Below are 56,302 nucleotides of genomic sequence, written 5' to 3' on the forward strand. Positions count from 1 at the left end.
GAGCGGGACCGGTCGATGCGGGTGATGGAGGGTGGCTGTGGCGGCCTTGCCGCACCGGCGCGGGGCGAAAAGACGGGGTGCGTCCGGCGAATCAGCGCGGCGCGATCGCTGCGTGCGACCAGGTCGCTTCCGGCGAGAGCCGGACCGTCGCCGCCAGGGTCGCGCAGCAGCGGATCGGCAGCGGGCAATCCTCCCCGGCGCCGCGGTGGCACCGGCGCCGGGCCGGGATCGGGCGATGGTCGTGCTCGGCCTGGCGGGACAGGGTCGCCAGTAGAAGATTCTCCTGGTGATACGTGAATCCCAAGGAGACGCGCATGCCGCGCAGGATGTTCCGCTCGTGATCGGTCGACAAACCGCTCCGTTCACGTGCCTCGATCAATGACATCTGCCGGGTCGCCCGGTCGCACGTCGCCCCGATGTCGGACTGAACTTGGGTGAGCCGCCCCCGTACGTCCATCCCGTCCCCCGCCATGTTTTCCGCAATGTCCCTCGCATTGCAGCATTCGCGGATCTGATGCCGACCGCATTGGATAAAACTGTAGCGAAGTCGAAACGTCTGGCGAGAGACATGACGGTTAGATGAAACGATGCCCCCGCCGGGTGTGGCGGGGGCGCATCCACGCCGCTTCCTCAAGGATCGGCGGGCGTGCCACGGTCGGTGGACGTGCAAGCGTCATACGCTTTCCGATTGATCGCTTCGCGATGCGGAAAGCGGCTTCGCTCAGGCGCCGCGCGGGCTGATGATACGGAATCCGGAAGGAATCTTCCGGATTCCGTATCAGTTCGTCACCGGCTTCGCGGTCCCTTGCGGATGAAACATATGGCAGAGTGGACTTGCCGTCGGCGGAGAGATCGGTTCGTCTTTGGTGTGCCAGACCCCGCGTATCAGTTGGATCCGGGCTCCTCTTCAGTCCCCTCGCTTGCGTCACGGGCCGGTCCTCGGGCCAGCCCCGGAGCGCGTCATTTAGATTTGATCTCACGGGAGCCTGCGCCGGCGGCCTGACGGCAAGGAGATCGTGATGAAGGTCCTCTACCCCCGCTGCGCCGCCCTCGATGTTCACAAGGACACCGTCGTCGCAGCCATCCGTCTGGCCGAGAGCAGCGAGGTTCAGCGTGAGGTGCGTACGTTTGCCACCACCACGCCCGCTCTGCTCGACCTCTCCGCCTGGCTCGACGAGCACGCCTGCACCCATGTCGCCATGGAGGCGACCGGCATCTACTGGCGCCCGGTCTGGCAGGTCCTCGACGCCGACAGCCGCACCCTGATCCTGGCCAATGCCGCCCATGTCAAGAACGTGCCCGGCCGCAAGACCGACGTCGCCGACGCGGTCTGGCTCTCCGACCTGCTCGCCCACGGCCTGATCCGCGCCAGCTTCGTGCCCGAGGCTCAGACCCAGGCGATGCGCGACCTGCTGCGCACCCGCAAGCAACTGGTCCGCGAGCAGGCCAGCCACGTCCAGCGCATCCAGAAGACCCTCGAGGAGGCCAACCTCAAGCTCGCCTCGGTGCTCACCGACATCATGGGCCAGTCCGGTCGCGCCGTGCTCGACGCGCTGGTCAAGGGCGAGCGCGATCCGGCTGGGCTGCAGGCGCTGGTCAGCCCGCGGGTGAAGGCGGCGCCCGAGGCGATCCGGGCCGCGCTCACGGGCCGGATCGGGGATCACCACCGTTTCCTGCTCGGTGTGCATCTACGCCAGTACGACGGGTTGGGGCGAGCGATCGCGGAGATCGACGCGCAGGTGGAGCGCGACCTCGGCCCTTTCCGGGAAGCGGTGAAGCTGCTGGTGACGATCCCGGGCATCAGTGACCTCACCGCGCAGGTGATCCTCTCCGAGATCGGCCCCGACATGAGCCGCTTCCCGACCGCCGGCCATCTGATCTCCTGGGCCGGGCTGTGCCCGAGGAACGACGAGAGCGCGGGCAAGCGGCGCTCGACGCGGCTGCGCAAGGGCGCGCCCTGGCTCAAGACGGCCTTGGTGCAGGCCGCCTGGGCCGGAGTGCGCAAGAAGGCGAGCTACATCAGGGCGCAGTTCCAGCGCTTGCGCGGCCGGCGCGGCCCCAAGAAGGCGATCTGCGCGGTCGCCGCTTCGATGTTGACCGCGATCTATCACATGCTCAAGGCCGGCACGGCTTACGTCGATCCCGGGCCTGATCACGGCCGCAAGGCGGCCCCGACCATCCGCGCCAAGGCGCTCGTGCGGCAGATCGAGCGCCTTGGATTTGCGTGCGAAATCAAACCCGTAGAGCCAGTTTCTATTTAGTGGGCGCGATGCAGCCGGGTATGGGCGGTCGGCACCGCGGCGGTTTGATCTACGGCGGTTTGGTCTACGGCCCTGGCCGCCGCTTCCTGCTTCTCGTGCTCCTCATGGTCGATCGCCATGAAGCGGTACATGTCCCACTTCGTGGTGCCCTCGCTGAACATGCCGGAGGGGGCCTTGTAGGTGTAGTTCTCCCGCACCGACTGGGCCTGGGCCGGCTGAACGGGAGCCGCAGTGGCGGCGAGAAGCGCCGCACCGGCGAGAAGCAGGGTCGTCTTCGTCATCGTCGATCTCGTTGATGTGTCGCGGGCGCCGTCGATATCGCGGCGCCGGATGCGAGGCATCTAAGTCGCGATCGGCGACATCACTGTGCGGTTGCGCACATTCTGGCGGAATATGATCGAAATTTGGGGATTAATATCTGTTTGCCGACTCTGTTTTCAGGTGAAATCGGTAATTTTTGCCTTCTTTTTTGCTAAAAAGCGTAAAAATATTCTATTGCCGGCTATCCTTGCATCCTGTCGTGCGGGACGGGACGCGGCAGGGGCGGTTCTCTTCCGTGCAGGAGAGAGACGCGGAGCGCCCACCGAAGGCGGCGCCCCACAAAAAGCCATGCTCGCCTGTCTGTATGGCCTCCTGTCACTGACGCCCGAGAGCGAAACCCGATGATGCAGATCGCCGCCTTCCTGGTATTCCTGGCCATGGGCGTGACCAACCTCCTGGCGGTGCAGGCCGGACTGACCGCGGTCCTGGGCGTGCCGGTCGCCATCGCCCTCGTGGTTGCGGTGCCGGTGTTCTACTTCCGCTTCGTCGGCTCGGCGGCGGGCATCGTCGGGGCGATCGTCGGCTGGCAGATGTCGGTGCCGATGGCGGTGCTGCTGTTCTGCTGGCCGGTGCTGGTCTACGGCTTCCTGCGCGGCGGCGCCGAAGCCCGCACCATCCTCGCCCGACGCGCGGCCTGAATCGGCGCTGCCCCAGCTTTCAGCGCTGCCCCAGCTTTCAGCGCTGCCGAAGCTTTCAGCGCTGCCGAAGCTTTCAGCGCTGCCGCACCACGGCGACGAGGTAGCGGCAGGGGTGGTCGCTCCGGTTGGCGAAGGTGCAATCGACCGGGGCGCCGAGCGCCAGGCAATCGCCGGCCTCGAGCACGTGGGTGGCCTCGCCCTCCCGGAAGGTCAGGGTGCCGTCCAGCATCCAGATCATCTGGCGCAGGAAGGCGTAGGAGGCCGCCGGATACGAGACCTCGGCGCCGGCCGGCAACTCCACCTCCGTCAGGTCGAGGGGATGCTCGGCCGCCAGGGCCGAGGCCTGCGGCGAGATTTGCCGGCGGCGGTAGCCGGTCGCCGGATCGATCCAGACCGGCTGCGCCGCTTCGCGCCTGACCTGGCCCGTCTCCCCCTCCGCCCGGGCCAGCAGGGTCGAGAGGGTGAGCCCGAAGGCGCCCGAGAGCCGGCCGAGCAGAACGGCGGTCGGGCTCGCCTCGGCCCGCTCGACCTTGCTGATCATCGCCTTCGAGACGCCGGAGCGGGCCGCCAGGTCGCCGAGCGACCAGCCCCGCGCCTCGCGCTCCAGCCGCAGCCGTCGGGCGAGGCCGTCCGTGGGGTCGGGCGCGGGCATCGTCATGAGGGCATCGTCATGGTGGCAGCATAGGGCATCCGGGTCGGCCGGGCACCCGTCCCGGCTTTTCGGATGCCTCCTGCCCATCACGCAAGGACAGGAGGCAAGCGGCAGGCCGCGCCATCCCCAGGATTTTTATCTAAGTCTTTGTCGCGGACGCATTTTCCTCGAAATCGGATACATACTCGACCGATCGCGCCACGGGTTGCGCGCAAGCGGGGCGGTGGAGCGTGCGGAACGGAAGCGGGCATTGGCGGCTGGGTCTTGCGGCGCTCGGGGCCGTCGCCATTCCGTTCGCGGTGATCGCGGCCCTCGATCCGCGCATCGGCCTGCTGCGCCCGCGCCCGGCCGTGGAGACGGTGCCGTCCCGTCCCCAGCCCTCCCTCGCCCAGGAGGCGGCTCGGGCTCCCTCCCGCCCGCCCGCCCCGGACTTCGCCGAGACCCGGCCGGCCCCCGCCTGCCCGGTCTGCACGGCGGCCGGCGTCGAGGCCGTGGCGCCGATCCGGGGCACGCTCCCGGATCCGGACATCCAGATCCCCGACGTGGCGGCCGAGCGCACCGCCCAGCGGGAGCGGCTGATCGGCTGGACCGCCCATCCCGACCGGGTCTCGGGCTCCGCCGCCGCCCTCGACCTGATCGGCCTCGTCTTCACCGCGCCGCGGGAGCCGGGCGCCGGCTACCGGCCGTTCGCGCTCGACCTCGCCGGCGCGCCCGACCGCGCCGTGGTGCTGGTGGCCGAGCAGCCCCTCACCATCGCGACGACCACCGTCCCGCCCGACCGCGCCGGGGCGCTCGGCGTCGAATCGACCGCCGCCTTCACCCTGGCGGAGGACCGCCCGAACCGGCTCGCCGGCTTTCGCGCCCTGCCCTACGGCGCCGCCGACGTCGCGCCGGTGCTCGATCCGCTGCGGTTCGGGCCCGATACCCTGCGGGGCTTCTGCGCCGCCCTGCGGCTCTGGGCGGTGCAGTTCGGCCTGCCGGCCTGGCGCACCCGCTACACCCTGATCGAGAACCCGACCCGGGTCGCGCTCGCCGGCGAGGTGCTGCAGAGCGACGGCACGCCCCGCGGCCGGGTGTCCGGCCGGCGCCTCGCCCGGCTGTGCCGGGTGTGAGGGTGGCTCACGCCCGTCCCTCGGTCTCCCGCGCGAGCGCATCCACCACCGCGGCGATGCCGGCCGCGTCCTCGCCATCCTGGCCCCGCGCGGATTCGTAGGCCGCGCGCTGGCGGTCGGCGCTGGTGCCCTCGCGGGCGATGCGGCGGGCCCCGTCGAGGGCCGGCCCGCAGGCCAGGGCCTCGGCATCCTCGGCGACCAGCGCCAGCACCGTCTCCAGGGCCTCGCCGTAGGGCACCGCGCGGCCGGCCTCCGGATCGATCAGGGCGGCCTGCACGCCGTCGCGCTGGGCCCGCCACAGGTTCTCGCGGATCACCGCCCGGGCGACCCCGTCAAGGCGGGCATTCAGGTCGGGCCGGCGCTCGGCGGCGCGCACGAGGCAGCGGTAGAGCCCGGCGATGGCCACCGCGTCCTCGACCCGGGTGCAGCTGTCGGCGATGCGCAGTTCCAGGGTCGGGTAACGGATCGAGGGCCGCAGGTGCCACCACAGGAAACTCGCATCCTGGATCGCCCCCGCCTGCACCATCACGGCGACGTAGCGCTCGAACTCGGCATTCGAGGAGAACAGGTCGGGCAGGCCGGTGCGCGGCATCTCGCCGAACACGCTGAGGCGGTAGCCGGCGAGACCCGTATCCCGCCCCTGCCAGAACGGCGAGGAGACCGAGAGGGCAAGCAGCACCGGCAGGACCGGCAGCAGCCGGTTCATCAGGTCGACCCTGTCGTCGGGCCGGGCCACCTCGACATGGACGTGCATGCCGCTCACCAGCGTGCGCCGGCCGATCATCCGCACCTCGTCGAGGATGCCGTGGTAGCGCGCGCCGTCGGTCGGGCGTTGCGCGTCCCAGGCGGCGCCCGGATGGGTGCCGGCGGCAAGGACCAGGATCCCGTGCGCCCGACCGATCTCGGCGAGCCCCCGGCGCAAGGAGGCGAGGCCGGCCCTCGCCTCCTCCAGGGCCGTCGCCGGCGGCGTCGCGATCTCGATCTGGCTCTGGAGCAATTCGCGCTCGGCCGCCGGCAGCAGGGACTTCGCGGCGGCGTGGAAGCCGCGCACGCCGGAGCGGGGCGTCCCGCGGGTCGCGGCATCCGCCAGGAAGAACTCCTCCTCGATGCCGAAGCGGTAGGCGGGGCCGGTCATGGATGGGGGTTCTCCGAGAGCCGACGGATATAGGGGCCGGCCGGTCGCCGGCCACGATTCGGGTGTTGCTCGCATGACGGCGGACGACAGGAACTCGGGACGCCGAGGGATCGGCTCTCCCAACCCGCGACCTCATCCTGAGATGCGACCGTAGGGAGCCTCGAAGGAGAGCTCCAGAATCCTGGGCGATCCCTGGAGCCCTCCTTCGGGGGCAGTCCATCTGCGATGAACTGACACCTCAGGATGAGGTCGCGGGTGGGACGGTTGAGGGGACGGTCACTCAGCCCCGCCCCGCCCACACAGCCAGAATGAGGAGCACGAGGACGAGCGCCGCCACGCCCGCCCACACCACCGCCCGATGCGCGCCGCCCTGGGGCTTCGGGGGCGTTGCGGCGCGGGTCTCCGGCGCGCTTGCGGCCGTCGCGGCTTTCGTCGGTTCGGCGGCGGGCGCGGCCGCCTCGGGCGCCCCCGGCTCCGGCAGCCGGACCGTGCCGGCGGGCGGCAGCGGACGGCCGGGTTGCAGCAGGGCCTCGTCCGGATCGACCGAAATCCCGGCCTCCTCCAGCTCGATCAGCACCAGGGCGATGTCCTCGGCGCTCATCCGGTCCACCGGCAGGGCCCGGCGCAGGTCGTCGGGAGTCAGCCCGCCCCGGCTCCTGCCCAGGGCGACCAGGCGGTCGAGGGTCGTGCGGTCGAAGGCGGCCTGCATCGGGGGCTCCGTCGGTGTCGGTGCCAACGCGCACCGGGCGCCTCGCGTTTCCCCGTCACGGTCGCGCCCAGATGGGGTAGGAGAAGAGGCGGGCTCCCGGTGTCCGTCGGGACCCCCGAACCCAGGCGAGCCATGACCGCGCATCCGTCCCATGTCCGTCCGGCGCCCGAGGGGCCGCGGCCGGTCCTCGCCCGGATCACGCCGCCGGCCCGGCCGCTCGGGCCGTGGCGCTTCCTGCGCACCGTCCTGCGCAACCCGCTCGAGGCCTGGCCCGAGACGATCTACCGCGAGCCGCACTACGTCTCCGAGTTCCTCGGCAATTCCAGCCTGTTCGTCATGGCCCCGAACCTGATCCGCCGGGTGATGGTGGACGAGGCCGACGCCTTCGAGAAATCCGAGGTCCTGCGCCGCGCCCTCTCGCCGGCCCTCGGCGACGCGATCCTGACCGCCGACGGGGCGCGCTGGCGCTGGCAGCGCCGGGCGGCGGCGCCGATCTTCCGGGCCGAGCGCATCCGCAGCTTCGTGCCGGCGATGATCGCCGCCGCCGAGCGCACCCGCGACGCGCTCGCCGCCGCGCCCGGGACCGAGATCGACATCGCCCGCACGATGATGCGCACCACCTTCGAGATCATCGTCGAGACGATGCTCTCGGGGCCCGGCGGCATCGACGCCGCCCGGGTCGAGCGCGGCATCACCGACTACCTCGAATCGACCAGCTGGGTCATCGCCCTCACGCTCCTGCGGGCGCCGGCCTGGATGCCGTTCCCGGGCCGGGCCCGCGCCGAGCGGGCCAAGATGTACCTGCGCGACGAACTGGTGCGCCTCGCCGCGGAAGGCCGCCGCACCGGCACCGAGGGGCGCAACGACCTGATGAGCCTGCTGCTCGCCGCCCGCGACCCGGAGACCGGCCAGGCGATGGACGACCGCGACGTCGCCGACAACCTGCTCACCTTCGTGACCGCGGGCCACGAGACCACGGCGCTCGCCCTGACCTGGGCGTTCTACCTCCTCTCCCACCATCCGGAGAGCGAGGCGCTGATCGCCGCCGAGGTCGAGGCGACGACCGGGGGCGGTCCGCTGCGTCCCGAGCACGTCGATGCCCTGCCCTATACCCGCCAGGTGATCCTCGAGGCGATGCGGCTCTATCCGCCGGTGCCGGTGGTGGTGCGGGCGGCGATCCGCGACGTCGACCTCGACGGGGTCCCGGTGAAGTCCGGCACGCCGATCACCATCCCGATCTACGCCGTGCACCGCCACGCCGGCCTGTGGGACGACCCCGAGCGTTTCGACCCCGCGCGCTTTTCCCCCGAGGCGGTGAAGGCCCGCGACCGCTACGCCTACCTGCCCTTCGCGGCAGGTCCCCGGATCTGCATCGGCATGGGCTTCGCGCTCTCGGAAGCCGTCGCGATCCTGGCGGTGCTGGTCCGCTCGCTCCGGTTCTCGCTGCGGCCCGGCTACGAGCCGGTGCTCAAGCAGCGCATCACCTTGCGCCCGGCGGAGGGGATGCCGATGCGGGTGACCTTGCGCTGAGAGACCGAATCACGGCGCCAGCCACGTCGCCGCCGGTTCCTCCCCGTCCCAGGTAAACAGCGCCCGCCGGTGGCCCCGGCGGGCGAGGTACAGGAAGTCGAGCCGGGCCGCCGTCAGGACGATGACGCGGAACTCCGAAAAGCCCGCGTCCACGGCCGCCTCGTCTTCCGGCAGGGCGTAGGCTCCGCCCGCCGGCAACGGGGTCCCGGGGCCCGGTGCGGTCCCGTAGCAGACCCGGCTCATCGGCCGCGACGCCGCCCAGGCGGCGCGGGCCACGGCGTCCTGCCCGTGCAGGCGGGCCTCTCCCTCGATCCGCACCTGGATCTTCGCCGCCGGGTCGTAGGCGTGGAGCGCCACCCGGGGATCGGCGGCGATCTCGGCCGCCTTGTCGGAGCGGGCGTCGCAATGGATGCGCAAGGTGCGGCTGTCCCGGTCGACCCCGCGCAACACCACCGTGCGCAGGCGCGGGGCACCGTCGCGGCCGATCGTGGCCAGCGCCGGCGCGTGGAAGCCGCTCCGGTGTGCCGCCCCCTCTTCCAGCCGGCGCCAGGCCTCGGCGAGGCAGCCCGGGAGGTCGTCGTAGAACGCAGGCGGCTCGGTCATGGCACCTCGGTCTCGGGCGGCGCTCGATCTCGCGCGGCATCGGCTCCGGTTCGTTCACCAATCTAGGGCAGAGTCCGGGGAACCGGGATGCCCCGGTGAAGCTTGTCATGGCGAAGCTTGTTCCAGCGAAGCTTGTCCGCACGCCCCTTCCCGAGGTTGTTTCACCATGACGCTCCGCACGACGCTGGCCTGGCTGCCCCTGGCGGCCGCCCTCACGGCCCTGCCGGCGATGGCGGCCGACATGCCCGCCGGCTACGGCGCGCGCGGGGGGGCGGAGTTCTCCGCCGGCTGGCGGGCGCCGCCCCCGCCGCTGCCCCCGCCTCCCGTCGCGGTCGAGGCCGACGTCGTCGTGGTCGCGCCGCCGCCCCGGCCGCTCCTCGGCTTCGGCTACGCGCCGGTCCTGCCCTATTACGGCGTCTCGACCGGCCCCTACGGCTACCCGCCGCGGCCCCAGCCCGGCATCGGCGTCGGGCTGTTCTGAGCCGCGGACTCGTCGCAGGCGGCGAGCCGTTCCGCGACCATTGCCTGCATGGCGAAGAGGTGGCGGTCGCGGATGCCCATCGCCTCGCAGGCCGCCACCGTGTTGAGCAGGTATTCGGCGCTCGGGCCGATGGGGCCGCAGGCCGCGGCGATCCGGTCGGCGATCTCCGCATCGGTGAGCCGCCCGGCATAGCGCCCGCCCGCCCGGTCGGCCACGAAGGCGAGCGTCGGTACCGGTCCTTCGGCGGTCTCGGCGGTAAGCCAGCGGGCCTGGTAGCCGCGCCCGCGCATCTCCCGCCGCCAGACCGGCCGCACGGCCGCCCGCAGGTCGTCGCCGGCCAGCCGATAGGCGAGGCCGCGGCACTGCCCGCCCCGGTCGAGGGCGAGCATCACGCCGGGGCGCTCCGGCGTGCCGCGAAAACCCCGCTGCCACAGGCAGAACCGGCGGTGCCAGCCCCGCACCCGCGCTTCGCGGCGTTCCGAGAACGGGAATTCCGGCCGCCACATCAGGGCGCCGTAGGCGAAGAGCCACAGGGTGCCGGGATCGCCCGGCCGCTCGGCCAGGGCCGCCTCCAGGCGCGCATCGGCCTCGGTCTCGTCCATCAGCGCCATGCCGCAGCCGGGCCCGCGCTCGTCGGCGGCGACCTTGTGCGGATGGGCCCGGGCGATCGATGCGGCGTCGAGCGTGAGGGAGCGTTTTTGCATCGCAACCGTTAAGTGAGGGGGTGCGGCAGCGCGGCAGTGGCTCCCTCGGTTTTTCCGCAAAGCCAGCGGGTGTTCCGAGAAGCGTCGCCGCCCCATGTTAGTGCCGTGCTAAGCTGCACGGGTCCAGATGATCTGGACTAGAGCCGCGCCCGATCGCCTTGCAATCGGACGCTGCTCCAGGTCTTTGATTTTGCCGCATTTTCTGCGACGAACCGGTATCCGCTTCGTCGGAAAATGCTCTCGATGTCCCGGAATGGAGGACGCGTCATGGCCATCACGGGTCGCTTCAATTTCCGCAAGACCCTCACCGGCAAGCTCGTCCTGCAGGTCGAGATGGAGCGCCGCTCCTGGTGGCCCTTCGCCCGCGCCGCCTCGCCCGGCCATGTCTGGCGCGACGCCACGCCGAAGGACCTGACCGCGGTGGAGTTGCAGCAATTGCTCAACCTGCGCCGCAACCCCGGCTACATGCCGCGCAACCCGGTGATCTTCATGATGGGCCAGGGTCAGAAGGAGGCCCCCACCGCCGAGGTGGTGACGCTCGCCGCCCACCGCGCCGCCGGCCAGCAGCAGGCGGGGTGATCGGGAGGGGCGGGGCCGGCGCCCGGCACCGCTCGCGCCCGGCCGCGTTGTTCCGGTCCGAAGGGGCGGATGGCCCCGCCGACCAGGAGAGCGCAGCATGGGCATGACCTCCGTGAACCAGTCCGTGATCGAGGCCCTGTCGGAGCAGATCGTCACGACCTATTGCGACGCCGCCGAGCCCGCCGGGGAGCCGGCTCGCGCCCGGCTGATGGGCGAGGTCATGCACGCCATCGCGGAGCCGGTGGGCACCCGCACCCTCGCCGAGGACGGCCCCGAGCGGGTCAACGCCGTGCTCGCCGACTGGGAGGCGCAGGAGGGCCGCAGCTTCGGCCTGCGGCTGATCGAGATCGATCCCGGGCGCACGGTCGTCACGATGGGGTGACGGTCAACTACCGCCGAGTTCCACCAGCAACCGCGCGAGCGCGCCGGGGGCGCTCACCATGGCGTCGTGGCCGGTGGCCATCTCACGCCAGCCCCAGCCGGGCTGGCGCCGCACCCAGTCCTTGACCCCGTCCAGGGTGGCGTAGGACGGCGTGGTGCAATCGACATAGGTGCGCGGCAGCCCGTTGCCGACCGGGCCGCGGATCGGCAGCGTGCTCTCGTAGGTGCCGAGCGGGTGCGGGGTCAGGCGCCGCTCGACCCAGGCCGCATCCGCCGGATCGAGCACCCCGAAGGAAGCGGCCGGCGGCGGCGGCAGGCTCAAGCCCCCGCTCGATTCCGCGGCGGCGCGGCGGCGGGCCGCCGCCACCTCGGGCGGCAGGCCGTCGAAGGGCGCCCGGCCCGGCTGCACGATCAGCGCATCGAGATAGACGAGGTGGCGCAGCCGCTCCGGCATGGCCTCCGCCACGCCGCTGATCGCCAGCCCCCCGAAGGAATGCCCGACCAGCACGACCTGCGTCAGCTCCTCGGCCGCGATCGTCCCGGCGACGTCGCGCACGAAGGTGTCGAGGGTGATGTCTTTCGAGAGGAGGTGCGCCCGCTCGCCCAGCCCGGTGCAGGTCGGGGTGAAGACCCGGTGGCCTTCGCGCCGCAGGATGTCGGCGACGCGCACCCAGCACCAGCCGCCGTGCCAGGCGCCGTGCACCAGCACGAAGGTCAGACCATCCGCCATCCCGCCCCTCCCGTCATCGCGAGAGCAGTGCCCGATCGCGGTGCGATCGGGCACTGCTCTCCGCGTTTGATCTTGCCGCATTGTCTACGACGAACCGGTATCCACGTCGTCGGAGCATGCTCGGAGGCAGCCAAGCGCGAACGGGCCCGGCGCGCAAGGCCGTCAGAGCCCCGCCTCGTCCCGGTCCTCGCGGTTCGCCTCGAACCCGGCGATCATCCGCTCCAGGGCCTGGAAGCTTTTGACCGCCTCCTGGGTCCGGCCGGCGGCGCATTTGCCCTCGGCCGAGCGGTACCACAGCAGCATGCTGTTGAAGGCGTGCTGGTGGGGCGAGGCGGCGACGCGGGCGCGCCGGGCGGTCTCGGCGTCGAACCAGACCCGCACGGCGTGGCCGGCATTGGTGCAGACATCGGCCGAGGGCGGCAGGGCGGCGCGGGAGACGGTGGGGTCGCACAGCATGGCGAACCAGATCGCCCCGGCGGCGAGGCCGGAGGCGCCGATCATGCCGGCGGCGCCGCGCAGGCGCCGGCGCCAATCGGGTCGGGCCTGCTCGGTGGCCGGCAGCGCCTCCACCGTCTCGGGCCGGCAATGGGTGTAGTGCACCGAACCGTCGGTGTGGTGATGGGGCCATGGATGGGTCATCGAGCACCCCCTTCGGGCAGGGTGGGACTCCGGGGCCTCGCAGGGGCAGCGAAACGCGCCGCATCGCGAAAGGGTCGGGTCGGCTAGGGAGGGTCGCGGCAGGACGAAAAGCCGCGGCCGATCGCCGAACGATCTTGCGGCGGCATCGGGACCTCGCGAGGTGGGCGGAGGTTAGGCCCAGCCCCCCGAGGCCGGCGTGTTCCAGCGCACATTCCGGGGGCGGGAGCGGATGATTTTTGACCATCCGGCCTGCCACCGGGCAGCAGAGCGGTCCGGGACAAGAATGGCGCGGGTTTCCCCTCTCCCCGCGGGCGGGGAGAGGGCTTCATCCCCCTTGTCGGGGATGAAGCGAGCCCCGCAGGGCGAGGGTGAGGGGGTGTCTCCGGAGGAGCCTCATCCGTCGAGACCCCCTCACCCTCGCTCCGGCTTTCGCCTCCGCTTGCCGAGCCCCCTGGACGGGGGCTCGGCCCTCTCCCCGCCCGCGGGGAGAGGAGAGAACCCGCGCCTTTTCTTTTCCCCGGGCAGCCCCTGCATCGGCAGGGATCGTCGCCTACCCCGCCTGGAGCAGCTTCACCGCCGCGTCGCGCTCGAACAGGTAGAGCAGCGCCCGCAACGCGTCGCCGCGCTCCGACTTCAAGCCCGGATCGCGCTCGACGATCAGCCGGGCATCGTCCCGCGCCGCCACGATCAGGTCGCCGTCGGCCTCTGGCCGGGCAAGGCGGAAATTGGCCAACCCCGATTGCCGTGTGCCCAGGACCTCGCCCTCGCCGCGCAGGCGAAGATCCTCCTCGGCGATGCGAAACCCGTCCTCGGTCTCGCGCATCATCTCGAGCCGGGCCCGGGAGACCTGGCCGAGCGGCCCCTTGAACAGGAGCAGGCAGGTCGAGGCGCCCGAGCCGCGCCCGACCCGGCCGCGCAGCTGGTGCAATTGCGCCAGGCCGAAGCGCTCGGCATGCTCGATCACCATCACGGTGGCCTGCGGCACGTCCACGCCGACCTCCACCACGGTGGTCGAGACCAGGATCTTGGTGTCGCCGGCGGCGAAGCGCTCCATCGCCTCGTCCTTGTCCTTGCCCGGCATCTTGCCGTGGACGAGGCCGACATCCGCGCCGAAGCGCTCGCGCAACGCGGAAAACCGCTCCTCGGCGGCGGCGAGGTCGACATATTCGGATTCGGCGACGAGCGGGCAGATCCAGTAGACCCGGTCGCCCTTGGCGAGCGCCCGCTCCAGGCCCAGCGTCACCTCCTCGATCCGGTCGGTCGAGACCAGCACCGTCTTGATCGGCTGGCGCCCGGCCGGCTTCTCGTCGAGGACCGAGACCTCCATGTCGCCGAAATAGGTGAGCGCGAGCGTGCGGGGGATCGGCGTCGCGGTCATCACCAGGATGTCGACCGCCTCCCCCTTCCCCCCCAGCGCCAGGCGCTGGTGCACGCCGAAGCGGTGCTGCTCGTCCACCACCGCGAGGCCGAGATCGTGGAACGCCACGTCGTCCTGGAACAGCGCGTGGGTGCCGACCACGATGTGGATCGAGCCGTCGGCGAGGCCGGCGAGCGTCGCCCGGCGCTCCGCCACCCGGTCGCGGCCGGTGAGCAGCGCGAGCCTCAACCCCACCGCCTCCACCATCGGCCGCAGGCGCTCGGCGTGCTGACGGGCCAGGATCTCGGTCGGCGCCATCATCGCCGCCTGCCGGCCGGCCTCGATCGCGGAGGCCATGGCGAGGAGCGCCACCGCGGTCTTGCCCGAGCCGACATCGCCCTGGAGCAGCCGCAGCATGCGCCGCTCGGAGCCCATGTCGCCGCGGATCTCGGCGAGCGCCCGGGTCTGCGCGCCGGTGAGTCCGAACGGCAGGCCCGCCTCGATCCGCCGCGACAGGACGCCGTCGCCGACATTGGTGCGGCCGGGCGGGCGGTGCATCCGGCTGCGCACGAGAGCCAGCGCCAGCTGCGAGGCGAGCAATTCGTCGTAGGCGAGCCGCCGCCGGGCCGGGGTCTTCAGATCCTCCTCGGTCTCGGCGGCCTCCGCCGGGCGGTGCTCGGTGCGCAAAGCCTCGGCGAAGGCCGGCCAGCCGTGGCGGTCGAGGAAGGACCGGTCCTGCCATTCGGGCAGGACCGGGAGCCGGTCGAGGGCCGAGACCGCGAGCTTGCCGATCGCCCGCGAGGTCAGGCCTTCGGTGGCGCCGTAGATCGGCTCCACCGCCGGCAGGTCGGCCAGGCCCTTCTCGTCGAGAATGCGCGACGGGTGCACCATCTGGCGGAAGCCGTCCCACAGCTCGATCCGGCCCGACACGTAGCGGTGGCTGCCGAGCGGCAGCATCTTCTCGATGCGGGCACGCGGCAGGTTGAAGAACACCAGGGTGATGTCGCCGGTCTGGTCCTCGACCAGCACCCGGAAGGGCTTGCGGCCGGCCGTCTGCGGCGGACGGTGGGCCACCACCGTGACGCCCAGCGTCACCGGCTCGCCGGGCGGCGCCTCGGCGATCGAGCCGCGCAGCTGCCGGGCGATGCCGCGCTGCGGCAGGTGGAACAGGAGGTCGACCACCCGGGCCGGGCGCTCCGGCGTGCCGACGAGCTTATCGATCAGCACGGCGACCTTGGGACCGGCCCCCGGCAGCACGGTCGCGGGAGCAAACAGGGGATCGAGCAGGGAGGGACGCAGCGACATCGGGGCGGAGGCGGAGGGAAATCGGGGGCTCTATACACCACACGGCCGCGATTGCGGCCTTGCGGGTGTCGCAGGCTGCGACGAACCCCATATCAGTCGCAGGGTTTCGCACCCGCGCCCCGGGCGGTAAAGCCGCTCCGGACCAGCCCGAGGATTTGATCTCGCGATGACCGGCACCACCCGCACCAGCGCCGACCTCGATCCGCGCCGCCGCCGCACGCTCTACCGCTCCTGGCACCGGGGCACCCGCGAGATGGACCTGATCATGGGCCGCTTCGCGGATGCCGAGATCGGAACCCTCACGGAGGAGGAACTCGACGATTTCGAGCTGCTGATCGAGGTGCCGGACCGGGATCTGTTCCGCTGGATCACCGACGAGGCCGAGGTTCCGTCGAACTACGACACCGCGGTCTATCGCCGGATGAAGGCGTTCCATCAGCACGGGGCGCCGGTGGATCTGTGAGGCGGTGCTGACGAGCGCGAGGTTTCGAGGTGAAGCGCGGGATTTCACCTCTCCCCGCGGGCGGGGAGAGGGCCATGCGCCCGTTCAGGGAGCATGGCGAGCCCGCAGGGCGAGGGTGAGGGGGTGTCTCCGGACGAGGCTCCTCCGGCAACACCCCCTCACCCTCGCTCCGGCTGCGCCTCCGCTCGTCACGGCCCCGACGAGGGGGCCGTGACCCTCTCCCCGCCCGCGGGGAGAGGGGAAACCGCGCTTCATCCTGAAGCGATATGTTTGCTGAAATTCCTCGCCGTTCCTTGACCGGCCCGCCCGCCTGAAAAGACCCGCTCAGACCCGATGGCCAAGCCCGCTCCCAAGCCCCCTGCCCCGCCCGCGCCTGCGAAAAAGCCCGCGGCCGCCCGCTTCGCCCTGCCGAAATCCGCGGCGCTGACCAAGGCGGTGGAGGCGCTGAAGGCCGGCGACAGCGCGACGCTGGCCCGCGTGCCGGACGGGTTCGACGCCCTGGTGGTGGCCGATCTCGCCCGGGCCCTGTCGCAGGTCTCCGAGGGGCCGGCGGTCCTGGTCCACGTCGCCCGCGACGGCACCCGCTCGGCGGCCTTCGCCAGCGCGCTGTCCTTCGTGGCGCCCGAGATCGAGGTGATGAGCGTCCCGGCCTGGGACTGCCAGCCCTACGACCGGATCTCGCCCAATCCCGCCATCGCCGCGCAGCGGATGACGGCCCTGTCGCGGCTTGCCCGCACCCGCTCCTCGGCCGAGAAGCCGCGCATCCTCACCACCACGGTCAACGCCCTGGTGCAAAGGGTGCCGCCCAAATCCCGCATCGCCGTCGAGACCTTCTCCGCCGCGCCGGGCAACGCGCTCGACACCGACCAGATCGTCGCCTGGCTCGAGGCCAACGGCTTCCTGCGCACCGGCACCGTGCGCGATACCGGCGAATACGCGGTGCGCGGCGGCATCATCGACCTGTCGCCGCCCGGGTTGGCCAACCCGGTCCGCCTCGACTTCTTCGGCGACACTCTCGAATCGATCCGCGCCTTCGATCCCGAGACCCAGCGCACCATCGGGCAGCTCCGCTCCCTCGACCTCGTGCCGATGAGCGAGGTGCAGCTCACCACCGAGACGATCCGGCGCTTCCGCCAGGGCTACGTCACGACCTTCGGCGCCGCGACCCGGGACGACCGGCTCTACGAGACGATCAGCGAGGGCCGGCGCTATGCCGGCATCGAGCACTGGATGCCGCTGTTCTACGACCACCTCGACACGCTGTTCGACTACGTCGCCGGCGTGCCCCTCATCCTCGACCACCAGGCCGACGACGCGGTGGCCGAGCGCCTGAGCCAGGTGCAGGAATACTACGACGCCCGCAGCGAGGCCTTGAAGGAGCGCCAGAGCGGCACCGCGCCCTACAAGCCGCTCAAACCCGACGCGCTCTACCTCTCGCCGAACGAGTGGGCGAAGCGCATCGACGGCGCCACCGTCGCCCGCCTTGCCCCCTTCGACGTGCCGGAGGTCTCGGGCCGCAAGCTGATCGACTGTGAGGGCCTGCCCGGCCGCAGCTTCGCGCCGGAGCGGGCGCAGGAGGGCGTCAACGTCTTCGACGCGGCGGTCGGCCACGTTCGCGATCTCCAGGCCTCGGGGCATCACGTCGTCCTGGCGGCGTGGTCGGAGGGGTCTCGCGATCGGCTCTGCGGCGTGCTGACCGAGCACGGATTGCCGAAGCCCAAGACCATCACGCGCCTCTCCGACATCCTGGCGATGAAGCGCGGCCAGGATCTCGGCGTCGCGGTCTGGGGCCTGGAGGGCGGGTTCTCGGCGGGCCAGCTCGCCGTGGTGGCCGAGGGCGACATCCTCGGCGACCGGCTGGTGCGGCCCAAGCGCAAGGCGAAGCGCCCGCAGGACGTGATCCTGGAGGTGCAGGCGCTCGCGCCCGGCGACCTCGTGGTCCATGCCGATCACGGCATCGGGCGGTTCATCGGCCTCAAGACCGTGACGGCGGCCGGCGCGCCGCACGATTGCCTGGAGATCCAGTATAGCGGCGGCCTGCTTCTGCTGCCGGTCGAGAATATCGAGCTTCTGACCCGCTACGGCTCCGAGGATGCCGACGTCGCCCTCGACAAGCTCGGCGGCGGGGCCTGGCAGGCGCGCAAGGCCAAGCTCAAGCGCCGGATCATGGAGATGGCCGGCGCCCTCATCAAGGTCGCGGCCGAGCGGTTCGTGAAGTCGGCGCCGAAGATGGCGCCGCCGGAAGGCACCTACGGCGAGTTCGCCGCCCGCTTCCCCTACGAGGAGACCGAGGACCAGGAGGCGGCGATCGCCGCGACGCTGGGCGACCTCACCTCCGGCCGGCCGATGGACCGGCTGGTCTGCGGCGATGTCGGCTTCGGCAAGACCGAGGTGGCGCTCCGCGCCGCCTTCGTCACCGCGCTCTCCGGCAAGCAGGTCGCGGTGGTGGTGCCGACCACGCTTCTCGCGCGCCAGCACGCCCGCACCTTCGAGGCGCGGTTCAAGGGCCTGCCGGTGAACGTCGCGCAGGCCTCCCGCTTCGTCGGCAATGCCGACCTGAAGAAGGTCCGGGAGGGGCTGGCCGACGGCTCGGTCGACATCGTCGTCGGCACCCACGCGCTGCTCGCCAAGAACATCGTGTTCAAGGATCTCGGCCTCATCATCATCGACGAGGAGCAGCATTTCGGCGTCGCCCACAAGGAGCGGCTGAAGGCGCTGAAGTCGGAGGTCCACGTCCTGACGCTCTCGGCGACGCCGATCCCGCGCACGCTCCAGCTCGCCATGACCGGGGTGCGCGAACTCTCGATCATCGCGACGCCGCCGGTCGATCGCCTGGCGGTGCGCACCTTCGTGATGCCGTTCGATCCGCTCTCGATCCGCGAGGCGCTGCTGCGCGAGCGCTATCGCGGTGGCCAGGCCTTCTACGTCGTGCCGCGCATCGAGCACCTGGAGGAGGTCAAGCGCTTCCTCGACCGCGAGGTGCCGGAGGCCAAGGTGGCGGTGGCCCACGGCCAGATGGCGGCGGGCCAGCTCGAGGACGTGATGACGGCCTTCTACGAGGGCCAGTACGACATCCTGCTCGCCACCACGATCGTCGAATCGGGCCTCGACATCCCGACCGCCAACACGCTGATCGTCCACCGCGCCGACATGTTCGGCCTTGCCCAGCTCTACCAGCTGCGCGGCCGCGTCGGCCGCTCCAAGGCCCGGGCCTACGCGCTGTTCACCACGCCGGAGGGCAAGGCCCTGACGGTGCAGGCGGAACGGCGCTTGAGCGTGCTGCAATCCCTCGACACGCTCGGGGCCGGCTTCCAGCTCGCCAGCCACGACCTCGACATCCGCGGGGCCGGCAACCTGCTCGGCGACGAGCAGTCCGGCCACGTCAAGGAAGTGGGCTACGAACTCTACCAGCAGATGCTGGAGAGCGCGGTCGCGGCGCTCAAATCCGGCAACGCGCTGCCGACCGACGAGCAATGGTCGCCGACCATCGCGCTCGGCGCCCCCGTCACCATGCCGGAGGAATACGTCTCGGATCTTTCGGTGCGGCTCGGCCTCTATCGCCGCCTCGCGACGCTGGAGAACGACCGCGAACTCGAGAGCTTCGGCGCCGAGATGATCGACCGCTTCGGCCCGATGCCGCCGGAGGTGGAAGAGCTTCTCAAGATCGTGACGATCAAGATCCTGTGCCGCGAGACCAACGTCGAGAAGGTCGAGGCCGGCCCGAAGGGCATCGTCATGCACTTCCGCGACCGGTCCTTCGCCAACCCGGCCAAGCTCGCCGGCTACATCGCCGACCAGCGCTCCTTCGCCAAGGTGCGGCCGGACATGAGCGTGGTCTTCATCCGCGATCTCGCCACGGTGGCGGAGCGGCTGAAGGAGACGACGGGGATTTTGCGGGATCTGGTGAAGCTGATCACGCGCAAGAAGGCGGCGTGAGGGGGCGGCCGGAAGGCCGTCTCCCGTATCCGGTCGGGGTTGTCGCGGGGCGCGGCGACTCCGTAGACTGGCGTCCGCGACGGACCCCAATCCGTGCTGTGAGGACGGCATGATGAGCGCGGTCAAGTTCGACGTCAGCTACTCGGCCGCCGCCCAGCTCGCCTCGCTCGCACCGGCCGAGAAATCGGCTCTGCGGCGTCTGTTCGCGAGCGGCGAGATCGAGAATCCGGTGACAACCAGGCCGACCGACGATGGTCGGTTCGTCTCCCGCCTCGGCAGCAAGCGGGTGCTGTGGCGCAGGCTCTCGACCGATGGCAGGCCGGAAATTCTCTCGATCGTCGACAAGTCGTTCGCGCAAGCCTGAATGAGCAGCTTCGAGACGATCGCGTTCGATCTCGGACATGCTCTTACGTCGATGATCCTTGCGCCAAGCCATCTCACCAGCGTAGGCGCCGAGGTGCAGCCCGCTGGTGTGGTGGTGGAAATGTACGGTCACGGAATGGGATGGTGCGGATTGACTTTGAACCGGTCTAGCCCGCCAGCACCGCCCCTCCCGCGGCGACTCGAACGCCCGTCGCCCGACCCCTACCGCCCCACCCCCTGCGGCATCTTCACGATCTTCCCATCCGGCAGGATGATGTCCCCGGGGCTCTGCCCCGCCTCGCACGGCCCGAGATAGGTGGCGTCGATCACCATCTTGCGCCGGACCGGCTCCTTCGTGTTGGGGATGCCGGTCAGCGTCGTGTCCACGTCCATGTGGACCTTGCTGGCGAAGTCGCCGGTGATCACGCTGGTGCCACTGGCCGAGATCGGGCCGATCTTGCACTCGGTCTCGCCCTTGTAGCCGGTGCTCGTCTTGACGAAATCGCGCTTCGAGCACTGCCCGGCGCCGAGCGCGCCTTGCGCCATCTGGTCGGTCTTCTCGTCGATGCATTGGCGGGCGGTCGTGTTGCCCTCCGCCGAGACGGTCTTGCTCTCCCACAGGCCGGCCTTGCGCGCCGGCAGGGTGTCGGCGGCCGCCAGCGTGCTCGCCGCCACGAGGGTGAGACCGACGAGTCCGCCACCGATCAGATGCAAGGGCATGGAGCCTCCCTGGATTCACGCGGCTCCCCGGCCGCTGCGGCGCGGAGAACTAGCCCAAGAGGCTTAGGTGCTCAAGGCTTGGGTACTCAAGGCTTGGATGCTCAAGGCCGGCCGGGGTGGAGCAACACCCCGCCCCTCCCCGGTCACGCCGCCTGCCCGGCCGCAGCCCGCAAGCCCGAGAACCCGATCAGCTTGCGGGCCTCCTCGTCCCACAAAGCGAGCCCGAGGCAGCGCAGGCTGTCGCGCAGGGTCAGGCGGCCGACCTCGCCCAGCGTCGCGTGACCGTCCAGGCATTCCTGGAGGCGGTAGTTCGGGATGCGGCTGTTGAGGTGATGGATGTGGTGCAGGCCGACATTGCCGGTGAACCATTGCAGCACCCGCGGCAGGACGTAGTACGAGCTGCCGCCGAGCGCCGCCCGGTGGAAGTCCCAGGCCTCGGGCCCCTCCCACACGGTCTCCTCGTACTGGTGCTGGACGTAGAACAGCCAGCCGCCGATCCAGGCGGCGACGCTGACGACCGGCAGGAGCACCCACAGCACCGGCCCGATGCCGCCGGCCGCCGCGGCGAGCAGCGCCGTGCCTGCGACCAGCGCGAGGTCGAGGGCGAGCACGTCCCGCCACGCCGTGCGCCACGGCAGGCCGCCGCCGAACGGCAACCGCTGCAGGACCAGGAAGTTGAGCGGCGAGCCGAGCACGATGAGGATGAACGGGTTGCGGTAGAGGCGGTAGCGCAGCCGGTGCCATTGCGACAGGGCGAGGTATTCGCGCACGGTCAGCGTGTGGATGTCGCCCGTGCCGCGGCGGCTGAGGTCGCCGGTGGAGGCGTGGTGCAGGGCGTGCGCCCGCTTCCAGGTGTCGTAGGGGGTCACTGTCAGGAGGCTCAAGACCCGGCCGAGCCGGTCGTTGGCGGCGCGGGAGGGCAGGAACGAGCCGTGCCCGCAATCGTGCTGGATGATGAACAGCCGCACCAGCAGCCCGCCGGCCGGCACGGCGAGCGGCAGCACCCAGGGTTCGTAACCCTGCGCCGCCGCCCAGAGCATGAATCCGCAGAGGGCGAGATAGGGCAGCAGGGTGTTGGCGACCTGCCGGAGCGCGAGCCTCGGGACGGGATCCCGGTAGGCCGCGCAATGGCGCGCCACCTCGCGCGCCAGCGCCGCGAGGTCGGGCCGCACGGTCCCGTCGCCGGCTCGGCCGAGCGCGGCGGGGTTCTGTGTATCGTCGGTCACGGGGGAAGGGCGATCCTGTCTGTCGGGCGGTCGCGGGGGGGGGCTCGGGTGGAGCGGCCGCGGATGGAGATCCGCCGGCGCCGGCCGGCGCGATTCCCGGCTGCGCGCGTCCCAGTAGCATTCTTCGCGCCGGCTGAAAGGAGGCGCGCCCGCGGCACGATCGTCCCCGCGGGAGGCCGGCGGCCTCATACGACTTCCGATTGACTGCTTCGCAAGGCGGAAGTCGGCTTCGCTCAAACGTGTGAAGCCTACGGCTTCACCGCGCGGGCTTGTGGTACGAATTCCGGAAGGTTCCTTCCGGAATTCGTATCACGCGTCCAGGCGGGTCCGCTCCGGCACGTCGATCGGCCCGACCTGGGCGGCGCGCAGGCCCGCCGCCATCGCCTGAAGGCGGTTCTGCGGGTCCTCGGGCTGGATCACCCCGGCCGACATCACCAGCTTTGCCGCGTCGTCGACGCTAATCGACAATTCGATCACCTCGGAGCGGGGCAGGTAGAAGAAGAAGCCGGTGGTCGGGTTCGGCGCGCAGGGCAGGAACACGCCGACATGGTCGTTTCCGCTCCCGAGCGCGGTCTGCACGTCGGGCCCCGCCGGGGCCGACAGGAACACGATCGACCACGTCCCCTTCACCGGGAACTCGACCAGGCCGACGGTGCGGAACGAGGTGCCGCTGGTGGAGAACAGCGTCTCGAAGACCTGGCGCAGGCCACGATAGAGCCCCGAGATCACCGGCGTGCGGGCGAGCAGCACCTCGCCGAACTCCACCACCGAGCGGCCGACGAGGTTGGCGGTGAGCGCGCCCAGCGTGGTGAGCGCCACGAAGGCGATGACGAGGCCTAAGCCCGGCACGCTGAACGGCAGGTAATGGTCGGGCAGGTAGGCCGAGGGCACCAGCGGCTTGACCCAGCCGTCGATCAGGCTGATGCACCACCAGGTGATGTAGATCGTGATCGCCAGCGGGCCGGCGACGATCACGCCGGTGAAGAAGTAGTTGCGCAGCCGGCCGCGGACGCTGACCCGCTTGCGGGTGACCGGCGGGTCCGGATCGGGGATCAGCGGCGAGGGTTCCGACACGATTGGCGATACTCGATCCCGGCAGGCGCCCCCTGCCCCCGAAGAGGTAGCGGTTTGCTGCGCTGCGCTCAAGGCGGGCGAGGCCCTTTGGAGTACCCCGAGGCCCTTTGAGAGACCCTTTGTCAGTCCGACCGAGACCGGACCGCGTCGCATTGAGGGCGGTCCTGCGTCGCGCCCTGGCCGATCCCGACGTGACCTGGAGCCTCGGCGGCTACGGGGCGGGCGCCACCTTCCGGCGCGATCCCGGCGAGCCGGCGGCGAGGCCCGGCGGCGGGCGCCCCGGCCTCGTCACCCCCCGCGGCGCCCTGGTGCTGGGCGAGGCCGACACCCTGGTGCCGGTGGCCTACGAGTCGGCGCTCGGCGGCGAGGACTGGAGCCAGGCTCTCGCCCTGTGCCGGCCGCTCGACGCCCTGCCGCCCTGCCCTGCCGCCGTCGTGAGCGAATGCGGCCCCGACACGCACGCCGCGCGGACCGGGGACCGGGACGGGGTGCTGTTCGGCCTCGGCCTGCCCCTGCGCCAGGCCCGGCTCCTCGCCCGGGTGCGGGGCGACGCCGTCCGGGCGCTCCGCGCCGCCTGCGGACGCCCTGCCGACGCCGCCCTCTGGCAGCGCCTGCCCGGGCTCGGGGCGGTGCTGGTGGCGGTCCACGGCCGCGACCGCATCGAGGTCGTGCTGCCCGACGCCCATCCGGGGCCGCGCGCCCTCTGGTTCGACAAGCTCCTGCGCCAGGGCCGCCTGCACGCCGCCACGGCCCCGATCCCGGCCGGCCTCGCCCCGGTGATCCACCTGCATCCGTCGCACCCGCTGACGACGAGCGGCGACGATCTCGGCCGGCATGCCGTGTTCCAGGACTGGCTGGCGCGCTGGGGCGATCCGGCGCTCGTGGCGCTGAAAGACCGCATCCTCGCCGGGGAGGCGGTCACGGTGCCGGACACGCGGGCGGCGCGGGGCGTGGCGCGGGTGGCGCGGGCGCAACGGCGGTCTCTGGCTCAGGCGCGCGCCGCCGGGTCGATCGACGAGGATGCGGATGAATCGGTCTCTCCGTCCGTCCCACCCACGACCTCATCCTGAGGTGCCGGCGATCGAAGATCGCATTCGACCGAAGGGAGCCTCGAAGGAGGGCCCCAGAAACCTCTGCGTCTCACTGGAGCCCGCCTTCGAGGTCAGTCAATCTTCAATCGATTGACACGGAATCCGGAAGATCACGTCCGGATTCCGTATCACCAGCCCACGCGGCGCCTGAGCGAAGCCGCTTTCCGCATCGCGAAGCGATCAATCGGAAAGCGTATGACACCTCAGGATGAGGTCGCAGATGGGATGGGGGCGGCATCAACGCCGCTCGCGCGGAGAACGACTCCCAGCGCCCAAGAAAAAAGGCCGCTCTTGCGAGCGGCCCGAAGTCTAGGGAGGAAACGCCCAAAGAGGGCTGCAGGGCCGCGACGCCATCGCGACCGTGCAGTGCCGAAGATAAGCCCCTGAGGCGTGTTCGCAAGTGCGAAAGCGCACCGCGAGTGGATTTTCTCCCAAACGATCGCGCCCGCCTCGAAAACGGCGACGCCCCCGCCGGGGAGCCGGCGGGGGCGTCGTGTCGGTCATGCGGGATCGGGGTGTCAGCGACGCAGGATCTTGGTGACGAGGCGGCCGACGAGGTTGCCGGAATCGGTGTAGGGGACCCGGTCGTCGTAGCGGCCGTCGGGGCGGGTGCGGGGGTCGTCGTTCCCCAGGATCTTGGTGACGATCCGGCCGATGAGGCTCATCGTATCCTCCGAGTGCGCTGGCGTGAGGTCTTCCGGGATAGAACGGCCGAACAGCCTGAGCCGTTCCGATGCCTCCGTCACGCCCGCTCCGCCATCGCCTCGAAGACCAGGGCGTGGCGGGCCGCCAGCGCCGCGATGTCGGTCGCATAGCCGCCGCCGATCACCGCGGCGAGGGGGATGCCGCGCCGATGCGCCTCGCCGATCACGTAGGCCTCGCGCCGGCGCAGGCCGTCGTCGGAGAGCGCCAGGCGGCCGAGCCGGTCGTCGCGGTGGGGATCGACGCCGGCATTGTAGAAGACGAGATCCGGGCGCTGCCCGTCGAGGAGGCGCGGCACGTGCTGGCTCAGCGCCGCCAGGTAATCGTCGTCGGTCAGCCCGTCGGGCAGGCCGATATCGAGGTCCCCCGGCACCTTGTCGGTCGGGTAGTTCTTCTCGGCATGCATCGAGAAGGTGAACAGGTCGGGTTCGCCGCGCAGGCAATCGGCGGTGCCGTCGCCCTGGTGCACGTCGAGGTCGATGACCAGCGCCCGGCGGATCGTGCCCTCGCGCTTCAAGGCGAGGGCCGCCACCGCGACGTCGTTGAAGACGCAGAACCCCCGCCCCCCGTCGCGCCTGCCGTGGTGGCTGCCGCCCGCGGTACTGCCGGCAAGGCCGCCCCGGAGCGCCAGCCGCGCGGCGAGCAGCGTGCCGCCGGCCGAGGCGAGCGAGCGCCGCGCCACCCCGGCATCGACCGGCAGGCCGATCGCCCGCTCGACCGCCCGGGGCACCGTCCCGGTGACGACCTGCTCGACATAGACCGCGTCATGGGCGAGTCCGATCAGGTCCGGGCTCGCGGGCTCAGGGATCACGAAGCCGTCGGGCACCAGGCCGCGGGCCGTGATCGTGGCGGCGAGCTGCCCGTACTTGCCCATCGGGAAGCGGTGGCCCTCCGGCAGCGCGGCCTCGTAGGCCGGGTGGAACACGACCGGAACCATGGACGAGACCCTGTGGACAGCGGGGATGACACGGATACGCTCAACGCACCGGCCCGGCTCGCAGCAGGCGCGACCGCGCGCCGCGGGCATCGGACGATCGTCCCGCGGGATCAACAGGGTTGGCGCAGGGCCCTGGACCCGTCCAGCCGGCCCATTTTCCCGTCCGCGGCTCCCCTTCCGCCGGCTTATGCTCTAGCTTGGTCCGGGATCGGGCGGGACAACGGTCACGGTTTGAACACGAATTCCCCCGACCCTTAGGGCAGATGTGTCTCGATCGCCATCGTGTCGGGCACGATGCGGCGGGGGACGGGAAGGCTCGCCATCGATCACGGTCCGCGACGATGGCGGGCATCGGGCACGCCGTCGGCGTGAAAGAATTTTTTTCAAGGCTCGCCTCGGGGGGCGGAGCCGGCAAGCACGGCCGGGGGGCATGCGGGAGCGGGTCGATCATCGCGGCGCGAACAGGGCGCGTCCGTCGGGTGCGGGAGTGGCGACGACGCTCGGGCTCGGGCTCGTCCTGGGTCTCGGGGCGGCGGAGCCGGCGCGGGCCTTCGACCTGTTCGGCCTGTTCGGGTCCGAGGAGGCGCCGCCGGCGCCGAGCCCGGCCGCCCTGCCCTACGCGGTCCGCTTCCAGGGCGTCGAGGACGAGGACCTGCTCCGCGCCCTCCAGGACACGTCGAGCCTCTACCGCCTGCGCAACGACGCGCCACCGGACGGCGAGGGCCTGCTGCGCCGGGCCGAGGCCGACGCGCCCCGCCTCGTCGATGCGCTCTCGGGATTCGGCTACTATGCCGGCCGGGTGACCTTCCGCATCGAGGACGTGGTGCTCGGCGGCGATGCCGCGGCTTTGGCCGCCGTGCGCGCCGCCGAGGCCGCCCGCAACCGCAGCCTCGTGGCTGTGCGGATCTCCGTCGACCAGGGCCCGCTCTATCACCTGCGCACCCTCACGGTGCTCGATCCGGCGGGCGTGCCCTTCCCCCCGGAGGTCGTGCCGGCCCGCCTCACCCGCCTCGACGGCGAGGTGCCGGCCCGCTCGGCGACCGTGCTCGCCCGCGAGGCGGCGCTGATCGATGCGTTTCGCCGCGACGGCTACCCCTTCGCCAAGGTGCTGCGGCGCCAGCCGGTGGTGGACGACACCGCCCACGTCATGGACGTGACCTTCGTGGTCGATCCCGGGCCGAAGGCGCGGCTCGGCACCGTCACGGTGCGGGGTACGCAAAACCTCGATCCGGCGGTGGTGCGCTCCTTCATCTATGCCGAGCCGGGCGATCCCTACTCGCCGCAGGCTTTGTCCGACATCCGCCGCTCGGTCTCGCGGATCGAGGCGCTCGGCGGCGTGCGGGTGCGCGAGGGCACGGCGCTCGACCCCGACGGCACCCTGCCGGTCTTCGTCGACGTCACCGAGCGCTCGCCGCACATCGTCGGGGTGTCGGCCCGCTACTCCACCGTCGACGGGCCGGGGGTGCGCGCCTACTGGGCCGACCGCAACCTGTTCGGCGGCGGCGAGACCCTGCGGATCGACGCCGACCTGTCCTATCTCGGCCTCGGCACCGACTACTACGCCCGCCGCCGCAAGCTCGCCGGCATCGAGACCAACGGGCTCGGCGGCCGGCTCGCCGCGACCTTCGTCAAGCCCGCCCTGTTCGGCACCCGCAACGACCTCCTCGCCAGCGCCTTCATCGGCCGCGAGGTGCAGCAATCCTATCTCAGCGACGCCACCGGCTTCACGGTGGCGGTGCGCCGCCGCTTCGCCGACGCCTTCTCGGCGCAGGTCGGCCTCGACGGCCGGTTCGGCTCGGATCGCGACGCGCTCGGCAAGGTCGATTACGCCCTCCTCGGCCTGAATGCCGGCGTCACCTACGATTCCACCGACAGCCTGCTCGACCCGACCCGAGGCTTTCGCGTCACCGCCTCGCTCACCCCCTATGCGGGTCTCGGCAACAGCCCGGACCTCCTCATCGCCAAGGCGCAAGGCTCGACCTATTATGCGTTCGACGACGAGGGCCGCTACATCCTGGCCGCCCGCCTCGGCTTCGGCTCGGTCAGCGGTGCGAGCCTTGCCGACGTGCCGGCGTCCTTGCGCTTCTTTGCCGGCGGCGGCGGCTCGATCCGCGGCTATTCCTACCGCACCGTCGGGCCGATCGGCCCCTACCAGCTGCCGATCGGCGGGCGCTCGCTGCTCGAGGGCTCGATCGAGGGCCGGATCAAGATCACCGACACGATCGGCATCGTGCCCTTCGTCGATGCCGGCACGGCGTTTGCCGGCACCCTACCGGATTTCGACGAGCGCATCCGCGTCGCGGCGGGCTTGGGCCTGCGCTACTACACCGGCATCGGCCCGATCCGGGTCGATCTCGCGGTGCCGCTGAACCCCGACAAGCAGCTCAAGCAGCCGCCGGTCGCCCTCTACATCAGCCTCGGTCAGGCCTTCTGATGATGCAGATGCGAGGATGTGCGCTGGGCGTCTCTCAGTCTCCGCAGGGGGACTTGGGTGATAGTCGGGTGCCAGGAAAAGCGCGGGCTCTCTCCTCTCCCCGCGGGCGGGGAGAGGGCTGCGTCTCCGTTCAGGAGATGCAGCAAGCTGCGAACCGCAGGTTCGCCGCGAGGGTGAGGGGGTGTTTCCGGAAGAGCCTCATCCTGAGGCACCCCCTCACCCTCGCTCCGGCCGCGCCTGCGCTCACTTCATCGACGACAAGGTCGATGAAGTCCTCTCCCCGCCCGCGGGGAGAGGGGATCCCGCGCTCTGTTCTGGTCCGGAGGGTGTCATGAAGATCCCGGCGCTCTTCAGCGGCTCCACTCGCTCGGGAAAAGGCTTTGGCTTGCCCCGCCTCCTCACCGCCGCCATCGCCGTCAGCCTCCTGGCGCTCGCCTGGCTCGGCCACGCCGCCACCGGCGAGGCGGCGGAGGGCGAGACCACGATCCTCGGCGACCTCCTGTCCCGCGCCCTCTCGACCCCGGCCTCGCGGGTCTCGATCGGCGCCGTCGACGGGGCGCTCTCCTCCGACGCCACGATCCGCGACGTCGCCATCGCCGACCGCGACGGCGTCTGGCTGCGCCTCGACAAGGCGCGGCTGATCTGGCGCCGCACCGCGCTGCTGTCGCGGCGCCTGGAGATCGACCGGCTGGAGATCGGGCGGCTCGAGGTCTTGCGCCGCCCCCTGCCCTCCGCCACCCCGCCGTCGCAGGACAAGGAGGCGCTGCTGCCCGACCTGCCAGTCAAGGTGGTGGTCAAGGCCTTCGCGCTCTCCGACCTCGTGCTGGGCGAGCCGGTGCTCGGCGAGCCCGCCCGCATCGGCGGGGCTGGACAGGCCACCCTCGGCGACCCGCGCGAGGGCCTCGATCTCGGATTCGGCCTGCGCCGGCTCGACAAGCCCGGCACCGTGACCCTCAAGCTCGTCTACGTGCCGGAGACGAGCCGCCTGGAGGTGAAGCTCGCCCAGGACGAGCCGGAAGGCGGCCTCGCGGCACGGCTGATGAACCTGCCGGGCTTGCCCCCCGTGAGCCTCGATCTCGACGGCAACGGCACGCTGGACGCCTGGAACGCGGCTCTCGCCTTCAAGGCCGGCGAGGGCATCGGCGCCGACGGCAAGGCCCGCATCGACCGGGTCGGGGCTGAGCGCCGGATGGTGCTCGACCTCGCCTCGCGGGTCGAAGGCCTGATGCCCGGGCCGCTCGCCGCCGTGTTCTCCGGCACCACCCGGCTCGACGGGTCGCTGCGCTTCGCCGATTCCGGCGCGGTGCAGGTCGACCGGTTCGAGCTGACCTCCCGCACCGCGCGGCTGGCGCTGAACGGCGGGGTCGACGCGGCCCGCAACGCCGACCTGACCTTGCAAGCCCGGGCGCTCCCGACCGAGGGCGGCGTCACCAAGGCCGGTGACTCGACCCTCGAAGCCCTGGTGCTGGATGCGAGCCTGAAAGGCCCCCTCGCCGCCCCCGCCGTGCGCGGGACCCTGCGCGCCGCCGGCCTCTCGGCGGCGGGCAGCCGGCTCGGCCGGGCGAGCGCCGACCTCGTCGCCGAGCCGCTGCCGCGCACACCGGACGGCCAGTCCTTCCGCCTCGACGCGAAGGCCGAGGTGGACGGCCTCCACCTCGCCGATCCGGCCATGCGGCGGGCGATCGGCCCGAAGGCGTCCTTTAACCTCACCGGCCGCATCGACCCGAACGGCGTCGCCGATCTCGACGCGGTCACCATCGAGGCGCCGACCGCCAAGGCCCGCTATGCCGGCCGTATCGGCCGCGACGTGGTGGCGGGCACGCTCCAGGCGGAATTGCCCGACCTCGCGGCCTTCTCGCTCGCCGCCGGCCGGCCGCTCGGCGGCCGCGTCGCCGTGAAGGCGCTGCTCTCCGGCGATCCCGGCCGGGCCGGCGTGACCGCCGATGTCGAGGCGAGCACCGAAAAGCTGTTCCTCGGCACCCCCGCCCTCGACCGGACTCTCGGCCGCGAGCCGCGATTCGCCGGCCGCCTCACCCGCCTGCCCGACGGCTACGCCGTCCAGGCCGCGCGCCTGACCGGCACGGCGGTGACCGCCACGGTCGACGGCCGCGCCACCGAGGCCAAGGCCGACATGACCGGCCGGGTCGACCTCACCGACCTCGCCACCCTCGATCCCGAACTCGCCGGGAAGGCGGGGTTAGAGGCGCGTCTCACCGGATCGCTGGAGCACCCGGACGTCGCCCTGACCGTCTCGGCCCCCGAGGCCCGGGCGATGGGCCGGCCGATCCGCGACCTCGCGGCCAAGGCGAACGTGACCGACGCCACCGGCGCCCTCGACGGCACCGTGGCCCTGTCCGGCCGGGTCGACGGCAAGCCGCTCTCCGGCGACCTCCACCTCGCCAGGCGCGGCGCCGACTGGGTGCTCGACCGGCTCGGCCTGACCCTCGGCTCGGTGGCGCTCACCGGCCGCGCCACCGTCGATCCGGCCTCCCGCCTCGCCGAGGGTGCGGTGTCGCTCAAGGCCGGCAACCTCGACGACCTCTCGGCCCTGGCGCTCACCCGGCTCCAGGGGCGCCTCGATGCCGCGATCGCGCTGAGCCGCACCGGCGGCAGGCAGGACGCGACGGTGCGGGCGACCGGCGAGGGCGTGCGGGCGGCAGGCGTGGCGCTCTCGCGCCTCGACGCGGATCTCGCCGGCACCGACCTCTGGACCAGCCCCCGGGTCTCCGGCCGGCTCAACGCCGACCGGCTCGTGGCCGGCTCCGAGACGATCGAGGCGATCCGCCTCGACGCCAAGCCCGCGCCCGACGGCAGCGACCTCGTGCTCCAGGCCCGGGCCCGGGGCTTTGCCCTCGACGGCGCCGCCCGGCTGGTCCCGGCCGCCCATCCCCGCCTCGACCTGTCGCGCTTCAGCGCCGTGCGCGTGGCCGACCGGCTGACGCTCGCGGGTCCCGCGACCGTGACCGTCAAGGACGAGGGCGTGACGGTGGCGGGCCTCGCCATCGCCGCCGGCTCCGGCCGCGCCCATCTCGACGGCACGATCGGCAAGACCCTCGACCTGCGGCTCGGTCTCAAGAGCCTGCCGCTCGCCATGGCCCGCATCGCCTCGCCGAGCCTGAATCTGTCGGGCATTCTCGACGGCGAGGCGGCGCTGACCGGTCCGGCCGCGAGCCCGGAGGGACGCTATTCCTTGAGCGTTTCGCGCCTTGTGACGCCCGAGACCCGCTCCGCCGGCCTGCCGCCGATCGACGCCAAGGCCTCCGGCCGGATCGAGGACGGCCGCGCCGGCCTCGACGGGACGGTGAATGCGGGGCGCGGGGTGCAGATCGCCCTGTCCGGTTCGATCCCCGTCGAGGCCGGCGGCACGCTCGCCTTGCGCACCCGCGGCACCGTCGATGCGGCGCTCGCCAACACCCTGCTGGCGGCGGGCGGCCAGCGCCTGACCGGCCGGGTCGCGCTCGATGCCGGGATCGGCGGCACGCTCCAGGCCCCGAAGATCGACGGTTCGGCGGTGCTCACCGGCGGCAGCTTCACCGATCCGCTGAACGGCGTCAGCCTCACCGACATCCAGGGCCTGGTTGCCGGGCGCGGCGACACGCTCGTGATCGAGCGCCTGACCGCTGCCACCCGCAACGGCGGCACGCTCCAGGTCCAGGGCCGCGTCGCCGTCGAGCCGGCGGCGGGTTTTCCCGGCAACCTGACCATCCGGGCCGACCGGGCCGAGCTGGTCTCGAGCCAGCTGATGACGCTGATCACCGGCCTCAACCTGTCGCTCACCGGGCCGCTCGCCCGCACCCCGCGGGTCTCCGGCCAGGTCGACGTCGTCTCCCTCGACGTGTCGGTGCCCGACCGCCTGCCCGCCACGGTGCAGCCGCTGCCCGGCATCCGCCACGTCAACACCCCGCCGCAGATGCGCGCCCGCCTCGCGGCGCGGGCCAGGCGCGAGGCGGCGGCCCGGCGCGGCCGCAAGGCCCCGCCCTTCCTCGCCACCCTCGACCTCGCGGTGAACGCGCCCGGCCGCATCACCGTGCGCGGGCGCGGCATCGACGCCGAACTCGGCGGCTCGCTGCGCCTCACCGGCACCTCGGCGGCGCCGGTGGCGAACGGCGCCTTCGCGATGCGCCGCGGCCGGATCCAGATCGTCGGCCAGCGCCTCGACTTCACCCGCGGCCGCCTGACCTTCGCGGGCGACCTGACCGCGCCCGACCTCGACTTCCAGGCCCAGTCCCAGGCCGGCGACGTCACCGCCAAGATCGCCGTCACCGGCCCGGCCAACCAGCCCGACTTCGCGCTCTCCTCCGAGCCGCCGCTGCCGCAGGACGAGGTCCTGTCGCGGCTCCTGTTCAAGAAGGCCTCGGGCGGGCTCTCCCCGTTCCAGGCGCTGCAACTGGCGCAGGCCGTCGCCCAGCTCTCCGGCGGATCGGGCGGGCCCGACGTGTTCGAGAGCGCCCGCAAGGGGCTGGGCCTCGACAGCCTCGACATCCAGGCCGGATCGAAGGGCGGTGCGGCGGTCGGCCTGTCGCGGGCGATCGGCGAGCGGGTGAATGTCGGCGTGCGCGCCGGGGCGCGTCCGGAGGACAGCGCGGCCACCATCACCTACGACGTGACCGGGCGGATCAAGGTCCAGGGCGAGGCCGGGGCGGATGGGCGGACAGCCGTGGGGGTGGGGGCGGAGTGGGAGTATTGAGGCGATCACGCTCGCACCTGGCCTGAAGCCTCACCGCGGCCGATCCGGCAATGCGGTGCAGGCGCCGAGCCCGACCAGGCCGGCGATGGCGGCGGCTGCGAACACGACCGCGTAGCCGGTGCCGCCCGGCGTCGACGGCGCGAGTACCCCGAGCGCCGCCACGCCGAGCGCGAACCCGCCCTGACGCGCCACCATCGTGACGGCCGAGGCCATGCCCGCCGCCCCGCGCGGTGCGAGCGTCACGATGGCGCCGGTGAGCTGGGAATGCGCGAGGGCCGCCCCGGCGCCGATCGCCGCCATGCCGACGAGCGCGCCGGGCTTGGCGGAGGCGCCCGCCGCCCCCGCCAGGACCGCATTCCCGAAGGCGATCAGCGCGAGCGCGCTCCCGAATGTGTGCCTCCAGCCGAATCGCCGGACCATGCGGCTTCCCACCGGGGGCAGCACCAGCATCGGCAGGGTCGCCGCGAGCAGCGCGACCCCGGCCTCCTGCGCGCCCATCCCGTAGGCCGCCATCAGGAAGGCCGGCAGGGAGACCAGCACGGCCCAGTATCCGGCCGAGACGGTCAGCAGCAGGACGACCACGGCGCAGACGCTGCGATCCGACGCGAGGGCCGGATCGATCAGCGGATGCTCCCGTCGCCTCTGACGGCGCGCGAAGGCGGCCGCGAGCGCGAGGCTGGCCGCCATGCCGGACAGGCCCGCCATCGGAGTGGCGTGGGCTTGCAGGACGCCCTCGACCGCGAGGCCGAGCGCGGCGGTCAGGACCAGCAATCCCGGCCAGTCGACCGGATGCCTGACCTCCCTCCGCGCCTCTTGGACGAAGCGGGGAATGGCGAGCGCGATCAGCCCGCAGGGCAGGATGTTGGCGAGGAAGATCGCCGGCCATCCGAGCCAGGCGGCGAGCAGGCCGCCCAGCGTCGGGCCCAGCGCCATCGCGACGCCCGACAGGATCCCGGTCAGGGCGAGGGCGCGGGCCCGCAGGGCGGGGTCCGGGAAGGCGCCGGCGATCGACGCGATGGCCCCGGTGATCAGGAAGGCCGCGCCGATGCCCTGCGCGGCGCGGGCGATGCACAGGGCGGGGGCGGTCCCGGCCAGCGCGCAGGCGACGGACGCGGCGGCGAACAGGGCGTTGCCGAGCAGCAGGACGCGGCGCCGTCCGTGGCGATCCGCCAGGGCCCCTGCCGCCAGCAGGGCAGCCGTGAAGGCGAGGCTGTAGGCATCGACGACCCAGGCGAGGCCCGGCATGCCGAGGCCGAGGTCGCGGCCGATCTCCGGCATGACGACGACCAGGGCGGTCACGTCGAACTGCGTCAGGAAGGCGCCCAAGCCGAGCACGCAGGCGGTGAGACGCGCGTGCCGATCCCGGATGGCGGCGGGCGAGGTGACGGAGGGCGAGGTGACGGAGGAATTGTGTGGGCTGGTCATGGCCGCGATCAGCATGGCCCACCGCGATCGAAGCAAATGAGAGTTGAAACGGCGCGCATGAACCCGTTTCATGGGCTCAGGATGAGTCCGATGCGCCGCTTGCCCCCCTTCCCCGGTCTCGTCGCGTTCGATGCCGTGCTGCGGCACGGGAGCGTGACGCGGGCCGCCGCCGCGCTCGGCCTCACCCAGAGTGCCGTCAGCCACCGCTTGCGCGGCTTCGAGGAGCATTTCGGCGCCCCGCTGCTGGAGCGGCTGAATCCGGGCCTGCGGCCGACGCCGGCGGGCGAGCGCCTCGCGCGGGACGTTGCCCCGCTGCTCGAGACGCTGGCGGGATTGCGGGAGCGGGTCGCGGGCGAGCGGGCCTCGCGGCCGTTCCGGATCGGCGTCGGTGGGGCCGTGCTGGCTTGGTGGCTCTCACCGCGTCTTCCAGACCTGGCGGCGGCGTTTCCGGCTGTCACGATCGAGGTGACGACGTGGGATGGCAGGCTCGGAGCCGAACCGGGCGAGACCGATCTGGCGCTGCACTGGATCCCCCGTGAGGCGCAGGGCGGCAGCCGATGCGAGGTACCGTTCCCGGCCGAGACCGTCTTTCCGGTCGCCGCCCCTCTGCTCCGTCGCTCCCGTGAGGATGGCGATTGGCGCCGGCTGCCGCTGCTCGCGAAGGGGCAGGCCGCCGACGGCCTCGGCAACGAATGGTCCTGGGTCACCTGGCTCGGCGACGACGGGCGGCGCCCGCCCGCGATGCGCTTCCGCGACATCGGCGGGGCCCTGCGATCGGCGCAGGACGGCAACGGCATCGTCCTCGCACGCTCGCTCCTCGTCGCCGACGCGCTCCGCCGGCGCCGTCTGTCCCGCCTGGTGCGCGGACCGAGATGCGGCCTTCCTCGAAGGTTCAGGTGGCGCGGTGGAGCGACCGGGCCGCCGAGATTGCGCCCGCGATGGCGGCGTGGCTCGTGGCGGCCGCGCACTCGACCCTCGGACGATGACGGATCACCCGGCCTCCGGCGGCACCCCAAGATGATGCCCCGTCTCCCGCTGAAACGCCGCCCCCACGCCTAAGCACACAGCATCGTCATACGGCTTCCCCACCACCTGCGCGGCGACCGGCAGCCCGGTCCGCCCGAGACCGGTCGGCAGCATCAGGGCCGGAAGACCTGTGTAGTCGAACAGCATCGTGTTGCGCGGCAGCACCGCCTGGAGCGGGTGGGATTCGCCGTTCACCTCGACCGTGAGGCTGTCGAGCGCCGCCGCCTCGCCCCCGAGGCCCGGGGTGACCAGCACGTCGACGCCCTCCAAGGCGTCGAGAACCTGCGCCAGCACCAGGGGCCGGCGGCGCAGGGCGCGCAGGTAGTCGGTGGCGGAGAACAGCCGGCCCTGATCCATCCGGGCGCGGGTGCCGGGATCCAGCGCCGCGGCGCGGTCGAGGTCGGGCTCCTGGAGCGCGGCCAGTTCCGCCATCACGATCGTGTAGCCGTCCTGGTGCGCGGTCGCGACCGGACCGAGATCGACCGGCACGAGGCGCGCGCCCTGCCGCTCCAGAACGCGCAGCATCGCCTGCCAGGCGGCCAGCACCGCACCGTCCTGCATCTGCGTGAACCAGCCGTCCGGCACGCCGATCCTCAGGCCCGACACCCCGCGTGCCCGCGAGGCGTCGTAGCGGCCGGCGGCGTGCGGGTCGGCGCCGTCGGGGCCGGCGATCCAGGGCATCACCCGGGCGAGATCCTCGGCCGAGCGGGCCATCGGGCCGACATGGTCGAGGGTCCAGGACAGGGGCGCGACGCCGGTGCGCGGCACCAGCCCGCGGGTGGCTTTAAGCCCGGTGATGCCGCACCAGGCCGCGGGTACCCGGATCGAGCCGCCGGTATCGGTGCCGAGCGCCAGCGGCAGCAGCCGGGCGGCGAGCGCAGCCCCCGAGCCGGTCGAGGAGCCGCCGGTCCAGCGCGCCCGGTTCCACGGATTGGCGACCGCGCCGTAACGCGGGTTGTGGGCCGAGCCGCAGGCGAATTCGGTGGTCGCCAGCATGGCGAGCGGGATCGCCCCGGCGGCCTTGAGACGCGCCACCACCGTCGCGTCGGTGTCCGCCACCCGGTCGCCGGTGAGGCGCGAGCCGCAGGTCACCGGCGCCCCGGCGCAGTCGATGATGTCCTTGATGCCGAAGGGCACACCTTCGAGGGGGCGGGCCTCACCCATCCGGATCCGCCGGGCGCTCTCCTCCGCCGCGGCTCGCCCCCCCGGCACCGGGGCGAGCACCGCGTCGCGGCCGGAGGGGTGGCGGGCGATCCGGTCCGTCAAGGCGGCGAGGATAGCCACCGGGTCGGTCACCCCTGCCGCGAAGGCGGCCTGGAGGGCGCCGATCCCGAGGGTGTGGAGCGGGCCGTCCTCGACCGGCGGCATAGGTGGTGGGATGGGCACCGCCTCCCCGGTCGTGTCTGCCGCCTCCCGCAGGCGCCGCTCGGCCCAGGCCGGCTCGGGCGCGGTCCGCTCCCAGGCCGAGGGCAGGTCCCGGGCCGGCGCGGTCTGCGCCACCGTGCCGGCCAGGATGGTGCGGGCGATGAGCGCGTCGGAGACGCTCACGCGGCCATCTCCCGACGATCCTGGCGGCAGGCCATCAGCGGCTGGATCCGCGTGCCGAAGGCGTCGAGGCCGGCCAGGAAATCGTCGAAGGTCAGCATGATGCCCTTCACCCCCGGCACGGTGGCCGCCTCGTCGAGCATCCGCGCCACACGGGCATAGGAGCCGACCAGCGTGCCCATGTTGAAGTTCACCGCCCCCTCCGGCAGGTTCATCCAGGTCGCGGTCGAATCGGCGCTCGCATTCTTGTCCTGTGTGCTCTGGTCGAGCATCCAGGCGAGCGCCGCCACGTCGGCGCCCTGGCGGTAGGCCATCCAGCGCGCCTCCGCCGCCGCGTCGGTCTCGTCGGCGATCACCATCATCAGGACGGTCGAGCCCACGTCGCGCCCGGTTTTCGCCGTTGCCTCGATGAGCCGGGCGCAGGTCGGCGCGCAGGCGGTCGGGGTATTGAAACCGGTGCCCAGCACGAAGTTGTAATCGGCGTAAGTCGCCGCGAATTCCATGCCCCGCCCGCTCTGACCGGCGGCGACGATCGGGATCGGGCCCGACGGCACGGGTTTCATCATGCAGCCCTCCATCCGGAAATGCTCGCCCTGGAAGTCGGAATGGCCGGTCTCCCACAGCTCCTTCATCACCCGGACGTATTCGGTGGAGTAGTCGTAGCGGTAGCCGAAATAGTCGTCGCCGGGCCACAGGCCCATCTGGGCATACTCCGCCTTCTGCCAGCCCGAGACGATGTTCACCCCGAAGCGGCCGGGGGCGATCGAATCGATCGTGGTCGCCATCCGGGCGACCAGCGCCGGCGGCAGGGTCAGCACCGCGGTCGAGGCGAAGAGCCTGATCCGCTCGGTCACCGCCGCCAGGCCCGCCATCAGGGTGAAGGATTCGAGGTTGTAGTCCCAGAACTCGGTCTTGCCGCCGAAGCCGTGCAGCTTGATCATCGAGAGGGCGAAATCGAGCCCGTAGCCTTCCGCCTTCTGCACGATCGCCTTGTTGAGGGCGAATGTCGGCTTGTATTGCGGGGCCGCCTCCGAGATCAGCCAGCCGTTGTTGCCGATCGGGATGAACACGCCGACATCCATGTGCGAAGCTCCGGGTTCCGGTGGGCGGCGGAAGAGCCGTCCGGGCGGGGCTTTGCAGGATCGGGGCCGTTTTCAGGCCGGGTTCAGTGCATTCGCGATGTCGGTGCGGGCGAAATCGTCGCCGACGAAGAGCAGAGGGCATCGGCGCGCCTTGGCCAGCGCGTAGGCGAAGCAATCGCCCAGGTTCAGGCCGGCCGGATGCACGCCCTTGCCCCATTGGGCGTAAGCCGCCGCGCAATCATGCGCCACGGCTGCCGTGACGGGGACGACGTCGAAGGCGAGATCATCGACCAAGGCTCTCACGGTGTCACCGACATTCCGCCGCTCCGCGACGATCAGGGCTTCGGCCAAAGTCCCCGCCGAGATGAGAACGTCGAACTCGGTGGCAAGAACGGTCATGCAGGCTGCAGCCTGCATTTCTCCCTGAACGATCGCCATAAGGGCCGACGTGTCGACGACGATCATCCGGGCAGGCCGTCATCGTCGTACAGAAAATCTTGGCTTCGAGCAGCGCAAGGCCCGGGCGTTACCTTGGCACGACCGGCCTCTCGGGCTGCCATGAGGATCCGCTCCCGCTCCGCCACGGATTGCGGTGCCGTCACCGGCACCAGCCGCACGGCGGCGCGGCCCTGACGGGTGAGAATCACCTCGTCTCCGGTTTCCGCACGCCGCACGAGGTCGGCCAATTGCCCTTCCGCTTCCGCAACGGAGACCTTCATGACATCATTCCAGTTCGATTCGGGTAAGAGGGTATGTCTCGCCAAAGTCTCGTTCAACAGGCCTGCCGCCACGATCCGGATCCGGTCGGGTGACGACCGAGGCCGCCGCGGATCGTATCGCCACCTGCATCGATCGTCTCTGGCTAACGCCCCCGCCGCGCCGTCAGCACCGACGCCCCCAGCACCGCCAGGCTCACCGCCCCGATCAGCAGCGTCGAGATCGCGTTGATCTCCGGGGTCACGCCGAGGCGGACCTGGCTGTAGAGGCGCATCGGCAGGGTGGTGGCGCCCGGCCCCGAGACGAAGCTCGCGATCACGAGGTCGTCCATCGACAGGGTGAAGGCGAGGAGGAAGCCGGCGACGACCGCCGGGGCGATCAGCGGCAGGGTCACGGTGCGGAATACCGTGACGGGCGCGGCGCCGAGATCGGCCGCGGCCTCCAGCAGCGAGCGGTCGAGATGGCGCAGGCGGGCCTGGACCACGACGGCGACGAAGCAGAGCGTGAAGGTCGTATGCGCCACCACGATGGTCCAGACGCCGCGCGGAACGCCCAAGCCCACGAAGAGCAGCAGCAGGGACAGGCCGGTGATCACCTCCGGCATGACCATCGGGGCGTAGACGAGCCCGGTGAGGAGCGGCCGGCCGGGGAAGCGCCGGCGCCCGTCCAGCGCCAGGGCCGCCAGCGTGCCGAGCACGGTCGCGAGGCTCGCCGAAGCGAGGGCGACCTTGAGGGTGACGAGGGCGGATTCGACCAGCGGGCCGTTATCGAGGAGCCCGGCATACCATCGCGTCGAGAACCCGGCCCAGACCGTGACGAGGCGCGAGGCGTTGAACGAGTAGACGACGAGCAGCAGGATCGGCCCGTACAGGAAGGCGAGGCCCAGACCCAGGGCGGCCCAGGCGAGCGGATGGGCGCGGTGCATCTTATGGCCGCTCCAGCCGGCGCGACTCGGCCTCGCGGAACAGCACCACCGGACCGGCGACGATCGCGAGCAGCACCACCGCGATCGCCGAGGCGAGCGGCCAGTCGCGATTGGAGAAGAACTCGCTCCACAAGACCCGCCCGAGCATCAGCGTGTCCGGCCCGCCGAGCAGGTCCGGGATGATGAACTCGCCGGTGATCGGGATGAAGCACAGGAGAGCGCCGGCGACGAGGCCGGGCCACGACAGCGGCAGGGTCACGGTGCGGAAGGCGGCAAGCCGGCTCGCCCCGAGGTCGCGGGCGGCCTCGACGAGGCCGCGGTCGAGCCGTTCGAGCACCGCGTAGAGCGGCAGCACCATGAACGGCAGGTAGGCATAGACCACCCCGATCATCACCGCCGCCGGGGTATTGAGGATCTCGATCGGCCTGTGCGTCAGGCCGAGCGCCATCAGCGCCTGGTTGAGCAGCCCGTCGGCCTTCAGGATCGCGATCCAGGCATAGACCCGGATCAGGAAGCTGGTCCAGAACGGGATCACCATCAGGGCGACGAGGAGCGGCTGCCAGGCCTTCGGCGCCCGCGCCATCGCGTAGGCGATCGGGTACCCGACGAGGATCAGGAGCAGCGTGGCACAGAGTGCCACCGTCAGCGAGGTCAGACCCGCCGCGAGATAGAGCGGGTCGGCGATCAGCGTGCGGTAATTCTCGAAGTCGAGGGCGGCGAGCAGGTCGGCCCACCCGGCGAGCCCGGCATCCCAGTCGAGCACCGGGGTATAGGGCGGCAGGGCGGTTGCCGGGTCCGACAGGCTGATCTTGACGACGACGAGGAACGGCAGGCCGAAGAAGGCCGTGAGCCAGAGGAGCGGAACCGCCGGCAGGCCGAAGCGCCGCAGGGCCTCGCGCAAGGACGCCCTCATGCCGCCTCCGCCGGCAGCAGCGAGGCGGCCTCGGGCACGAAGGCGAGATGCACCGGGGCGCCGACCTCCGGACCCGCCCCGGGCGGCCCCGAGGCGCGCAAGACCCGCCCGTCGGCGAGGCCGACCCGGTAGAGGATCTTTTCGCCGAGATAGGTCGCGTCGAGGAGCGTGCCGGCCAGATCTTCGTTGGCCAAGCCCTCCCCGGCGAGAGTCAGGCGCTCGGGCCGCAGGGCCAGGAGGCCGGGCGCCCCGGCAGGCCCGGCGCCGTGATGGTCGAACGCCATCAGGCGGCCATAGGGCGTGTCGAGATCGCGCAGGCCCCCCGCCCCGCCCTCCCCGAGCCGGCCCGCGATCAGGTTCACGTCGCCGAGCAATCCCGCGACGTAGCGGGTGGCCGGGCGCTCGTAGAGCTCGGCCGCCGATCCCACCTGGACCAGCCGGCCCGCCGCCATCACGCCGATGCGGTCGGCGAGCACCATCGCCTCGGCGGGGTCGTGGGTGACGACCACGAAGGTGGTGCCGAGCCGGCGCTGCAAGGCCCGCAGCTCCCCTTGCGTCTCCTCCCGCAGGGCGCGGTCGAGGGCGCCGAGGGGCTCGTCGAGGAGCAGCACACGGGGTCTCTTGGCCAGCGCCCGGGCGAGTGCCACCCGCTGGCGCTGGCCGCCGGAGAGCTGGTCGGGCCGGCGGGCGCTCAAAGGATCGAGCTGGACCAGGCGCAGCATCTCGGCGACCCGGGCGGCGACCTCCGCCTTGCCCAAGGCTTCCCGCTCCAGCCCGTAGGCGACGTTCCCCGCCACGTCCTTGTGCGGAAACAGGGCGTAGGACTGGAACATCATGTTGACCGGCCGTCGGTGCGGCGGCACCCCGGCGAGATCCTGCCCGTCGAGACGGATCGTGCCGGAACTCGGCTCCTCGAAGCCGGCCACCAGGCGCAGCAGCGTGGACTTGCCGCAGCCGGACGGCCCGAGCAGGCAGAAGACCCGGCCCGGGGCGAGGTCGAGGTCGACGCCGTCGACGGCGAGATGGGTGCCGAAGCGCTTCGAGACCGCCTCGAAGCGGAGGCGGCCGGGAGCGGGCGAGGTCGTGGAGGGATGAGGCGTCGTCACGTCGTCCGGGCGGCGCGGGCGGGCGGGAGACCGACACTTATCGCGGGTCGGGCCCGACTGGGAAGGACCGTTGGTCGCGTCCGGATCGTCGACGCCGGCTGCGATTGTCCGGGCGGGCCCTGGTCCGCCGCCGAAACGGCGGGCGCATCAAGGGGTTGGTGCGTCCGTCCGGCGGTGGCGCGACGGGGGGCGACCGGCGGAAGCGGCGCAGGTGACGCAAATGTAACCCTGGCTCACCCATCCCGGACCAAGGTCGAGGGCCACGGCGACTTGTCGATACCGGAACCCCGGGTGTAATTTCGTCATCGACACGCGTTGATTCCGCCCGCTGCGTCCTTCGACCCGGGTGGCCTCCGCATCTCCTCCCGAGACGTGTCATGGACTTGGCACCCCTACCCGATCCGGGCAGGGGTGCCTTTTCTCGTGCGGGTCCCGCGCCTGGAGCAGCTCACGATCGCGTTGCAATCGCGAGTCTCTCCAGATCCTTGATTTTGCCGCATTTTCTCCGACGAACCGGCATCCGCTTCGTCGGAGCATGCTCTAATGCGCGTCAGCCCCCGCCCCGCCGGGCCGCGGCCGGCGGATCATCGGCGTGGCGCAGGCCATCAGCACGAACAGCGCGGTCAGGATCAGGAACACGTCGGAGAAGCTCATCAGGAGCCCCTGCATCCTGACCGTGTTCATCATCGCCTTCAGCGCCATGGCGTCCGGGTTGCCGGCGAGCCCCGCAAAGCCCTTGGCCATGCTGTCGAGGCGCTCCAGCACCATCGGGTTGGTCCAGGTGAAGCGCTCGTGCAGGCGGGCGAGGTGCAGGTCCCAGCGGTCGTTGAGCGCGGTGTTGATCAGCGCGAGGCCGACGGCGCCGCCGAGGTTGCGGGTGAGGTTGTAGAGGCCCGACGCGTTCTTCATCCGGGCCGGCGGCAGGGTGCCGAGCGCGATGTTGTTGATCGGGATCATGCACAGCATCAGCGAGCAGCCGCGCAGGATCTGCGGCCACAGCAATTCGTAAAAGTCCCAGTCCTTGGTGATGCCGGTGACGATCCAGGTGCCGGCGGCGAACCCTGAGAACCCGATCGCCATCATGATCCGCGGATCGACCTTGGCCGAGAGGCGCCCGGCGATCGGCGCGGTGGCGAACATGCACAGCCCTGAGACGAACATCGTCTCGCCGATCTGGAGCGCCGAGTAGCCGCGCACCCGGCCGAGATAGACCGGATAGAGGTAGGTCAGGCCGTAGAGGCCGATGCCCATGACGAAGCTGAACAGGCAGCCGCCGGCGAAATTGCGGTCGGAGAAGGCGCGAAGATCGACGATCGGCTGCTCGGCGGTGAAGGCCCGCCAGAAGAAGCCGATGCAGGCGATGGCGCAGACGATGGCGGCGGCGAAGATCGCCTCCTCCTGGAACCAGTCGTGGGTCGGTCCCTCCTCCAGCACGTATTCGAGGCAGCCGAGGAACGCCGCCATCAGGCCGAGGCCGGCCCAGTCGAAGCGCTTGAGCAGGTCGAGGTTCGGCTTGTCGAAATCGACCAGGAAGTAGGTCGAGACGGTGACGAAGATGCCCGGCACGATGTTGACGAGAAACAGCCAGTGCCAGTCGAACAGGTCGGTGAGGTAGCCGCCGACGGTCGGGCCGATGGTGGGGGCGAGCGTCGCGACGAGCCCGATCATCGGCGAGACGATGCTGCGCTTCGAGGCCGGGAAGATCGTGAAGGCGGAGGCGAACACCGTCGGGATCATGCCGCCGCCGATGAAGCCCTGCAGGGCGCGCCACAGGATCATCTCGCCGATCGTCGACGAGGTGGCGCACATCAGGCTCATCAGGGTGAAGCCGCCGGCCGAGATCACGAACATCCAGCGGGTCGAGAGCACCCGCGACAGGGTGCCCGACAGCGGGATCGAGATCACCTCGGCGATGAGGTAGCTCGTCTGCACCCACGGGATCTCGTCGGCCGAGGCCGAGAGGCCGGCCTGGATCTCGGCGAGGGACGCCGAGACGATCTGGATGTCCAGGATCGCCATGAACATCCCGAACACCATGCAGATGAACGCCACCATGCGGCGGCGGTCGATCGGCGCGTCGGCGGGCGCGGGGGTCGCAGCCATGTCGTGGGTGCCTGCTGGATTGTAGAAATGGCCGAGTCCGCTCGACTCGTTCAGATGATGCTAAAGCGCGTCTCCCCTCTCCCGTGTGGGAGAGGGGCTCCCGCGCCATGTCCGGTTCACCGCCCCGCCGTACGAACTGCCGGCGAACCCTTCCCCTCCGACACCGCCTGATGCGGCTCGATCGGGGCCGGCGGCTTCGTCTCGTCGAGACCGCGGGTATCGACCCGCACCACCACCGAGAGGCCCGGCCGCAGCAGGCCCTCGCGGGCGACCTCCTCGGGCACCCGCACCCGGACGGGCAGGCGCTGGACGATCTTGGTGAAGTTGCCGGTCGCGTTGTCGGGCGGCAGCAGGCTGAACACCGAGCCGGAGGCCGGCGACAGGCTCTCGACGGTGCCGAGGATGTCGCGGTCGGGCCAGGCATCGACCCGGAGATGGACCGGCTGGCCGACCCGGACCCGGCCGAGCTGGGTCTCCTTGAAGTTGGCATCGACTCGGGCGCTCTGGAGCGGCACGAGCGCGGCGATGCGCGAGCCCGGCCCGACATAGGCGCCGGCCTCCGTCGCCTTGTTGCCGATCACCCCGTCGAAGGGCGCGCGCAAAACCGTGAAGGACAGGTCGCGCCGGGCCCGGTCGACCGCGGTGCGCAACTCGGCGGCCAGGTTCTCGGCCTCCTTGGTCTGCGCCTCCAGCACCGCGACGTTGGCCTTGAGCGCGATCAGGTTGGCCTCGGCGCCCTTCACGGTGGCGTCCGACCGGTCGCGGTCGGCCCGCGACTGCTCCAGGCGCGACTTGGCGGCGAATTCGGATTGCGCGAGCTGCTGCTGGCGCTGGTAATCGGCGGCGGCCCGGACCTGGTCGGCCTTGGCGGCGTCGATCTGGGCCTGGCCCTGGAGTACCTGGGCGCGGGCGGCCTCGGCCTGGCGGCCGATGCGGGCGATGACGCTGCCCTGCGTCGCCAGCTTATCCTCGGCGGCCTTGAGCGCCAGGCGGTAATCGCCGTCCTCGATCCGTGCGATGACGTCGCCGGCCTTGACCGCCTGGCCGTTCACCACCGGCACCGCCTCGAGGTAGCCCGAGACCTTGGCGGCGAGCGTCGAGATGTCGGCCTGGACGTAGGCGTCGTCGGTCGTGACGAAGAAGCGGCCGGTGGTCCACCACTCATGGCCCGCAATGGCCCCGTAGGTGCCGCCGCCGAGGAGCAGCGCGAGCAGGACCAGGCGGCGCAAGGGGCGCTTGCGCTTCGCGGGCGGAGCCGCGGCGGCCGGCGCCTGGGGGGCGGCCTTCTCATTCGCCGGCGCGGCCTTGGCAGCCGCCTCGCCGGCGGGCCGGCCCTGCGCGTAATCGTCTCGGAACGCCATCGTCGGTCACCCGTCCTCGGGGAAGCTCCCCTCCGCCATCGACCGAATCGGTTGACGGCTCTCGAACGGTCGCGATACTACGTTGACCGAACCGTTCGGTCAATCGATCCTCTGTGCGCCGCACAAGCCCGATCGCAAGCCCGATTGATCGCCGCCGCTTCACCCCCCACATTGGGCTGCAGGCCCCCATGGCACTCCGATGAGCGACGCTCCGTTAAGCCCTCCCCCCGCCGAGACCGACAAGCGCCGCCAGATCCTGGACGGGGCTCGCGAGGTCTTTCTCGCCAGCGGCTTCGACGGCGCCAGCATGGGGGCGATCGCCAAGGCGGCGGGCGTCTCGAAGGGGACGCTCTACGTCTATTTCGAGAGCAAGGAGGCCCTGTTCGAGGCGCTGACGGTCGAGGAGAAGCGGACGCTCGCGGAGAACATCTGCCGCCTCGACCACGACGACCCCGACATCGCCGCCGTCTTGCGCCGCCTCGGCATCAGCCTGATGGAGGCGATGGTGCGGCCCGACCACATCGCCTCGGTGCGGATGGTGATCGGCGCGGCGGAAAAATTCCCGCGCTTCGGCCGGGCGTTCTACGAGGCGGGACCGCTGCTCGGCCGCACCCGCCTGCGCGCCTATCTCGACGCCCAGGTCGCCGCCGGCCGCCTGCGCGCGATGGACACCGACCTCGCCGCCCGCCACTTCTTCGACCTCTGCGCCGCCACCACGATGCGCCGCCTGCTCTTTTCCGTCGGCGACCCGCCGACCGAGGCCGAGACGACCTACTGGGTGGCGGAGGCGGTGCGGGTTTTTCTGGCGGGGTATGGGCCGGAGGGGCGGTAGCGCTTCTCCGCGTGCCAGGCGGCGAGGAGCGCGGCTTCCTCGTCCGCCGTCAGGCCCGTGACCGGGCCGTTCCCGGCCTTCAGCCACTGTAGGGTGTCGCGGGCGGTGTCCTCCAGGCTGCGCGGCGTCAAGCCTGCCGCGAGCGTCGCTGACACGTCGCGGGAGGCATCGCCGATCGTGTCCGGCAGCGGGAGCGGCAGGGAGAACGGGCCCGACTCGCGCCCGACGCCGTGGCGGTCGAGGAAAGCCTGATCCACCCACGCATAGGTGCAGGTCGCGCCGAGGGCATCGGCGCATCGATCGAGGACGGTCCGGCGGGTGCAGGATGGGGCGACGGCGTCGAATGGTCCGGCGAGGCCGCGTTCCGCCGCGCGGACGATCCAGGCCGCGAGGTCGCGCCCGTCGATGAGCTGCACCGGATCCTCGGGGGCTGACGGCGCCAGCACCTCCCCGCCCCGAGCGAGCCGGGCGATCCAGTAGGCGAAGCGTCCGGTCGGGTCGCCCGGCCCGACGATCAGGCCCGCCCGGCAGATCAGGGCCGTCTCGTCGAAGGCCCGCTCGCAGGCGACCTTGGCGGGGCCGTAGGGTCCGTTTTCTGCCGGCGCGAGGAGCGGGGCCGTCTCCGCGCGCTGCCCCCGCGTCTGCGTATCGGCATAGACGCTCGTCGTGGAGACGAAGGTCCAGTGCCCGATCCGGCCGCCAAGCGCTGCCAGTGCCCGCCGGACCTGGCTGGGCACGCGCGCCACGTCCACGGCCGCGTCGAAGGTCTCGCGCCCGAGGATCGCCAGTCCGTCCGGCCGGTCGCGGTCGATCGCGACGAAGCGGGTGCCCGGCGGAGCAGTGCCCGAGAGGCCTCGCGCGGCACAGGTGACGGCATGGCCGAGGGCGGCGGCCTGCGCCGCGATCGTCCGCCCGAGGAATTGCGTGCCGCCGAGCACCAGCAACCGCATGGTCCGCTCCCGGTTTGTCGCTGGATCGGTGCCATCCGCCGCCGACGCGACGGAGATCGTTCGGATACGCCGCAGCAAAGCGCGGCTCGCCGCACGATGAAGTCCCGCATACCTTGCGGCATGCATGCCTTTATGTAAAATCGACGACCGAAATCGCCGATCGCCAGATGTCGCCAGATACGAGAGGCCGCATTCGCATTTCGGCACGGGAGCCGCGATCGCATGTCCGGGCGATTGGTCATCATCGTCCTGCTGGGGCTGTGCATGGGAGGAACTTTCGCGCAGGCCGGCGAGATCCGCGGCGTGCCGCTTCCGGACGACGTATCGGTCGTCACGGTCCCGGATGCCGTTCCGCGACCGGCCAGCTCCTTTCTGGGCGCCTGGATTGGAACTTGGAGCGGCCTCATCCCGCATGTGCTGATCGTCGAGCGCGTCGATCCGGACGGCCAGGGCGCCCAGGTCGTCTATGCCCTCGCCGCCGCCCCGGAGTTTCGGATCGAGCGCCAGTGGCGCCGCGGCCGGGCGACGATCTCCGGCCACACGCTGACGCTCGAAGGCTCCGCCCCGGCGACCTACATCCTCGACGGGGATACCCTGGAGGCGACGTACCGTCGCGATACCGTGCGGGATTACGCCCGCATGCGCCGAGTTGCCCTGAGCGACCTGACCGACGCGGCGCAGGGCCTCGATTGGTCGGAGCCGCAGACGACCTTCGTCGAAGGCCCGGTCGAGAACGGCGCGCCCACGCGACTCGAGGTTGCGGTGTTCCGGCCGCCCGGCCCGGGCCCGTTTCCCCTCCTGGTCTTCAACCACGGCTCGACCGGCCTGGGGCGCGATCCCGCCAGCTTCACCCGGACCTACGTCGCCTTTCCCCTCGCCGACGATCTGGTCCGCCGGGGGTGGATGGTGGCATTTCCGCAGCGGCGCGGGCGCGGCCGGTCGGGTGGCCTCTACGACGAGGGGTTCGATCCCGACCGGAGCAAGGGCTATACCTGCGATGCGCCGATCGCGCTTGCAGGCGCGGAGCGGGCGCTGGCCGATGTCGAGGCCGCTGCGGCGGCCCTGCGGCGTCGGGACGACGTCGCCCCGGGGCCGATCCTGATCGGTGGCCAGTCGCGGGGCGGCGCCCTGGCAATCGCCTTCGCGGGACGGCACCCGGACCTCGTCCGCGGCGTCCTGAACTTCGTCGGCGGCTGGCTCGGCGAGGCCTGCGCCAGCGCCGCCGAGGTCAACGCGACCCTGCTGCGCAGCGGCGCCGCCTTCCCGGGCCCGACCCTCTGGCTCTACGGCCGTCACGACGCCTATTTTTCCATCGCCCACAGCCGCCGAAGCTTCGATGCGTTTCGCGCCGCCGGCGGCACCGGCGAGTTCCTGACCTTCGACGTGCCGGGCCGGGTCGGCCACGCGGTCGGCTGGTATCGCGACCTGTGGCAGGAGCCCGTCGGGCGCTACCTCGACGGCCTCGGGACACCCTCGCCCCGCTGACGTCTCGCGTGGTCCTCCATTCCGGCCGGGAACGGTCGCGGGCCACCGTCATCGAGATCGTCGGACCCCGATCGTCAAACCCCGATCACCTGCCGCATCGCCACCAGCGTGCGGAACGCCCGCACGTTCGGGTCGTCGTGGAACACCGCGCGGGTGAAGGCCTCGTACTCGGCCATGCCGGGCAGGCGCAGCTCGAGCACGAAATCGGCCTCGCCGGTCACGTACCACGCCGCCCGCACCTCGGGCCGCGCGCGCAAGATGCGCACGAAGGCGTCGAGCCGGTCGGAGGTCTCGCGCTCCAGCGAGACCAGCACGTGCAGGCAGAGCGGCGTGCCGAGCACCGCGGGATGCACCACCGCCACGTCGGCGACGATGACGCCCGCCTGGCGCAGCCGCCGCAGGCGGCGCAGCACCGCGCTCTCGGACAGGCCGACCCGCTCGGCCAGGATCCGCGCCGGGGTCAGGGTGTCGGCCTGGACCTCGGCGAGCAAGGCGCGGTCGAAGCGGTCGAGGGTGACGGTTTCCGGCATGACGCGCCCGATAACGGCGAAAACCGCCGCAGGCTAGCACCGTTTCGGCGCCAAACGGCACCGGTCCGCGGCATGATCGGGACATGACCGACACCGCTTCCTCCCGCCCTCGCCCGGCCTCCTCGCCCGATGCCATCGCCGCCTTCCTGCGCGGGCTCGATCCGGCCTACGCGCCGACGCCGCTGCGCACCCTGCCGGCGCTCGCCCGCACACTCGGCGTGGCACAGGTCCTCGCCAAGGACGAGAGCGTCCGGACGCTCGGCAGCTTCAAGTCGCTGGGGGGCACCTATGCCGGCCTCATGGCGCTCGCCCGCGCCGCCGGGACGAGCCCGGCCGATCTCCTGGCCGCGCGGCCCGCCGGGCAGCCGGCGCTGATCTGCGCCAGCGACGGCAATCACGGCCTCGCGGTCGCCGCGGCGGCGCGGTTCGCCGGGGCCCCGGCCCGGGTCTTCCTGCATGCGGGCGTGCCGCCGTGGCGGGCGCGGCGCATCCGCGACGAGGGCGCCGAGATCGTCCGGGTCGCCGGAACCTACGACGATGCGGTCGAGGCGGCGGCCATGGCGTCCCGCATGGGGGCCGGCCTCCTCGTCGCCGACACCACCGACGATCCCTCCGACCCGACCGTCCGGGACGTCATGGCCGGCTACGGCGTGATGGCGGCGGAGATCCGCGACCAGGCCGGGGGCGACCGCCCGACCCACCTCTTCGTCCAGGCCGGCGTCGGGGGGCTGGCCGCCGCGATGGCCGAGGGCCTGGCCGGCTGGCTCGGCCCCCCGGGCCTCGTCGTGGCGGTGGAGCCCGAGCAGGCGGCCTGCCTCGCCCCGGCGCTCGCCGCCGGCCATCCGGTCCGGGTGCCGGGCGATCTCCACACGACGGCCGAGATGCTGTCCTGCGGCGAGGCGAGCGCACCGGCGCTCACGCTCCTGCGGCGCCACGGCACCAAGGCCGCGACCGTCACCGAGGCCGAACTGATGCAGGCCCCAAAGATCCTCGCCGAGGCGGGCGGCCCCGCGACGACGCCGTCCGGCGCGGCGGGCCTCGCCGGCCTCGTGGCCGCGCTGGCCGATCCGGCCCGGGCGGCGGAGTTCCGCCTCGACCGGGAGAGCCGCGTGCTCGTCCTCGTCACCGAAGCGGCTCTGCAAGAGGTCGTGCAAGAGGCCGTGCGAGAGGCCGTGCGAGAGTCCGTGGAGGAGGCATGACGGTGATCGACCCCGCCCTCGCGCAAGACATGGTCGCCTGGCGCCGCGACCTCCACGCCCATCCCGAATTCGGGTTCGAGGAGCGGCGCACCGCCGCCTTCGTGGCGGCGCGCCTGCGGGAGTTCGGCCTCGACGTCGCCGAGGGGATCGGCGGCACCGGCGTGGTCGGCACGCTCCGGCGCGGCAGCGGCACCCGGGTCATCGCTCTGCGCGCCGACATGGACGCCCTGCGCATCCAGGAGCAGGGCACGCATCCCCACCGCTCGCGGGTCGACGGCACCATGCATGCCTGCGGCCATGACGGCCACACGGCGATGCTGCTCGGCGCCGCCCGGCTCCTCGCCACCGAGGGCGGCTTCGACGGGGCGGTGCGGTTCGTGTTCCAGCCCGCCGAGGAATGGGGCCGCGGCGCCCTGGCCATGCTCGGCGACGGCCTGATGGAGCGGTTCCCCTTCGACGAGATCCACGGTCTCCACAATATGCCCGGTCTGGGCATCGGCCGCCTCGAGACCCGCCCCGGGCCGATCATGGCGGCGGAGGACAATTTCGAGATCGTGCTCGCGGGCGTCGGCGGCCACGCCGCCCGGCCGCAGACCGGCAGCGAGGTCCTGGTCGCGGCTTGCGCCACGGTCATGTCGTTGCAGACGATCGTGTCGCGCCGCCTCGATCCGGCCGAGATCGGGGTCGTCTCGGTGACGGAGCTGATCACCGACGGCACCCGCAACGCCCTGCCCGGCCGGGCGCGGATCCTCGGCGATGCGCGCAGCGTCCGCCCCGAGATCAGCGCCGAGATCGAGCGGCAGATGCGCCTGATCGCCGAGGGAACGGCCCGGGCCTACGGCGTTACGGCCGAGGTCGGGTACGCCCGCGAATTCATCCCGCTCCTCAACGATCCCGCCCTGACGCAGCAGGCGCTCGCCGCCGCCGCGGACGCGCTCGGGCCGCACAACGCCGCCGTCGCGCGGGCGCCGATGACCGGATCGGAGGATTTCGCCCGCTTCCTCGCGCATGTGCCGGGCTGCTTCGTCTTCCTCGGCAACGGCGAGGAGTCGGCGCCGCTCCACAACCCGACCTTCGATTTCAACGATGCCGCCCTGCCCTTCGGCGTCGCGTATCACGTCGCCCTGGTCCGCCGCCGCCTGCCCGTCTCGTCATGAGGTCCCGGATGCCCGCGATCGACGCCGCCCGCTTCCTCGGCCGCCTCTCCGCCCTCGCGCAGGTCGGTCGTGACGGGCAGGGCCGGCTGACCCGGCTCGCGGCCTCGGAGGCCGACCGGGCCGGGCGCGACCTGGTCGCCGGCTGGATGCGCGAGGCCGGATTGGCGGTGCGGGTCGACGGGATCGGCAACCTGATCGGGCTGTGGGATCCGGCCGGCACCGGCGCGCGGCCGGTGATGATGGGCTCGCATATCGACACGGTGATCGATGCCGGAGCCTATGACGGCTGCACCGGGGTGCTGGCCGGCCTCTCAGTCATCGAGGCCCTGCGCGAGGCCGGGCGGATCCCGAAGCGGCCGCTCGCGCTCGCGGCCTTCACCAACGAGGAGGGCGTGCGCTACGCCCCCGACATGATGGGCTCGCTGGTCTATGCCGGCGGCTTGCCCGTCGAGGCGGCGCTCGCCACGGTCGGCACCGATGGCACGGTGCTCGGCGAGGAGCTGGCCCGCATCGGCTATGCCGGGCCCGAGGCGCCGGGCTTTCTGCATCCCCATGCTTACGTCGAGCTGCACGTCGAGCAGGGGCCGGTGCTGGAGCGGGAGGGGCTGGCGATCGGCGCGGTCGAGGACCTGCAGGGCATCTCCTGGCAGGAGGTCACGATCGAGGGCGCGGCCAACCACGCCGGCACCACCCCGATGTGCTTACGCCGGGATGCCGGCGTCGCGGCGGCCCTGCTGGTGGCCTGGCTGAGGGCGCGGGCGCGCGCCGGCAACGGCCGCAGCGTCGCCACCGTCGGGCGCCTGCGCCTGGAGCCGGACGCGATCAACGTGATCCCGGCCCGCGCGATCCTCACCATCGACCTGCGCGATCCGGATGCGGTGCGCCTTGCCGGTTTCGAGGCCGACCTGGCGGCGCGGCTCGAGGCTCTCGCGCGGGAGGAGGACGTGACGGTCACGGTCCGCCGCCTCGCCCGGTTCGACCCGGTGAGCTTCGATGCCGGCATCGTCCGGGCGATCGAGGCGGCGGCGCGGGTCCGCGGTCTCTCGGTCCGCCGCATGACCTCGGGGGCCGGCCACGACGCCCAGATGATGGCCCGGCTCTGCCCCGCCGCGATGATCTTCGTGCCGAGCGTCGGAGGCATCAGCCACAACCCGGCCGAGCGCACCGCGGATGCCGATCTCGTCGCCGGGGCCGAGGTGCTGCTCGACGTGGTGCGGGGCCTGTGAGCGGCGCCTGATCCGGCGCGTCGTGCCGTCCGCAGGACGCCGCTTACGAGTCTTCCCGCAACGCCTCCGCCACCCGCGCCTCCAGAATGTCCGGCCGGCGCAGGATCAGCGCGCCGCGGGTGCGGTCGACGAGGCCTTCCTGGGCCATCACGGTGAATTCCCGCGTCACCTGCTCGCGGCGGCAGCCGATGCGGGCGGCGAGCACGTGGTGGTAGGGCGGCGGGCTCACCGCGCGCTCGCCGTCGGTGCCGGGCCGGGGTGTCGAGAGGCGCAGCAACTCCGCGTAGAGGCGGTGGCGCAGGTCGAGGACGGCGTGCTCCATCAGCCGGGCGTTGAGCATCCGCACCCGCTTGGCGAGGAGCCGCAGCAGCCGGTCGGCGATCGGGGGCGCGGCGAAGACGATCTCGCGGAACACCGCGGCCGGCACCACGCAGAGCTCGCCGCGGGTGAGCGCCGTGACGTTGGCCGAGCGGCTGACCCCGTCGATGGCGGCAAGCTCGCCGAAGAACTCGCCGGCCCGCATCTCGCCCAGGATCACCTCCTTGCCGGATTGCGTCCGGTTGAGGATCCGCACCTCGCCGGAGGCCAGGAGGTAGACGTCGGTCGAGGCGTCGTCGAAGTCGACCAGGATCTCGTTGGCGTCGAACCGGCGCCAGATGCAGCGCGATTCGTAGGAGGTCAGGTCGACGCCCGCATCCTTGAAGAAGGGAAACCCTGCGAGCCGACCCATCTGTTGCCCTCGACCCCGCGGATGCGGTTGTTGCCCGCTGGTCTTAGCCCGGCGCGGCCCCGCTCGCCAGGGTCCGGAGGGCTCCCGCCGGGGTCATGTGCCGGTGACGCCGGGGGTTTTCCCAACATTACGCCTTCACGATCGTCGCGCCTGTGAGACCATGGCGCGCCATGACGTTGCGGGTGTCGACGACGAGGCGGGCTTCGCGCGCCACCAGCCCGTAATCGACGCCGTCATGGTCGGTGGCGATCAGCACCGCGTCGACCGCCCGCAGGGTCCCGGGGTCGAGGGGCTGCGAGACCCGCCCGGCGAGCTCCGGGTGCTCGCGGGTCGCCGGCAGCACCGGCACCAGGGGGTCGTGGTAGAGCGCCCGGGCGCCGCGCGCCTCGATCAGCCGGATCAGCTTCAGCGCCGGGCTCTCGCGGGTATCCTCGACGTTGCGCTTGTAGGCGAGCCCGAGGACCAGCACCGTCGCGCCCGAGAAGGCCCGGCCCGTGCGGTCGACGGCGGCCGCCAGGCGCTCGACCACATGGTAGGGCATCCGGGTGTTGACCTCCCCGGCCAGTTCCACGAACCGGGCCGGCACGTCGAATTCCCGCGCCTTCCAGGCGAGATAGAACGGGTCGATCGGGATGCAGTGGCCGCCTAAGCCCGGCCCGGGCTGGAACGGCATGAAGCCGAAGGGCTTGGTGGCCGCGGCCTGGATCACCTCCCAGACGTCGATCCCCATCGCGTCGTAGACGAGCTTCAATTCGTTCACGAGGGCGATGTTGACCGAGCGGAAGATGTTTTCCGTGAGCTTCACGGCCTCCGCGGCCGCCGCCGAGGAGACCGGCACGGTGCGCACCACCAGTGCGCCGTAGAGCGCCTCCGCCAGGGTCCGGGCGGCATCGTCGTCCGCCCCCACCACCTTGGGGATGCGGGCGGTGTCGAACTCGCCGTTGCCCGGATCCTCGCGCTCCGGCGAATAGGCGAGGAAGAAGTCGGTGCCCGAGCGCAGGCCCCCCGCCTCCAGGATCGGCCGCATCACCTCCTCGGTGGTGCCCGGATAGGTGGTCGATTCGAGCACCACGAGCTGGCCCGGGCGCAAGCGTGCGGCGATGGCCCGGGCGGTGGCCTCGACGTAGGTGAGGTCCGGCTCGCGGTGGCGGGTGAGCGGCGTCGGCACGCAGATCAGCACCGCGTCGGGCTCGGACAAACGCGCCATGTCGCCGGTGGCCTGGAAGGTGCCCGCCGCCACCGCTGCTCCCAAGGCCTCGCCCGGGATGTGGTGGAACGCCCCCTCGCCCCGGTTGAGGGCCGCGACGCGGCCGGGATCGACGTCGAAGCCGAGCACCGAGAAGCCGGCCCGGAGCGCGGCGAGCGCCAGCGGCAGCCCGACATAGCCGAGGCCGACGATGCCGATCAGGGCCCGGCGCTCCGACAGGAGCCGGCTCAAGGTCTCGGAAAGGGACGTCATCGCGGGTCCGGGCTCAGGCATCATGGCTTCCGCTTACACGGTGCGTGGGGCGGCGCTGTCAACACGGAGGCTCCCGCCCCTTGCCTCCCGCGCCCGCCGCCCCCACAACGCCGCCATGCTCCGCGTGAACGACCTCACCTACCGGATCGGCGACCGCCTGATCCTCGACCATGCCGGCTTCGCCCTGCCCGAGCGGGCGCGGGTCGGGATCGTCGGGCGCAACGGCGCCGGCAAGACCACCCTGTTCCGGATCATCCAGGGCGAGATCCCCACGGAAGGCGGCGCGATCGGCCTGCCGAAGGGCACCCGGATCGGCGGTGTCGCGCAGGAGGCGCCGGCCGGCCCCGAGACCCTGCACGCGGTGGTGCTCGCAGCCGATACCGAGCGCACGCGCCTCATGCAGGAGGCCGAGACCGCCGACGGCTTGCGCCGGGCCGAGATCGAGACCCGGCTCGTCGACATCGACGCCCATTCGGCCCCGGCCCGGGCCGCCGCGATCCTGCACGGCCTCGGCTTCGACGCCGAGGCGCAAGCCCGGCCCTGCTCCGACTTCTCCGGCGGCTGGCGGATGCGGGTGGCGCTCGCCGCGGTGCTGTTCTCCGAGCCGGACCTGCTGCTCCTCGACGAGCCGACCAACTACCTCGACATCGAGGGCACGCTCTGGCTCTACGACTACCTCGAGCGCTATCCCCGCACCGCGCTGATCATCAGCCACGACCGGGACCTGCTCGATACCTCCGTCGACCACATCCTCCACCTCGATCGCGGCAAGCTCACGCTCTATCGCGGCGGCTACACCTCGTTCGCCCGCCAGCTCGCCGAGAAGCGCATGCTCCAGGCCAAGGCCCGGGTGAAGCAGGAAGCCGAGCGCGCCCATCTCCAGAGCTTCGTCGACCGCTTCAAGGCCAAGGCGACCAAGGCGCGCCAGGCCCAGTCGCGGATGAAGCGGCTCGCGAAGATGGAGCCGATCGCCGCGCTCATCGAGGACGACGTGCCGGTGATTCACCTGCCGAGCCCGGAGCGCGCCCTGTCGCCGCCGCTCGTCGCGATGGAGCGGGTCCAGGCCGGCTATCCCGACCGCACGGTGCTGACCGGCCTCAACCTGACGCTCGCCCCCGACGACCGGGTGGCCTTGCTCGGGGCCAACGGCAACGGCAAGTCGACCTTCTGCAAGCTCATCGGCGGCCGGCTCGACCCGCTCTCGGGCGAGGTGCGGCGCTGGGGCAAGATGAACGTCGCCTACTTCGCCCAGCACCAGCTCGACGAATTGCGCCCGGCCGAGAGCGCCTATGCCCATGTCCGCGACCTGATGCCGGACGTGCCGGAAGCGCGTGCGCGCGCCGCGGCGGCGCGCCTGGGATTTCCCGGCCACAAGGCCGACACCCCGGTCTCGCAGCTCTCCGGCGGCGAGAAGGCGCGGCTGCTGATGGGTTTGGCCGCCTTCAACGGCCCGCATCTCCTGATCCTCGACGAGCCGACCAACCACCTCGACATCGAGAGCCGCCAGGCGCTGGTCGAGGCGATCAACGACTACGAGGGCGCGGTGATCCTGGTGAGCCACGATCGCTTCCTGGTCGAGGCCTGCGCCGACAGGCTGTGGCTGGTGCGCAACGGCACCGTGAAGCCCTTCGACGGCGACATGGACGATTACCGTCGCCTGGTTCTCGCCGGCCCGGAGACGGAGACCGCGAAGACGCCGGACTCGACCGGCGGCGCCAAGGCGGTCGAGCGCCGCTCCAACGCCGAGCGCCGGGCGGCGCT

At 71.9% G+C, this 56,302-nt stretch carries 49 protein-coding genes (1 of these 49 running past the window's edge); 20 read left to right on the forward strand and 29 right to left on the reverse strand.

Features of this window, described 5'->3' with window-relative positions; translation table 11 throughout:
* Nucleotides 1-91 precede the first annotated feature (91 nt).
* A complete protein-coding gene (locus tag HBB12_RS07545) occupies nt 92-352 on the reverse strand; it encodes a hypothetical protein (protein ID WP_236988775.1) in 261 nt (86 codons plus the stop codon).
* Nucleotides 353-1,019: 667 nt separating this feature from the next.
* On the opposite strand from HBB12_RS07545, the gene HBB12_RS07550 reads away from it, so the two are divergent.
* Nucleotides 1,020-2,261 (forward strand): IS110 family RNA-guided transposase, encoded by a 1,242-nt coding sequence (locus HBB12_RS07550; protein ID WP_236987776.1) that lies wholly within the window; start codon nt 1,020-1,022, stop codon nt 2,259-2,261.
* Here HBB12_RS07550 and HBB12_RS07555 read toward each other — a convergent pair.
* Nucleotides 2,258-2,542 (reverse strand): hypothetical protein, encoded by a 285-nt coding sequence (locus HBB12_RS07555; protein WP_236988776.1) that lies wholly within the window; start codon nt 2,540-2,542, stop codon nt 2,258-2,260. The two genes, HBB12_RS07550 and HBB12_RS07555, sit on opposite strands and share 4 nt — an antisense overlap.
* A gap of 381 nt (nt 2,543-2,923) precedes the next feature.
* Here HBB12_RS07555 and HBB12_RS07560 point away from each other — a divergent pair, with 381 nt between their 5' ends.
* Nucleotides 2,924-3,220, forward strand: a complete 297-nt coding sequence (locus HBB12_RS07560; RefSeq protein WP_236988777.1) for a hypothetical protein — start codon at nt 2,924-2,926, stop codon at nt 3,218-3,220.
* Nucleotides 3,221-3,293: 73 nt separating this feature from the next.
* Here HBB12_RS07560 and HBB12_RS07565 read toward each other — a convergent pair whose 3' ends face one another.
* Nucleotides 3,294-3,878: a helix-turn-helix domain-containing protein gene (locus HBB12_RS07565; protein ID WP_236988778.1), complete on the reverse strand. Its 585-nt coding sequence runs from the start codon at nt 3,876-3,878 to the stop codon at nt 3,294-3,296.
* Between the two features lie 224 nt (nt 3,879-4,102).
* Here HBB12_RS07565 and HBB12_RS07570 point away from each other — a divergent pair, with 224 nt between their 5' ends.
* On the forward strand, nt 4,103-4,984 hold the full coding sequence (locus tag HBB12_RS07570) for a hypothetical protein (RefSeq protein ID WP_236988779.1): 882 nt from the start codon (nt 4,103-4,105) through the stop codon (nt 4,982-4,984).
* A 7-nt stretch (nt 4,985-4,991) separates the two neighbouring features.
* Here HBB12_RS07570 and HBB12_RS07575 read toward each other — a convergent pair whose 3' ends face one another.
* Together HBB12_RS07575 and HBB12_RS07580 are read right to left on the reverse strand one after the other, a co-directional pair.
* Nucleotides 4,992-6,119 (reverse strand): carboxylate-amine ligase, encoded by a 1,128-nt coding sequence (locus HBB12_RS07575; protein ID WP_236988780.1) that lies wholly within the window; start codon nt 6,117-6,119, stop codon nt 4,992-4,994.
* 280 nt (nt 6,120-6,399) lie between these two features.
* Nucleotides 6,400-6,828: an RNA polymerase sigma factor region1.1 domain-containing protein gene (locus tag HBB12_RS07580; protein ID WP_236988781.1), complete on the reverse strand. Its 429-nt coding sequence runs from the start codon at nt 6,826-6,828 to the stop codon at nt 6,400-6,402.
* 132 nt (nt 6,829-6,960) lie between these two features.
* On the opposite strand from HBB12_RS07580, the gene HBB12_RS07585 reads away from it, so the two are divergent.
* Nucleotides 6,961-8,358 carry a cytochrome P450 gene (locus HBB12_RS07585; protein ID WP_236988782.1) on the forward strand — a complete coding sequence of 466 codons (1,398 nt, stop codon included), beginning with the start codon at nt 6,961-6,963 and terminating at the stop codon, nt 8,356-8,358.
* Nucleotides 8,359-8,367: 9 nt separating this feature from the next.
* Here the strand turns inward: HBB12_RS07585 and HBB12_RS07590 are convergent, their stop codons facing one another.
* Nucleotides 8,368-8,961, reverse strand: coding sequence for a pyridoxamine 5'-phosphate oxidase family protein (locus HBB12_RS07590; protein WP_236988783.1), 594 nt, complete (start codon nt 8,959-8,961; stop codon nt 8,368-8,370).
* A gap of 166 nt (nt 8,962-9,127) precedes the next feature.
* Between HBB12_RS07590 and HBB12_RS07595 the strand changes: the two genes are divergently transcribed.
* Nucleotides 9,128-9,442: a hypothetical protein gene (locus HBB12_RS07595; RefSeq protein ID WP_236988784.1), complete on the forward strand. Its 315-nt coding sequence runs from the start codon at nt 9,128-9,130 to the stop codon at nt 9,440-9,442.
* Here the strand turns inward: HBB12_RS07595 and HBB12_RS07600 are convergent.
* Complete coding sequence (locus tag HBB12_RS07600; RefSeq protein ID WP_236988785.1) at nt 9,397-10,146, reverse strand: gamma-glutamylcyclotransferase; 750 nt, start codon at nt 10,144-10,146, stop codon at nt 9,397-9,399. The genes HBB12_RS07595 and HBB12_RS07600 overlap by 46 nt on opposite strands.
* 267 nt (nt 10,147-10,413) lie before the next feature.
* Between HBB12_RS07600 and HBB12_RS07605 the strand changes: the two genes are divergently transcribed.
* Nucleotides 10,414-10,725, forward strand: coding sequence for a hypothetical protein (locus HBB12_RS07605; protein WP_236988786.1), 312 nt, complete (start codon nt 10,414-10,416; stop codon nt 10,723-10,725).
* A gap of 97 nt (nt 10,726-10,822) precedes the next feature.
* A complete protein-coding gene (locus tag HBB12_RS07610; RefSeq protein ID WP_236988787.1) occupies nt 10,823-11,107 on the forward strand; it encodes a hypothetical protein in 285 nt (94 codons plus the stop codon).
* 3 nt (nt 11,108-11,110) lie between these two features.
* On the opposite strand, the gene HBB12_RS07615 is transcribed toward HBB12_RS07610, so the two are convergent.
* From HBB12_RS07615 to recG, 3 genes are all read right to left on the reverse strand, one after another.
* Complete coding sequence (locus tag HBB12_RS07615; protein WP_236988788.1) at nt 11,111-11,836, reverse strand: alpha/beta hydrolase; 726 nt, start codon at nt 11,834-11,836, stop codon at nt 11,111-11,113.
* Nucleotides 11,837-11,998: 162 nt separating this feature from the next.
* Nucleotides 11,999-12,475, reverse strand: a complete 477-nt coding sequence (locus tag HBB12_RS07620; protein WP_236988789.1) for a hypothetical protein — start codon at nt 12,473-12,475, stop codon at nt 11,999-12,001.
* A 550-nt stretch (nt 12,476-13,025) separates the two neighbouring features.
* Nucleotides 13,026-15,137, reverse strand: a complete 2,112-nt coding sequence (gene recG, locus HBB12_RS07625) for an ATP-dependent DNA helicase RecG (RefSeq protein ID WP_236988790.1) — start codon at nt 15,135-15,137, stop codon at nt 13,026-13,028.
* Between the two features lie 166 nt (nt 15,138-15,303).
* Between recG and HBB12_RS07630 the strand changes: the two genes are divergently transcribed.
* The 3 genes from HBB12_RS07630 (at nt 15,304) to HBB12_RS07640 (ending at nt 19,900) form a co-directional block, all read left to right on the forward strand.
* Nucleotides 15,304-15,600 (forward strand): FAD assembly factor SdhE, encoded by a 297-nt coding sequence (locus HBB12_RS07630; RefSeq protein ID WP_048435331.1) that lies wholly within the window; start codon nt 15,304-15,306, stop codon nt 15,598-15,600.
* 333 nt (nt 15,601-15,933) lie between these two features.
* On the forward strand, nt 15,934-19,536 hold the full coding sequence (gene mfd / locus HBB12_RS07635) for a transcription-repair coupling factor (protein WP_236988791.1): 3,603 nt from the start codon (nt 15,934-15,936) through the stop codon (nt 19,534-19,536).
* Nucleotides 19,537-19,645: 109 nt separating this feature from the next.
* Nucleotides 19,646-19,900: a hypothetical protein gene (locus HBB12_RS07640; protein WP_236988792.1), complete on the forward strand. Its 255-nt coding sequence runs from the start codon at nt 19,646-19,648 to the stop codon at nt 19,898-19,900.
* A 221-nt stretch (nt 19,901-20,121) separates the two neighbouring features.
* On the opposite strand, the gene HBB12_RS07645 is transcribed toward HBB12_RS07640, so the two are convergent.
* From HBB12_RS07645 to HBB12_RS07655, 3 genes are all read right to left on the reverse strand, one after another.
* On the reverse strand, nt 20,122-20,619 hold the full coding sequence (locus HBB12_RS07645; RefSeq protein ID WP_236988793.1) for a DUF3617 domain-containing protein: 498 nt from the start codon (nt 20,617-20,619) through the stop codon (nt 20,122-20,124).
* 143 nt (nt 20,620-20,762) lie between these two features.
* On the reverse strand, nt 20,763-21,845 hold the full coding sequence (locus HBB12_RS07650) for a fatty acid desaturase (protein WP_236988794.1): 1,083 nt from the start codon (nt 21,843-21,845) through the stop codon (nt 20,763-20,765).
* 309 nt (nt 21,846-22,154) lie between these two features.
* Nucleotides 22,155-22,919, reverse strand: a complete 765-nt coding sequence (locus HBB12_RS07655) for a DUF502 domain-containing protein (RefSeq protein ID WP_236988795.1) — start codon at nt 22,917-22,919, stop codon at nt 22,155-22,157.
* Nucleotides 22,920-23,071: 152 nt separating this feature from the next.
* Here HBB12_RS07655 and HBB12_RS07660 point away from each other — a divergent pair, with 152 nt between their 5' ends.
* Nucleotides 23,072-23,989 carry a DUF6925 family protein gene (locus HBB12_RS07660; RefSeq protein WP_236988796.1) on the forward strand — a complete coding sequence of 306 codons (918 nt, stop codon included), beginning with the start codon at nt 23,072-23,074 and terminating at the stop codon, nt 23,987-23,989.
* 539 nt (nt 23,990-24,528) lie between these two features.
* Here the strand turns inward: HBB12_RS07660 and HBB12_RS07665 are convergent.
* Nucleotides 24,529-24,675 carry a TFIIS helical bundle-like domain containing protein gene (locus HBB12_RS07665; RefSeq protein ID WP_236988797.1) on the reverse strand — a complete coding sequence of 49 codons (147 nt, stop codon included), beginning with the start codon at nt 24,673-24,675 and terminating at the stop codon, nt 24,529-24,531.
* A 77-nt stretch (nt 24,676-24,752) separates the two neighbouring features.
* A complete protein-coding gene (locus HBB12_RS07670; protein ID WP_236988798.1) occupies nt 24,753-25,649 on the reverse strand; it encodes a histone deacetylase family protein in 897 nt (298 codons plus the stop codon).
* 430 nt (nt 25,650-26,079) lie between these two features.
* Here HBB12_RS07670 and HBB12_RS07675 point away from each other — a divergent pair, with 430 nt between their 5' ends.
* Together HBB12_RS07675 and HBB12_RS07680 are read left to right on the forward strand one after the other, a co-directional pair.
* Entirely contained in the window at nt 26,080-28,083 is a 2,004-nt protein-coding gene (locus tag HBB12_RS07675; protein ID WP_442919238.1) for an autotransporter assembly complex protein TamA, read from the forward strand.
* Nucleotides 28,084-28,414: 331 nt separating this feature from the next.
* The gene (locus HBB12_RS07680; RefSeq protein ID WP_236988800.1) at nt 28,415-32,770 is read left to right on the forward strand and encodes a translocation/assembly module TamB domain-containing protein; all 4,356 of its coding nucleotides are present in this window, start codon (nt 28,415-28,417) and stop codon (nt 32,768-32,770) included.
* Between the two features lie 30 nt (nt 32,771-32,800).
* Here HBB12_RS07680 and HBB12_RS07685 read toward each other — a convergent pair whose 3' ends face one another.
* Entirely contained in the window at nt 32,801-34,195 is a 1,395-nt protein-coding gene (locus tag HBB12_RS07685) for an MFS transporter (protein WP_236988801.1), read from the reverse strand.
* Nucleotides 34,196-34,285: 90 nt separating this feature from the next.
* Between HBB12_RS07685 and HBB12_RS07690 the strand changes: the two genes are divergently transcribed.
* Complete coding sequence (locus HBB12_RS07690; protein WP_236988802.1) at nt 34,286-35,254, forward strand: LysR family transcriptional regulator; 969 nt, start codon at nt 34,286-34,288, stop codon at nt 35,252-35,254.
* Here HBB12_RS07690 and HBB12_RS07695 read toward each other — a convergent pair.
* From HBB12_RS07695 to HBB12_RS07735, 9 genes are all read right to left on the reverse strand, one after another.
* Entirely contained in the window at nt 35,186-36,769 is a 1,584-nt protein-coding gene (locus HBB12_RS07695; RefSeq protein ID WP_236988803.1) for an amidase, read from the reverse strand. The two genes, HBB12_RS07690 and HBB12_RS07695, sit on opposite strands and share 69 nt — an antisense overlap.
* Nucleotides 36,766-37,848: a pyrimidine utilization protein A gene (gene rutA, locus HBB12_RS07700; protein WP_236988804.1), complete on the reverse strand. Its 1,083-nt coding sequence runs from the start codon at nt 37,846-37,848 to the stop codon at nt 36,766-36,768. Before rutA ends, HBB12_RS07695 begins: the two co-directional genes overlap by 4 nt.
* A 72-nt stretch (nt 37,849-37,920) precedes the next feature.
* Entirely contained in the window at nt 37,921-38,313 is a 393-nt protein-coding gene (locus tag HBB12_RS07705) for a type II toxin-antitoxin system VapC family toxin (protein WP_236988805.1), read from the reverse strand.
* Entirely contained in the window at nt 38,310-38,567 is a 258-nt protein-coding gene (locus HBB12_RS07710; RefSeq protein ID WP_236992694.1) for a type II toxin-antitoxin system Phd/YefM family antitoxin, read from the reverse strand. The genes HBB12_RS07705 and HBB12_RS07710 overlap by 4 nt, the downstream gene beginning before the upstream one ends.
* A 143-nt stretch (nt 38,568-38,710) precedes the next feature.
* Nucleotides 38,711-39,490, reverse strand: coding sequence for an ABC transporter permease (locus tag HBB12_RS07715; RefSeq protein WP_236988806.1), 780 nt, complete (start codon nt 39,488-39,490; stop codon nt 38,711-38,713).
* 1 nt (nt 39,491) lies between these two features.
* A complete protein-coding gene (locus HBB12_RS07720; RefSeq protein WP_236988807.1) occupies nt 39,492-40,403 on the reverse strand; it encodes an ABC transporter permease in 912 nt (303 codons plus the stop codon).
* The gene (locus HBB12_RS07725) at nt 40,400-41,509 is read right to left on the reverse strand and encodes an ABC transporter ATP-binding protein (protein WP_236988808.1); all 1,110 of its coding nucleotides are present in this window, start codon (nt 41,507-41,509) and stop codon (nt 40,400-40,402) included. The genes HBB12_RS07720 and HBB12_RS07725 overlap by 4 nt, the downstream gene beginning before the upstream one ends.
* 540 nt (nt 41,510-42,049) lie before the next feature.
* The gene (locus HBB12_RS07730; RefSeq protein WP_236988809.1) at nt 42,050-43,612 is read right to left on the reverse strand and encodes a DHA2 family efflux MFS transporter permease subunit; all 1,563 of its coding nucleotides are present in this window, start codon (nt 43,610-43,612) and stop codon (nt 42,050-42,052) included.
* Between the two features lie 116 nt (nt 43,613-43,728).
* Nucleotides 43,729-44,973, reverse strand: coding sequence for an HlyD family secretion protein (locus HBB12_RS07735; protein ID WP_236988810.1), 1,245 nt, complete (start codon nt 44,971-44,973; stop codon nt 43,729-43,731).
* A gap of 199 nt (nt 44,974-45,172) precedes the next feature.
* Here HBB12_RS07735 and HBB12_RS07740 point away from each other — a divergent pair, with 199 nt between their 5' ends.
* Nucleotides 45,173-45,805, forward strand: coding sequence for a TetR/AcrR family transcriptional regulator (locus HBB12_RS07740; protein WP_236988811.1), 633 nt, complete (start codon nt 45,173-45,175; stop codon nt 45,803-45,805).
* Here the strand turns inward: HBB12_RS07740 and HBB12_RS07745 are convergent.
* On the reverse strand, nt 45,745-46,755 hold the full coding sequence (locus tag HBB12_RS07745; protein WP_236988812.1) for an NAD-dependent epimerase/dehydratase family protein: 1,011 nt from the start codon (nt 46,753-46,755) through the stop codon (nt 45,745-45,747). The genes HBB12_RS07740 and HBB12_RS07745 overlap by 61 nt on opposite strands.
* A gap of 222 nt (nt 46,756-46,977) precedes the next feature.
* On the opposite strand from HBB12_RS07745, the gene HBB12_RS07750 reads away from it, so the two are divergent.
* Nucleotides 46,978-48,240 carry an alpha/beta hydrolase gene (locus tag HBB12_RS07750; RefSeq protein WP_236988813.1) on the forward strand — a complete coding sequence of 421 codons (1,263 nt, stop codon included), beginning with the start codon at nt 46,978-46,980 and terminating at the stop codon, nt 48,238-48,240.
* 74 nt (nt 48,241-48,314) lie between these two features.
* Here HBB12_RS07750 and HBB12_RS07755 read toward each other — a convergent pair whose 3' ends face one another.
* Nucleotides 48,315-48,770: an Lrp/AsnC family transcriptional regulator gene (locus HBB12_RS07755; RefSeq protein WP_236988814.1), complete on the reverse strand. Its 456-nt coding sequence runs from the start codon at nt 48,768-48,770 to the stop codon at nt 48,315-48,317.
* Nucleotides 48,771-48,853: 83 nt separating this feature from the next.
* Here HBB12_RS07755 and HBB12_RS07760 point away from each other — a divergent pair, with 83 nt between their 5' ends.
* From HBB12_RS07760 to HBB12_RS07770, 3 genes are read left to right on the forward strand one after another with little or no spacing between them, the layout of a single operon-like run.
* Nucleotides 48,854-49,969 (forward strand): pyridoxal-phosphate dependent enzyme, encoded by a 1,116-nt coding sequence (locus HBB12_RS07760; protein ID WP_236988815.1) that lies wholly within the window; start codon nt 48,854-48,856, stop codon nt 49,967-49,969.
* The gene (locus HBB12_RS07765; protein ID WP_236988816.1) at nt 49,966-51,126 is read left to right on the forward strand and encodes an amidohydrolase; all 1,161 of its coding nucleotides are present in this window, start codon (nt 49,966-49,968) and stop codon (nt 51,124-51,126) included. Before HBB12_RS07760 ends, HBB12_RS07765 begins: the two co-directional genes overlap by 4 nt.
* A gap of 8 nt (nt 51,127-51,134) precedes the next feature.
* Nucleotides 51,135-52,352 (forward strand): Zn-dependent hydrolase, encoded by a 1,218-nt coding sequence (locus HBB12_RS07770; protein WP_236988817.1) that lies wholly within the window; start codon nt 51,135-51,137, stop codon nt 52,350-52,352.
* 43 nt (nt 52,353-52,395) lie between these two features.
* Here HBB12_RS07770 and HBB12_RS07775 read toward each other — a convergent pair whose 3' ends face one another.
* The gene (locus tag HBB12_RS07775; RefSeq protein WP_048464215.1) at nt 52,396-53,082 is read right to left on the reverse strand and encodes a Crp/Fnr family transcriptional regulator; all 687 of its coding nucleotides are present in this window, start codon (nt 53,080-53,082) and stop codon (nt 52,396-52,398) included.
* Nucleotides 53,083-53,209: 127 nt separating this feature from the next.
* Entirely contained in the window at nt 53,210-54,541 is a 1,332-nt protein-coding gene (locus HBB12_RS07780; protein WP_236988818.1) for a nucleotide sugar dehydrogenase, read from the reverse strand.
* A gap of 115 nt (nt 54,542-54,656) precedes the next feature.
* Here HBB12_RS07780 and HBB12_RS07785 point away from each other — a divergent pair, with 115 nt between their 5' ends.
* Nucleotides 54,657-56,302: the 5' portion of an ABC-F family ATP-binding cassette domain-containing protein gene (locus HBB12_RS07785; protein ID WP_236988819.1), read on the forward strand. The gene runs 223 nt beyond the window's last position; only the first 1,646 of its 1,869 coding nucleotides appear in the window; the start codon lies at nt 54,657-54,659; its stop codon lies off the right edge, out of view.

Origin of the sequence: Methylobacterium sp. SyP6R, from assembly GCF_019216885.1 — a bacterium.
GTDB lineage: Bacteria > Pseudomonadota > Alphaproteobacteria > Rhizobiales > Beijerinckiaceae > Methylobacterium.

Bases quoted from the DNA above. Each gene is read 5' to 3' on its own strand.
- HBB12_RS07640 (WP_236988792.1), top strand. From the start codon at position 19,646: ATGATGAGCGCGGTCAAGTTCGACGTCAGCTACTCGGCCGCCGCCCAG.
- HBB12_RS07775 (WP_048464215.1), bottom strand. From the start codon at position 53,082: ATGGGTCGGCTCGCAGGGTTTCCCTTCTTCAAGGATGCGGGCGTCGAC.
- HBB12_RS07595 (WP_236988784.1), top strand. From the start codon at position 9,128: ATGACGCTCCGCACGACGCTGGCCTGGCTGCCCCTGGCGGCCGCCCTC.
- rutA (WP_236988804.1), bottom strand. From the start codon at position 37,848: ATGGATGTCGGCGTGTTCATCCCGATCGGCAACAACGGCTGGCTGATC.
- HBB12_RS07645 (WP_236988793.1), bottom strand. From the start codon at position 20,619: ATGCCCTTGCATCTGATCGGTGGCGGACTCGTCGGTCTCACCCTCGTG.
- HBB12_RS07720 (WP_236988807.1), bottom strand. From the start codon at position 40,403: ATGAGGGCGTCCTTGCGCGAGGCCCTGCGGCGCTTCGGCCTGCCGGCG.
- HBB12_RS07675 (WP_442919238.1), top strand. From the start codon at position 26,080: ATGCGGGAGCGGGTCGATCATCGCGGCGCGAACAGGGCGCGTCCGTCG.
- HBB12_RS07715 (WP_236988806.1), bottom strand. From the start codon at position 39,490: ATGCACCGCGCCCATCCGCTCGCCTGGGCCGCCCTGGGTCTGGGCCTC.
- HBB12_RS07600 (WP_236988785.1), bottom strand. From the start codon at position 10,146: ATGCAAAAACGCTCCCTCACGCTCGACGCCGCATCGATCGCCCGGGCC.
- HBB12_RS07610 (WP_236988787.1), top strand. From the start codon at position 10,823: ATGGGCATGACCTCCGTGAACCAGTCCGTGATCGAGGCCCTGTCGGAG.
- HBB12_RS07590 (WP_236988783.1), bottom strand. From the start codon at position 8,961: ATGACCGAGCCGCCTGCGTTCTACGACGACCTCCCGGGCTGCCTCGCC.
- HBB12_RS07565 (WP_236988778.1), bottom strand. From the start codon at position 3,878: ATGACGATGCCCGCGCCCGACCCCACGGACGGCCTCGCCCGACGGCTG.
- HBB12_RS07730 (WP_236988809.1), bottom strand. From the start codon at position 43,612: ATGGCTGCGACCCCCGCGCCCGCCGACGCGCCGATCGACCGCCGCCGC.
- HBB12_RS07620 (WP_236988789.1), bottom strand. From the start codon at position 12,475: ATGACCCATCCATGGCCCCATCACCACACCGACGGTTCGGTGCACTAC.
- HBB12_RS07630 (WP_048435331.1), top strand. From the start codon at position 15,304: ATGACCGGCACCACCCGCACCAGCGCCGACCTCGATCCGCGCCGCCGC.
- HBB12_RS07745 (WP_236988812.1), bottom strand. From the start codon at position 46,755: ATGCGGTTGCTGGTGCTCGGCGGCACGCAATTCCTCGGGCGGACGATC.
- HBB12_RS07560 (WP_236988777.1), top strand. From the start codon at position 2,924: ATGATGCAGATCGCCGCCTTCCTGGTATTCCTGGCCATGGGCGTGACC.
- HBB12_RS07760 (WP_236988815.1), top strand. From the start codon at position 48,854: ATGACCGACACCGCTTCCTCCCGCCCTCGCCCGGCCTCCTCGCCCGAT.
- HBB12_RS07780 (WP_236988818.1), bottom strand. From the start codon at position 54,541: ATGACGTCCCTTTCCGAGACCTTGAGCCGGCTCCTGTCGGAGCGCCGG.
- HBB12_RS07765 (WP_236988816.1), top strand. From the start codon at position 49,966: ATGACGGTGATCGACCCCGCCCTCGCGCAAGACATGGTCGCCTGGCGC.
- HBB12_RS07555 (WP_236988776.1), bottom strand. From the start codon at position 2,542: ATGACGAAGACGACCCTGCTTCTCGCCGGTGCGGCGCTTCTCGCCGCC.
- HBB12_RS07585 (WP_236988782.1), top strand. From the start codon at position 6,961: ATGACCGCGCATCCGTCCCATGTCCGTCCGGCGCCCGAGGGGCCGCGG.
- HBB12_RS07605 (WP_236988786.1), top strand. From the start codon at position 10,414: ATGGCCATCACGGGTCGCTTCAATTTCCGCAAGACCCTCACCGGCAAG.
- HBB12_RS07580 (WP_236988781.1), bottom strand. From the start codon at position 6,828: ATGCAGGCCGCCTTCGACCGCACGACCCTCGACCGCCTGGTCGCCCTG.
- HBB12_RS07680 (WP_236988800.1), top strand. From the start codon at position 28,415: ATGAAGATCCCGGCGCTCTTCAGCGGCTCCACTCGCTCGGGAAAAGGC.
- HBB12_RS07740 (WP_236988811.1), top strand. From the start codon at position 45,173: ATGAGCGACGCTCCGTTAAGCCCTCCCCCCGCCGAGACCGACAAGCGC.
- HBB12_RS07665 (WP_236988797.1), bottom strand. From the start codon at position 24,675: ATGAGCCTCATCGGCCGGATCGTCACCAAGATCCTGGGGAACGACGAC.
- HBB12_RS07690 (WP_236988802.1), top strand. From the start codon at position 34,286: ATGCGCCGCTTGCCCCCCTTCCCCGGTCTCGTCGCGTTCGATGCCGTG.
- HBB12_RS07770 (WP_236988817.1), top strand. From the start codon at position 51,135: ATGCCCGCGATCGACGCCGCCCGCTTCCTCGGCCGCCTCTCCGCCCTC.
- HBB12_RS07750 (WP_236988813.1), top strand. From the start codon at position 46,978: ATGTCCGGGCGATTGGTCATCATCGTCCTGCTGGGGCTGTGCATGGGA.
- mfd (WP_236988791.1), top strand. From the start codon at position 15,934: ATGGCCAAGCCCGCTCCCAAGCCCCCTGCCCCGCCCGCGCCTGCGAAA.
- HBB12_RS07615 (WP_236988788.1), bottom strand. From the start codon at position 11,836: ATGGCGGATGGTCTGACCTTCGTGCTGGTGCACGGCGCCTGGCACGGC.
- HBB12_RS07550 (WP_236987776.1), top strand. From the start codon at position 1,020: ATGAAGGTCCTCTACCCCCGCTGCGCCGCCCTCGATGTTCACAAGGAC.
- recG (WP_236988790.1), bottom strand. From the start codon at position 15,137: ATGTCGCTGCGTCCCTCCCTGCTCGATCCCCTGTTTGCTCCCGCGACC.
- HBB12_RS07705 (WP_236988805.1), bottom strand. From the start codon at position 38,313: ATGATCGTCGTCGACACGTCGGCCCTTATGGCGATCGTTCAGGGAGAA.
- HBB12_RS07670 (WP_236988798.1), bottom strand. From the start codon at position 25,649: ATGGTTCCGGTCGTGTTCCACCCGGCCTACGAGGCCGCGCTGCCGGAG.
- HBB12_RS07755 (WP_236988814.1), bottom strand. From the start codon at position 48,770: ATGCCGGAAACCGTCACCCTCGACCGCTTCGACCGCGCCTTGCTCGCC.
- HBB12_RS07710 (WP_236992694.1), bottom strand. From the start codon at position 38,567: ATGAAGGTCTCCGTTGCGGAAGCGGAAGGGCAATTGGCCGACCTCGTG.
- HBB12_RS07575 (WP_236988780.1), bottom strand. From the start codon at position 6,119: ATGACCGGCCCCGCCTACCGCTTCGGCATCGAGGAGGAGTTCTTCCTG.
- HBB12_RS07685 (WP_236988801.1), bottom strand. From the start codon at position 34,195: ATGACCAGCCCACACAATTCCTCCGTCACCTCGCCCTCCGTCACCTCG.
- HBB12_RS07735 (WP_236988810.1), bottom strand. From the start codon at position 44,973: ATGGCGTTCCGAGACGATTACGCGCAGGGCCGGCCCGCCGGCGAGGCG.